We start from the raw sequence: 57,671 nt of genomic DNA, 5'->3' as shown, positions 1-57,671 counted from the left end.
GGCGACGGAAATGGAAATAGAATTCGGGGTTGCCCCAGCTCGCGTTGATCCAGGCGAAAGAGCTGGGCGTCGCCTCGCCTCCGGGCTTTGCCGCGATCACGGTGACGGATGCACCCTTGCGCGCCAAATGCCAGGCGATGGAGGCGCCGATAATGCCGGCGCCGATGACGATGATTTCTTGAGAAGGCATGCCGCGTCTCTTATTCGAATGTGGGGTCGGGGGGAGACTATGCATTCAACAGCGCAAAGAAAAGCCGCCGGGCGGATGATCGCACGGCGGCCCACTGTTGTTCTCAGGCATTTGTGGCAAGAAAAGCGCCATGCGCTTTCCCTGCAACTATTTTAGGCGCCTGCCCCGACGCGTGCCAGGCCGTCCTTGGCCGGCTGGTAGGACGGGTCGAGGTTGACGGCGTGCTGATAGGAACGGCGGGCTTTGGCCTTATCGCCACGGCGCTCATAAACGAAAGCCTGGTTGGCCCAGGATTCGGCGACCTTGTTGTTGAGGTCGATCGCGTGGTTGAAATCGGCAAACGCGTTGTCGTCGTCGTTCTGCGCGAGATAGGAGATGCCGCGGCTGTTATAGGGCTCGGGCGAATTCGGCGACAGCGAGATCGCCTTGGAGAAGTCGTCGATCGCCTTATCCTGCTGATTACGCTTCTGGTAGATCACACCACGGCCGTTATAGGCGCGGCCATCCGTCGTGCCGAGGCTGATCGCCTTGGAATAATCGTTGAAAGCGTCGTTGTCGCGGCCGGACTGACGATAGAGGTTGCCGCGGCCGATATAGGCGACGTCATAATTGGAGTTGATCTGCAGCGCGGCGTTATAGTCGGCGACCGCTTCCGGCAGCTTGCCCATGTTGCGATAGATGAGCGCGCGGTTGGCGTAGGCCTGATAGAACTTCGGATTGAGCTGGATCGCCTGGTTGAAGTCTGCAAGGGCGCGGCTGAATTCGCCGCCGCGGCCATAGGCCGTGCCGCGGACGTTATAGCCTTCCGGATCCTGCGGATTGGCATTGATGACCGAGGTCAGCGAGGCAATGTTTTCCGAAGAACCCTGCGCCTTGTCGATGCGGATCACCGTATCGGTGGAGGCGGTCTGGCAGCCGGAAAGGCCGATTGCAGTGAGAAGAGCCAAAGCGGGTACGGCAGCAGCGCGCTTCGAAACAAAAAAAGACAGTTTCGAAGTGCGGAACTGTTTGGACGTCGTGATTGCCATTATCGGGTTCGCTTTCCCCATGCGTTATATCAGGCTGTTTTGATAAATTCCGTTTGCCCGGAGAATAAATCAAAAAGGCGGCGGCGAACGACTCGCCCCCGCCAGACATGCATCTGAAAACGTCGAAAAAACGACGATTAGCGTGCGACCAGACCTTCGCGCTGTGCGCGCTTGCGTGCCAGCTTGCGAACGCGACGAACAGCTTCAGCCTTCTCGCGAGCACGCTTCTGCGACGGCTTTTCGTAGTAGTCGCGCATCTTCATTTCGCGGAAAATGCCTTCGCGCTGCATCTTCTTCTTGAGAGCGCGGAGAGCCTGATCGACATTGTTATCGCGGACAAGTACCTGCACGAGAATCACGTTCCTTTGGTTTGGTTGATGCCAGCGGCGACTGCAGCGCCAGGAGGCAAAACAATAACGTTCGCGCGGCCGCAGCCTTGCGATTGGTAAGGCGAGATAACAGATCGGTTTGTCAAAGTCTAGCCAGATCGTGAGTTTGCAGAGGAAAAAGCGCTTTGTCGAGCCTGAAGTGAGCCCGCGAGGTCGCCTCCGGCGTGCTTATGTGAGATTTGAGGGCCTGGTCATTTCCACCCGCTGCCGAACCGCCTGGTTTCGGTGGTTATCCGGCGTTAAGGGGAATCGCTTTATGAAATCGTTCGATCTCGCTGTCGCCGTCAGGTCATTTGGTGCGTCTATCCTGGCCGCCACCCTTCTTGTCGCAACGCTGGTGCCTGCCGCAGCCGGCGAGGTGCGACTCGGCAAAAATGTCCACATAGGCGGCCATGACTTTTCCAACCAGACCTTCGACAGCAAACATCGGGCAAGAATCTATCTTTACGACCGCAAACCACAGAGGGAAGGATGCGCGTGGCGCAGCGACGGCCATGGTGGTCGAGTGAAGATCTGTCATCTTCAGCGCAAGTAGGAAGGGTGAACTATGTGCGATCAGACCATGTCGCACAGTGTTCATTGTCCGAGCGGCTTAGTGTATGCCTCAATGGCAGTCAGTCAGATATGTCGATCCTGGCCGTTCACAAGGTCGGGCCTTGCTGTAGCATTCTTTTTAACCGTGTCGAAAGCCGGTCGTGATTGCGTCGCAAAAGAGCCGTTGTGTCGGTTTTTGATCTGCGATTTGTATGGCCCATCGAAAGGGCTTGATCCCTGAAGGAGTTGAGGGCGAATGCGTAAATACTCTGTCTTTGCCGTGGCACGGGAAGCAATGCGGGCTCACAAGGGTTGGGAGGCCCAGTGGAGTTCGCCGGAGCCGCGCAAGGAGTATGACGTCATCATCATCGGTGCCGGCGGCCATGGCCTGGGCGCCGCCTATTATCTTGCCAAGGAACACGGCATCACCAATGTCGCCGTGATTGAGAAGGGCTGGCTCGGCGGCGGCAACACCGGCCGCAATACGACCATCATCCGCTCGAACTATCTCTATGAAGAGAGCATGCATATCTATGAGCATTCGATGAAGCTCTGGGAGGGGCTTTCTCAGGATCTCAATTACAATGTCATGTACTCGCCGCGCGGCGTGATGATGCTGTCGCACAATATTCACGATCAGCAGTCCTTCAAGCGGCATATCCATGCCAATAGGCTCTATGGCATCGACAATGAATGGCTGACGCCGGAGCAGGCCAAGGCTTACTGTCCGCCGCTCGATATTTCGAAGACGGCGCGCTACCCGATCAATGGCGCTGCACTCCAGCGCCGCGGCGGTACGGCCCGTCACGATGCCGTGGCCTGGGGCTTTGCCCGCGCGGCTTCGGACCGCGGCGTGCATATCATCCAGAATTGCGAAGTGACCGGTATCCAGCGTGGGCCGGACGGCCGCGTGACCGGCGTCGACACTACCAAGGGCTTTATCGGCGCCAAGAAGATCGGCGTTTCGGCGGCAGGTCACACGACCGTCGTCATGCAGATGGCCGGCGTGCGCGTGCCGCTGCAGTCGAGCCCGTTGCAGGCGCTGGTTTCCGAGCCGTTGAAGCCGATCTTCCCCTGCGTCGTCATGTCGAACACGGTGCATGCCTATATTTCGCAATCCGACAAGGGCGAACTCGTCATCGGCGCGGGTACGGACCAGTACAATTCCTATAGCCAGACCGGCGGCCTGCAGATCATCACCCATACGCTGGATGCGATCTGTGAACTCTTCCCGATGTTCCGCCGCGTGAAGATGATGCGCTCCTGGGGCGGCATCGTCGACAACACGCCGGATCGTTCGGCGATCCAGTCGAAGACACCGGTGCCGGGCCTCTATGTCAATTGCGGCTGGGGCACGGGCGGCTTCAAGGCGACGCCGGGTTCGGCCAATCTGTTTGCGCATCTCATCGCCCGCGACGAGCCGCATCGGTTCAATGCCGGCCTGACGCTGGATCGCTTCCGCACTGGCCGCTTGATCGACGAGGCGGCTGCCGCCGCCGTGGCGCATTGATGCTGACGGCGGTCGGGATCGTTCTTGCGGCAAGGTTTTCGCTGTCGGCAGGAACGATCGTGACCGAAGTCAGTGATCTCTTTCCGGGGGTCGAGGATGTTCGCATGCAGGTGATCCATAAGGCGAAGGCCGAGGCCGAATGGCCCTTCGTGGCCGAAAGCGGCGTGCTTGCCTGCGTCAAGGTGTTGAAAAAGCCGGCGGTCTATTTTGTGCCGGAGCAGACGCCTGAGGCGACAAGGGCTTTTGCCATCGACACGGATCTGCTGGGAATGAGCTTGGTCAATCTGGGAATGACCAATGTGCTGAAACCCTACGGATCGCTGGAGGCGCTCGTGAAGCGCATAACACCTTTCGTCACAATGGGACGCCAGCTCTGCGCACAGCCTCCCGGCACAAGCCTTACGGGCTCCGAGCTTTAACATAGGTAGAAAACGATGCTGCTGATTTACTGCCCCTATTGCGAGGAAGAGCGTTCGGAACTGGAATTCCGCAACGCGGGCGACGCGCATATCGTGAGGCCGGAAAATATCGCCGGAATTTCCGATGAGGAATTCGAGGAATATTTCTTCCTGCGTGACAATCCGAAGGGCCTGATCTTCGAGCGCTGGCGGCATATGCATGGCTGCGGCCGCTTCTTCAACGCTGCGCGCGATACGGTGAGCGACCGCTTCTACCGGACCTACAAGGCCGGCGAGCCGAAGCCGGATATTTCGACGCTGCTGCCCGCGGCCCCCGAGCCGGTCCATGAGCCGGTGGCGCAAGACAACAACGTGCAAGAACAACGTGCACAAGAACAAGCACACCAAGAAGAGGGATTTGCGAAATGAGCGGCGCCAATCGTATTGCAGGCAAGGGCCGCCTGACGCCGGCCAGAACCGCCCGCTTCACCTTTGATGGCAAGAGTTACACGGCACTCGAGGGCGACACCGTCGCCTCGGCGCTGCTTGCCAACGGTATTCATCTCGTCGGCCGCTCGTTCAAATATCATCGCCCGCGCGGCATCCTGTCGGCCGGCGCGGAAGAGCCCAACGCGTTGCTCGACATCTCCCGCGATTCGGCCCGCCGCCAGCCCAATGTGCGCGCCAGCGTGCAGGAGGTCTTCGATGGCATGAAGGCGGAGTCGCAGAATCGTTGGCCGTCTCTCGCCTTCGATGTCGGCGGCGTCAACAATCTCATGTCGCCCTTCTTCGCCGCCGGCTTCTACTACAAGACCTTCATGTGGCCGAAGGCGGCCTGGAAGAATATTTACGAACCCTTCATTCGCCGCGCCGCCGGTCTCGGCGTCGCGCCGACTGAGGAGGATCCGGATCACTATGCCAGCCGTTATGCCCATTGCGACGTGCTGGTGGTCGGCGCCGGCATTGCCGGTCTTTCCGCCGCACTGGCGGCCGCAGAAACCGGCGCCAAGGTCATTCTCTGCGACGAACAGGCGGAAGCGGGCGGCTCGCTGCGTTTCGATGCCAGCGTCAAGATCGACGGTGTTGAGGGCTATGTCTGGGCACAGGATGTCGTCGCCAAGCTCAAGTCGATGGACAATGTGGAAGTGCTGACCCGCACGACGGCTTTCGGCTATTACAACCACAATTTCATCGGCCTTGCCGAACGCGTCACCGATCATCTCGCAAAGCCGGGCCGTCATCTGCCGCGCGAGCGTCTGTGGCAGGTCCGCGCCAAGCGCGTCATCATGGCGACGGGCGCGATCGAGCGGCATATGGTGTTCCCGAACAACGACCGCCCGGGCATCATGCTGGCATCCGCGGCCCGCACTTATCTCAACCATTACGGTGTTGCCGTCGGCGCCAAGGTTGGCGTTTATACGGCGCATGACTCGGCTTACGAGGCTGCCTTCGACCTGAAGCGCGCCGGCGTCTCCGTCGCGGCGATCATCGACAGCCGCGCACGGCCCGGCGAGGCCGTGCTTGCCGAGGCGAAGCGGCTCGGCATCGAGGTGCTGAGCGACTATGCCGTCATTGATACTGTCGGCAAGCTGCGCATTTCTTCCATGACCGTGGCGCGCAACGGCAGCCGCGGTGCCCGCAAGATTGCTATCGATGCGTTGCTGGTTTCGGCCGGCTGGACGCCTTCCGTGCATCTGTTCTCGCAGTCGCGCGGCAAGCTGAAATTCGATGCCGAGAAGCAGCGCTTCCTGCCGGGCACCTATGTGCAGGATTGTCTCTCCGTCGGTGCCTGCAATGGCACGGATGGGCTGCAGGCGGCGATTGAGGAATCGCTTGCCGCCGGTGAATTGATGGCGCGAGCTGCGGGCGCAGGTGGCGCGGGCGGCAAGATCCTGCTGCAGGCCGAACAGGCCTTCGAATGGACGGGCGGCATGATCGGCGCAGCCGAAGGTGCCGGACCTAATACCAATGCGAAGGCTTTCGTCGACTTCCAGCACGATGTCTGCGCGAAGGATATCCGCCTCGCCGTGCGCGAAGGCATGCATTCGATCGAGCATATCAAGCGGTTCACCACCAACGGCATGGCCTCCGACCAGGGCAAGCTCTCCAACATGCATGGCCTGGCGATTGCCGCGGAAATGCTTGGCAAGGATATTCCGAAGGTCGGTCTCACTACCTTCCGCGCGCCTTATACGCCGGTGACCTATGGCACGCTGATCAGCCATTCGCGCGGGTCGCTCTTCGATCCCGCGCGCAAGACACCGATGCATGCCTGGGAAGAGGCGCATGGCGCCATCTTCGAAGATGTCGGCAACTGGAAGCGCGCCTGGTTCTATCCGCGGCCCGGCGAGACGATGCATCAGGCTGTCAACCGCGAATGCCAGACGGCACGCGAAGTGGCTGGTGTGTTCGACGCCTCGACGCTCGGCAAGATCGAAGTGGTCGGGCCGGATGCGGCGCAGTTCCTGAACCTGCTCTACACCAACGCCTGGGACACGCTGAAGCCCGGTCGCTGCCGTTACGGCATCATGACCCGCGAGGACGGCTTTGTTTATGACGACGGCGTCGTCGGACGCTTGGCCGAGGATCGGTTCCATGTGACGACCACGACCGGCGGTGCGCCGCGCGTGCTGCACCACATGGAAGATTATCTGCAAACCGAATTCCCGCATCTGAAGGTTTGGCTGACGTCGACTACGGAACAGTGGGCCGTCATCGCCGTGCAAGGGCCGAAGGCGCGCGAGATCATCGAGCCGCTCGTCGAGGGGCAGGATCTGTCCAATGAAGCCTTCCCGCATATGAGCGTGGCCGAGTGCAAGGTCTGCGGTGTACCGGCGCGGCTGTTCCGCGTCTCCTTCACCGGTGAGGCGGGCTACGAAATCAACGTGCCGGCGGACTACGGGCAGTCGGTTTTGGAAGCCGTCTGGGCGCGGGCCGAGCCGTTGGGCGCTTGCGCGTACGGCACCGAGACCATGCACGTTCTTCGCGCCGAGAAGGGCTATATCATCGTCGGCCAGGATACCGACGGTACGGTGACGCCCGATGACGCCGGACTTTCCTGGGCCGTGTCCAAGAAGAAGACCGATTTCGTCGGTATTCGTGGCCTGAAGCGGCCGGACCTTGTCAAGGAAGGGCGCAAGCAGCTCGTCGGTCTCGTCACCCGCGACCCGAAGGTGGTGCTGGAAGAAGGCGCGCAGATCGTCGCCGATCCGAATGAGCCGAAGCCGATGACCATGCTCGGCCATGTCACCTCTTCCTATTGGTCCGAAAATCTCGGCCGCTCGATTGCCTTCGCACTGGTTGCCGGCGGCCGCGAGCGCATGGGCAAGACGCTCTATGTGCCGATGCCGGACAAGACGATTGCCGTCGAGGTGACGGATCTGGTGTTCTTTGACAAGGAAGGAGGCCGGATCAATGGCTGATCTCGCTGTTCGCAAATTGCCGCTCGCCGGCCGCCACGGTGGCTCGGCCACTGTTCGCCTGACACCCGCAGCACCTGCAAGCCGCATTGCGCTGCGGGCACCGGCCGACTCTCTTGGCGGTCTTTCGCAGGCGCTCGGCCTGCAACTGCCTACCCGGCCGAAGACATCTGCCAGTGCAAATGGGCGTCATGCTCTGTGGATCGGCCCGGACGAATGGCTCGTTATCGACGAGAATGGCGCCGAGCTGGTCGGCATTGCCGCTTCCGCCGGCGTTGTGCATTCGGCCGCCGATGTCTCCCATCGAAACACGGCGATCATCGCTTCCGGCCCCGGCGCGGAAGCGACTCTCGCCGGCGGTTGCCCGCAGGACCTGTCGCTGCAGGCTTTTCCTGTCGGGGCCTGCTCGCGCACGCTGTTGGGTAAGGTGGAAGTCGTGCTGCTGCGCCTCGATGACGAGACATTCCGCGTCGAAGTCTGGCGCTCCTTTTCCGAGTATGCTTTCGGACTGTTGGCCGAGGCGGCTGAGGATGCGCAAAATACGTTTTCTCCTCGCTGACACGGCGCCTAATAGGGGAGGGGCGGGAAGCAGTTCTTTGCTGTAACGCCCCTTCATCCCGCGCGATGCGCGACCTTCTCGCCGCTGAGGCGAAGGTGGAAAAGCGGCCCTAAGCCCCTTCCGGCCGATCCTTTGGATCGAACTGCGATATAGTCGTCCATGTTGCGGTCAGCGCCGGCTTACGCTCGTTTTCGATTTCCACGGTCACATCATAAGTGAGCATCAGCATACTTGCACCGCGCAGCCGAGTTTCGGCGAGCTTGAAGTGGCCGCGCACGCGCGCCCCGCATTTGACCGGCGACATGAAGCGGATCTGCTCGAAGCCGTAGTTGATGCCCATCGTCTGCTCGCGGATCTTCGGCAGGCCGCTGTAGTTCATCGCCGAAAGCAGCGACAGCGTCAGGAAGCCGTGTGCGATGGTGCCGCCATAGGGCGTTTCCGCTTTGGCGCGCTCGGGATCGACATGGATGAACTGATGGTCGAGCGTCGCGTCGGCGAAAGTGTCGATCATCGTCTGGTCGACCGTGATCCAGTCGGAAATGCCGATCTCGGTTCCTACCAGCTTCGTGATCTCAACAAGCGAAATATCGCCGGGCATTCCATCCTCGTCAGGTTTTGCTGCTTCCTGCGATCTTTCTGGCGATTAAAACCGGAAAGTCAACGGGCTCAGTTTTCGAGGAGGAAGCTGACCGAGCGCGCCGGCACGATGGTCTCGCCTTGAACCGGCGCTGCTCCCTCCGGCTTCAGCAGCGACCAGCCGGCCCCGCTCGAGGCCGGCAGCTTGACGTGTTGTTCCTCGTTCGCGCGGTTCAGCAACACGGCGAGACGGGTCTTCTTGCCACTATCACGATCCTCAGTCCCGATCGCCATGCCGAGCACGCGGGCAGCCGGCGTCTCCCAATCAGGCACCGTCATGGCCGTGCCGTTGGCGGAGAACCAGAGGACATCGCCTTTGCCGTTGAAAAATTCCATCTCGCTGAAGGCTGTAAATCGACGGCGGAGACTGGCGAGCCAGGCGGTATGGCCAATCAACTCCTCGTCTGGCGTCGTCCAGTCCATCCAGGTGATATCGTTGTCCTGGCAATAGGCATTGTTGTTGCCCCGCTGGGTGCGCCCACATTCGTCGCCGGCGGTCAGCATGATCGTGCCGCGTGTGGCGAAAAGCGTAGAGAGCAGGGCTTCGATGTCGGTGCGGCGTTTGCGAAGGATCACTGGATTATCTGTCTTGCCCTCGACGCCATTGTTCCAGGAGAAATTTTCGTTATGGCCATCGCGATTGTTCTCGCCGTTCGCCTCATTGTGCTTGTGCGCATAGGAGACGATGTCCATGAGCGTGAAGCCATCATGGGCGGCGAGGAAGTTGACGCTACGGGTCTGGGTGCGGCCGTCGCGGCCGAAGAAGGAAGACGAGCCGGCGAGGATGGTGGCGATGTCGCCGATCTTGTTGTCATCGCCGCGCCAGAAGCAGCGCAGATCGTCACGGGCGCGATCGTTCCATTCGAGAAAGGGAGCCGGAAAATTGCCGAGCTGGTAGCCGCCGGGACCGATGTCCCAGGGTTCGGCAATCATGATCCGGTCCTGAAGCACGTCATCGGCGAAGAGGGACCGCAGCGTCAGGCTTTCGGGATCGAAGCCCTTGGCGGTACGGCCGAGGACGGTGGCAAGGTCGAAACGGAAGCCGTCGATGCCAGCGTGGAGCACGAAATGGCGCAGACTGTCGATGATGAGCTGGCGGGTCGCCGGCTGATCGCAGGCGACCGTATTGCCGGTGCCGGTGTCGTTGATCAGCACACCGGGCTGGTTCGGATCATGGTGGAAATAGGTGGGATTGTCGAGGCCACGCAATGACAGCGTCGAGCCTTGGCGGTCGCTCTCGCCGGTGTGATTGAAAACGAGATCGAGGATGACGGCGATGCCCTCGGCGTGCAGTGCCGCCACCGTCTCGCGCAATTCCTCGACGCCACCGGGTACGATACGGGGGTCGAGCGCCATGAAGGCGACGGGATTATAGCCCCAGCCATTGCTGAGGCCGAGCGGCGGCAGATGCCGTTCATCGATCCATGCGGTGATTGGCATCAGCTCGACGGCATCGACATGCAGTCGCTTGAGATGGGCGATAACCGCGGGATGGGCGAGGGCGGCCAGCGTGCCGCGCTTCTCCGCCGGCACGTCCGGATGCAGCATGGTGAAAGGCTTGACGGCGATTTCGTAGATCAGGCCGCCCGGCTCGAACAACGGCTTGGCCGGCTTCAGCCTTATATCGTGCGAGACGATCGCCCTCGGTATCAGATCCTGCGTATCCTCGCCGAACGTGCCGAGGCGAGGATCGTAGCGGAAGGGCCGGTCGATTTCCTTGGCATAGGGATCGACAAGCAGCTTCGACGGATCGAACCACAGACCCTGGTTCGGGTCGTATGTACCATGGGCGCGGAAACCGTAGCGCGTGCCTTCCTTGATGCCATCGACTGCCAGACGATGCTCCTCGCCTTCGCGCTTCATCGGCAGACGCGCAATCTCTTCTCCGCCCTCGGCATCGAACAGGCAAAGCTCGATCTTCTCGGCATGTTTGGACGCGACGGCAAATTCGACACCCGAGTTGGTGAGGGTCGCGCCAAGGCTGCGGATTGTCGGCTCGGACATGTCTTCGCGGGCTTTCCGGATGGCTAGAGGTGGTCCTCTCTCCGCCTGCGGGAGAAGGCTAGGGTGAGGGGGCGGAGCGCCCGGCAAATTGCGCAGTCGCGGTGAATCTTGAGAAGGCCCCTCATCCGACCGGTCGCTGCTTCCCGTCGTTCGGCGGCTTCTGGCCACCTTCTCCCCGCATTGCGGGGAGAAGGGGCTTAGATCGTAGGGATCAGGTAATCACCGTCGGTGCATCGCGGCCGGTGCGGCCCTTAATATCGGCGATATCCTGAGCGGCGGCGATGAGGTCGGCAAGCGCTTCCTGCGTCTCGATGTTGTGGCGAGTCGGATCGGGCTCGTAGCGCTCGATGTAGACGCGCAGCGTCGCACCCGTCGTGCCGGTGCCCGAAAGGCGGAAGACGACGCGGGAGCCGCCCTCGAACAGGATGCGGATGCCCTGGTGCTGGCTGACCGACTTGTCGATCGGATCGTGATAGGCAAAGTCGTCGGCGGCGGAAACGGTGAGATCGCCAAACTGCGTGCCCGGCAGGGTCGGCAGCTTTTCGCGCAAGGCGTCGATCAGGCCATTGGCGGCATCGGTATCGACGCCTTCGTAGTCATGCCGCGAATAATAGTTGCGGCCATAGGTCGCCCAATGCTGGGTGACGATATCGATGACGCTTTCGCCGCGCACCGCAAGAATGTTGAGCCAGAGCAGCACGGCCCAGAGGCCGTCCTTTTCGCGGACATGGTTGGAACCGGTGCCGGAGCTTTCCTCGCCGCAGATCGTCGCCATGCCGGCGTCAAGCAGATTGCCGAAGAATTTCCAGCCGGTCGGGGTCTCGTAGATACCGATGCCGCGCTTTTCCGCGACGCGGTCGGCGGCGCCGCTTGTCGGCATGGAGCGGGCGATACCGACGATGCCATGCGAATAGCCTGGCGCCAGATTGGCATTGGCGGCGAGGATCGCGAGGCTGTCCGACGGCGTGACATAGATGCCCTTGCCGATAATCAGGTTGCGGTCGCCGTCGCCGTCGGATGCCGCGCCGAAATCGGGCGCATCATCGCCCATCATCTCGTCATAGAGCTCTTTGCAATAGACGAGATTCGGATCGGGGTGATGGCCGCCGAAATCCGGCAGCGGCAGGAAATTGCGGACCGAGCCGCCCGGTGCGCCGAGGCGGATTTCGAAGATTTCCTTGGCATAGGGGCCGGTCACCGCGCTCATTGCGTCGAAGCAGAGGCGGAAGCCGAGGCTGATGAGGTTGCGGATGGCGCCGAAATCGAACAGCTCTTCCATCAAAGCAGCATAGTCTTCGACCGGGTCGATGACCGAGACGATCATCCCGCCAACGTCTTCACGGCCGATGCGGTCGAGATTGATGTCGGCGAAATCGGCGATCTTATAGCTTTCGATGATCTTGGTGCGCTCATAGATCGCATCGGTGATCTTTTCCGGCGCCGGGCCGCCATTGCCAATATTGTACTTGATGCCGAAATCCTCGGTCGGGCCGCCGGGATTGTGGCTCGCCGACAGCACGATGCCGCCGAACGCCTTGTATTTGCGGATGATGTTTGAGGCGGCGGGCGTGGAGAGAATGCCGCCCTTGCCGACCATCACCTTGCCGAAGCCATTGGCGGCGGCCATCTTGATGGCCTTCTGGATGACTTCGCGATTGTAGTAGCGGCCGTCGCCGCCGATGACCAGGCATTTGCCCTGGTAGCCTTCGAGCGAATCGAAAATCGACTGGATGAAGTTCTCAGCGTAATTCGGCTGCTGGAATACGGGAACTTTCTTCCGGAGGCCTGACGTGCCAGGCTTCTGATCCGCATAGGGTTTGGTGGGAATGGTTTTAATCATCTGATTAAGCGCCTCTCGAGACAAGGCTGGAGTAGAGGGCTGCATAGCGTTCTGCGCTCTTGCCCCAGGATACGTCGGATTTCATGCCCTGCTTTTGCATCTGCGTCCAGACCTTTCGATCCTGGAAAAGGTGCATGGCGCGGCGTACGGCTTGCAGCAGCCCATCGGCAGTGATGGGCGAAAACTGAATGCCGGTCGCGACTTTTGCCTGCAGCGCGGCGTGGTTGGCATCTATGATGGTGTCGTTGAGGCCACCCGTACGCGCAACGATCGGCAGGCAGCCATAGCGTAAGCCATAAAGCTGCGTGAGGCCACAGGGTTCGAAGCGGGACGGAATGATGATGGCGTCGCAGCCGGCCTGCATCAGATGCGACATCGGTTCATTATAGCCGGCGGAAACGCCGACGCGGCCGCGATGACGGCCGGCGGCGGCGAAAAGCGCGCCTTCGAGGGCGGCATCGCCGGCGCCGAGGATAGCGAGTTTGCCGCCCATCCGGACGATATCGCTGGAAATACGGGCAAGCAGATCCATGCCCTTCTGCCAGGTCAAACGGCTGACGACGCAGAAAATCGGGCCGTCATCATCGTCCAGACCAAAATGCTCGACCACGAGCTTGCGGTTCGCGGCGCGGTCTTTCAGCGTCGTGGCGCCATAGGTCTGCGCGATCATCGGATCGGTTTCCGGGTTCCAGATACCGTCGTCGATGCCATTCACAATTCCATGCAGGCTGTTTGCCCGGCTGGCGATGACGCCCTCCAGGCCCATGCCGAATTCCGGCGTCAGGATTTCCTCCGCATAGGAAGGGCTGACGGTGGTCAGGGCAAGAGCGGTCTGAAGGCCGCCCTTCAGGAAGCCGACGTCGCCGTAATACTCGACACCTTCGATCGAAAAAGCATGCGCCGGCAGACGCAGGCCGGGGAAGATGTCGGCGCCGAACTGGCCTTGGAAGGCGATGTTGTGAACGGTGAGGACGCTCGGCAGTTCCGGTGTTGGGTAGTAACGCATGTAGACCGGCACCATGGCCGATTGCCAGTCATGGACATGCACCAGATCCGGCCGCCAGCCGGGCAGCAGACCGGCGGCGATTTCCGCGCCGGCGAGCGACAGGGCAGCGAAACGCTGCCAGTTGTCGGGATAATCCTTGCCGGCAGCGTCGACATAGGGGCCGCCGGTGCGGTTATAGTAGGCCGGTGCGTCGAGGACGAGGAGGGAAATTCCGTCATGCTCGGCTTCGAAGACCGTCGCTTTTTCACCGAGCAGGTCGGAAAACTCGAGACGGGCCACCGGATTGCGAATGGCCTTCATAACGGCGGGATAGCCCGGGATCAGGGTCTTCGTTTCGACGCCGTAGGGCTTGAGAGCGATAGGCAGGGCGCCGGCCACATCGGCCAGGCCCCCTGTCTTGATCAAAGGGAAGACTTCGGACGAAACCGAAAGAACTTTCATATGTCAGATATCCAGCTTGTCGATCATCGTCTGGGTGATCAGGCAGATACCACTTTCCGTGCGGCGGAAGCGTTTGCCGTCCAGTTCCGGATCTTCGCCGACCACCAGGCCTTCCGGAATGGTGACGCCATGGTCGATGACGACATTCTTTAGCTGGGCGCGACGGCCGATCTTGACGCTCGGCAGCACGACGGCCCCTTCCAGCTTGGAATAGGAGTTGGCGCGCACGCCGGTAAACAGCAGGCTGTTCGACAGGCTTGCGCCGGAGATGATGCAGTCGCCGGCAACGACGGAGGAGACGGCCGAACCGCGGCGGTCCTCGTCGTCATGGACGAACTTGGCCGGCGGGGTGATTTCGGCATAGGTCCAGATCGGCCAGGACTTGTCGTAGATGTCGAGTTCCGGCACCACGGCGGTGAGGTCGATATTGGCCTGCCAGTAGGCGTCGACCGTACCGACATCGCGCCAATAGGCTTCGCGCTCGAAATCGGAGCGCACGCAGGACTGCGTGAAGCGATGGGCGACGGCTTTGCCGTTCTTGACGATGTAGGGGATGATATCCTTGCCGAAGTCGCGGCTGGAATTCGGATCGGCAGCATCGCGGCGCAGGCACTCGATCAGGAACTTCGTGTGGAAGACGTAGATGCCCATCGACGCCAGCGCGAAATCGGGATTGCCGGGAATGCCCGGCGGGTCCGCCGGCTTCTCGACGAAGTCGATGATCCGGTCCTTCTCGTCGACATGCATGACGCCGAAGCCGACGGCATCCATGCGCGGCACTTCGAGGCAGCCGATGGTGACATCGGCGCCGGAATCGACGTGCTGCTGCAGCATCCACTCATAGTCCATCTTGTAAATATGGTCGCCGGCAAGGATGACCATGTATTCAGGACCATAGGGCTCGATGATGTCGATGTTCTGATAGACGGCGTCGGCCGTGCCTTCGTACCACTGCGTTTCGGAAACGCGCTGGCTGGCTGGCAGGATGTCGAAGCTTTCGTTGCGCTCTGGACGCAGGAAGTTCCAGCCGCGCTGCAGGTGGCGAATAAGGGAGTGCGCCTTGTATTGGGTGGCGACGCCGATGCGACGGATACCGGAGTTCAGCGCGTTGGACAGCGCGAAATCAATGATGCGAGCCTTGCCGCCGAAGTAGACGGCAGGTTTGGCGCGGCGGTCGGTCAGCTCTTTCAGGCGGCTGCCCCGGCCACCGGCAAGAACGTAGGCCATGGCGTCGCGGGCCAGTGGCTGGATACGTTTTTCTACCATTTCAGTCCTCCCTGTCTGTGATGATCTCAAGATTCCGGTTCAAGCATGATCGTCGCCAGGGGAGGTAGCGTTATCGTCGCTTGTATGCCTCCGCCCGCACTGACGGCCTGCACGCGCCCGCCATTGCCCTTGCCGCTGCCACCGTAAATATCGGCATCGGTGTTCAATATTTCGCGCCACCGCCCCTCAGCCGGGAGGCGCAAAGTGTAATTCTCGCGGTAGACCGGCGTGAAATTGGTGATGACCGCGACCGGCTTTTCGCCCGGCGCCTTGCGCAGCCAGGCAAAGACCGAATTCTCAAAGTCATCGACGATCAACCACTCGAAACCTTCGCCCTCGCAGTCCCGGGCATGCAGCGCTGCTTTGCTGCGATAGGTGAAGTTGAGATCACGCACCAGGCGTCGCATGCCTTCATGCATGCGGTACTGCAGAAGGTTCCAATCCAGCGCACGGGCTTCGCTCCACTCGCTCCATTGCGCGAATTCCTGGCCCATGAACAACAGCTTCTTGCCCGGATAGCCCCACATGAAAGCGTAATAGGCGCGCAGGTTGGCAAATTTCTGCCAATCGTCACCCGCCATCTTGGCAATCAGCGAACCTTTTCCGTGCACCACTTCGTCATGGGAGAGCGGCAGAACGAAATTTTCCGAGAAAGCATAGATCAGGCCGAAGGTCAGTTCGTTGTGGTGATATCTGCGATGCACGGGCTCGCGGGCGAGATAGCTCAGCGTGTCGTGCATGAAGCCCATATTCCACTTGAAGCCGAAGCCAAGGCCGCCTTCGTGGACCGGCTGCGAGACTTTCGGCCAGGAGGTCGATTCCTCCGCGATGGTCATCACGCCCGGGTGCGAACCATAAAGCCTGGTGTTCATCGATTGCAGGAAGCGAACCGCTTCCAGGTTCTCGTTGCCGCCATATTCGTTCGGGATCCATTCGCCGTGCTTGCGGGAATAGTCGAGGTAGAGCATCGAGGCGACGGCGTCGACGCGCACGCCGTCGAGATGAAATTTCTCGGCCCAATAGAGCGCATTGTTCTGCAGGTAGGCGAGAACTTCGGTGCGACCGAAATTGTAGATCGCCGTGTTCCAGTCGGGATGGAAGCCCTTGCGCGGATCTTCATGCTCGTAGAGCGCGGTACCGTCGAACCAGCCGAGGCCGTGTTCGTCGGTCGGGAAATGCGCCGGCACCCAATCGAGAATGACGCCGATGCCGACCTTGTGACAGCCGTTGACGAAGCGCGCCAAGCCTTCCGGTTCGCCGAAACGGGCCGTCGGTGCATAGAGGCCGGTGGTCTGATAGCCCCAGGACGGATCGTAAGGATGTTCGGTGATCGGCAGGAATTCGATATGGGTGAAGCCCATGTCGACGCAATAGGGAATGAGGCGCGAGGCAAGCTCGTCCCAGGAGAGCATGGAACCATCGTCGCGGCGCTGCCATGAGGCGGCATGCACCTCGTAGATCGAGATCGGCTGGCGGCGCTTATCGACACTGGCCCAATGTTCGAGATGGGCCTCGTCTTCCCAGACCTGGGTCATTTCGGTGGCGGTGACCGAAGCGGTCTTCGGCCGGAGTTCGCTGCGACGGGCGAAGGGATCGGCCTTCAACGGCAGGAGCACGCCGTCATGGCCGCGGATTTCGAACTTGTAGGCGACGCCGGCTGGAACGTCTGGCGCGAAGATTTCCCAGATGCCGGAGTCCGAGCGAAAGCGCATGACATGCCGGCGGCCGTCCCAATTGTTGAAGTCGCCAACCACAGAAACGCGCTGCGCATTCGGCGCCCAGACGGCAAAGTGAAAGCCCTGTACGCCTTCGTGCTTCAAGAGGTGAGCGCCCATCTTGTCGAACAAACGCAGATGGGTACCCTCGCGGACGAAGTAATCGTCCATCGGACCGAGAACCGGGCCGAAGCTGTAGGGATCGGTCACCGCCCATTCGGAATCGCCGCGCCGGGCGCGATAGCGCACCGGCTGCTGCTTGGTGACCGTGATATTACCGGAAAAGAACCCGGCTGGATCGAGACGATCCAGCTCGCCGATGACGGAGCCGTCCAACGCCGTGGCGGTGACGGCTTCTGCGCCGAGAATGAAGCAACGGGCGATGAACCCATTATCCGTCCGATGGACGCCGAGGACGGCGAATGGATCGGAATGTGTGCCTGCGAGAATTGCAGCAATCTCGTCTGCCGAAATGTCCCTCAAGGCGGTGCCGTCAGCGGGTCTTTTCGGCTTTTTCATCCGGCTCTCCAGATTTCCTTGGCGTATTGGCGGATCGTGCGATCGGAGGAGAACCAGCCCATCCGAGCGGTGTTGTTGATCGTCTTCGCGTACCACTCGGAGGGATTGGCCCAGAGGGTGTCGACCTGGCGCTGAGCGGCGGCGTAGGCGTCGAAATCGGCTGCGACCATGAACCAGTCATGGGCGTAGATGCCGTCGATCAGGCCGGCATAACGGCTGCGGTCGTCCGGGGAGAAGACACCAGACGCGATGGCCGAAAGGGCCTGCGCCAATTCGCGCGAACGTTCGATGACGGCGCGGGGATCGTGGCCGTCGCTGCGCAGATTGGCGACCTCGTCGGCTTTCAGGCCGAAGATCACGATGTTGTCTTCACCGACATTGTCGCGCATTTCGACGTTGGCGCCGTCCAGCGTGCCGATGGTCAAGGCGCCGTTGAGGCCGAATTTCATATTGCCGGTGCCGGATGCCTCCATGCCGGCGGTCGAAATCTGCTCGGAAAGGTCCGCAGCAGGAACCATAACCTCGGCGAGCGAAACGTTGTAGTTCGGCACGAAGACGACCTTCAGCAGGCCACGCACCGAAGGGTCGTGGTTGATGACGCGGGCGACATCGTTGATCAGCTTGATGATCAGCTTGGCGTTGTGATAGCTCGGCGCCGCCTTGCCGGCGAACAGCTTTACGCGCGGCTGCCAGTCCAGTTCCGGGTGCGAGCGGATCTGATCATAAAGCGCGATGGCTTCGATGATGTTCAGAAGCTGGCGCTTGTATTCATGGATGCGCTTGATCTGGATGTCGAACATCGCGTTGGGGTCGAGCTTGATGCCCATGCGGCTGGCGACGAGATTGGAAAGCTGCACCTTGTTGGCGCGTTTGACGGCGGCGAACTTCTCTTGGAAGGCGCTGTCGCGGGCGAATTGGTCGAGCGGCTTCAGCTTTTCCGCATCGTCGAGGAACGCGTCGCCGATGGTTTCGCGCACGAGGTTGGTCAGGCCCGGATTGCATTGCATCAGCCAGCGGCGTGGCGTGATGCCGTTGGTCTTGTTGTTGATGCGATCCGGGTAAAGCTTGTGGAGATCAGAGAAGACCGTGACCTTCATCAGGTCGGTGTGAAGCGCCGAGACGCCATTGATCGAGTGCGAGCCGACGAAAGCGAGATTGCCCATGCGCAGGCGGCGGTCGCCATTTTCATCGATCAGCGAGATCGAGCGGATTTCTGCGTCGCTGAAATTGCGGGCCTTGCGGGCTTCGACCAGGATCTTGGCATTGATCGCATAGACGATCTGCATGTGGCGGGGCAGCAGCCGTTCGAACAGCGGCACCGGCCAGCTTTCAAGCGCTTCCGGAAGAAGCGTGTGGTTGGTGTAGCCGAAGGTGTTGCGGGTGATATCCCAGGCTGCGTCGAACTCCATGCCGTGAACATCGACCAGAAGGCGCATCATTTCGGCGACGGAAACGGCCGGATGGGTGTCGTTCAGTTGGATCGCGACCTTGTCGGCGAGATTGGTGAGATCGTCATACTGCTGCAGATGGCGGCGCAGGATGTCCTGCAGCGAGGCCGACGAGAAGAAGAATTCCTGGCGCAGACGCAGTTCCTGGCCGGCGGGCGTCGCGTCGGCGGGGTAGAGAACGCGGGTCAGGCTTTCCGCCTTGTTGCTTTCGCGGAGCGCGCCGATATGGTCGCCGGCATTGAAGGCGTCGAGCAGGATCGGGTCGATCGGCTGTGCCGACCAGAGGCGCAGTGTGTTGACGCGCTTGGCGCGCCAACCGACGACGGGCGTATCGAAGGCGGCGGCGATGACGCGTTCGGCCGGCTTCCAGACATAGCGCGGCTGGTCGTCATGGCCGCTGACGAATTCGACGGCGCCGCCGAAACCGATTTCATAGGCGCTTTCCTGACGCTCGAATTCCCATGGATTGCCGTGGGCAAGCCAGGTTTCCGGCAGTTCCACCTGCCAGCCGTCGGCCATCTGCTGGCGGAACAGGCCGTGGACGTAGCGAATGCCGTAGCCATAGGCCGGCACATCGACGGTCGCCATAGATTCCATGAAGCAGGCGGCGAGACGGCCAAGGCCGCCATTGCCGAGCGCTGCGTCCGGCTCAAGGCCGGCGATGACGCGGATGTCGACGCCGAGCGAGGAGAGCGCATTGGTGATCTCCTCCATCAGGCCGAGGTTCGACACAGCGTCGCGCATCAGGCGGCCAATGAGGAATTCGAGGGATAGATAGTAGACGCGCTTGGCACCGGTCTCGTACACCTTGCGGGTCGATTCCATCCATTTGTCGATGACACGGTCGCGAATGACAAGGATCGTCGCCGTCAACCAATCGTGCGGCTTGGCCACTTTTGCATCCTTGCCGATGCGATAGGTCAGGCGCTCGATGATTTCTTCCGCAAGGATTTCGGGGTGGGAACTGCGCGGAGCAGGAACGGGGAGATTGGCCTTGGTCAAGTTATTCATACTATCAAGTCTCGCCATTTGTGATTTATATTCAGGGCGTTACGCCTGATAAATCAAATTGCCATCGCCTTTACCTAGCAGTTTATGCACCGATGTAAAGCCGTTGCAACAAGTGAATTCGGCAGATGCGAAAATACCGGGCAAATGCTCTCAAAGCGCTAAAAAGACTTGATTCCGATTGTTTTTCCGGCTCTTATCGCCGGATTAGCTAACGCGCGAAAGCCGCCCCGGATTATTCTGGAGCGGCTTTCGTTTTTACGATCTATTCATAGTTTCCGGTGCGTCGCGCTCCGGTTGTTATTTGGTCAGGAGCGTCATTTTCTTTGACGCCTGCGTTGCAATCGACGAAAAGGCGCTGAACAGGTCTGCTGCATTCTGCGGCGTGAAGTAGTCGGAGGCCGACGTTGCGCAGTACTTCAGCAGAGCCTGGCCGTTTGCGGGCGCCATGAAGGCGATCGTGTAGACATGGATGCCGGCAGTGCGTGCCGCATCGCACTGGATCTTGGTGTTTGCGTCGGCGCTTGCCACGTTGTTGTCGCCGTCGGTCATGAAGACGATATAGGTGCTCGGGTTCGTTGAGCCGTTCTTGTTCTTATGCTGCAACTGTTCGTTCGTGAGCCCCGGCGTCGTGGATGCCATCGTGAGGGCGGTCACTGCAGCCGTGAATGCAGGCGCCGAGTTTGTCGTGCCGCTTGCTGTCAGGTTGTTGACGTAGCTGGTGACGCCGCTGGTACCCCAGGCGAGCGCCGTCGGCGTCTGGGCGCTGGAATTGTAGGAGTCGGCGCCGGTGCGAACATACATGCTGTTGGGGTCGGCCGTGTTCAATTGTGCCGCCAAGTTCGCTGTAGCGATCTTCAGCGATTGAAGCTTGGTGTAATAATTGGTTTGCGTACCCGTGCAGGTACTATTGACGGTCTTGCCTTTCGAGTTGGTCGTCGTGCAGGCGTATGTGTACGTCGTCGTCGGCTGCTCGGTGTTGACCGTGTCCGTTGGTTCGTCCATCGAGCCGGAACGGTCGAGAACGAAATACATGGACAGCGGATTCTTTTGCGTGGATGTATTGTTGCCACTGACCGACGTGCTCGATGCGCCGACATTCATCGTGGTGAGGCCTAGCATGCGGGTCATGCCGTTCACCGGCATCGCATAGGACGCGTTCACAACGACGGAATAGCTGGCATTGCCTGACGAATCGGTCGTTTTCGTCACCGTTGCGGTCGTGCCGGCCCTGAGTGCGCTGGTGGCACTCGCATCGCCGGCAAGATAATTCGACATCTGCCCGGTCACGAAGTCAGCGGCCAGTTGCTGGGCGTTGGATGTCGTCGCACTGCCATTGGCAAGTGCCGTTGCCGTGGCAAGGGCCGCCGCATCGGTCGCTTCCTGCAGTTGGCTGTCCGTTACAGCCATATTGGAAACATCGACCGCAACGCCAGCCGCGGCCGCGAGGACGGGAATGGCTAGCGCGGTCAATATGCCGAAATTGCCGGCGCGATCGCGCAAAAGATGTTGAATGCCACGGAATTTGCTCGAACAAGTGATCATCACGTCCGCCCAAAAAGTATATGCCCCAGAACCGCGACTATCGGCGAAAACTCTAAGGACGGCGTTGAGATGATCATTCGACTTTTAGCAAATGACGCGAATATTTCCGATTTAGGGTTGTATTCGAAACTACTGCTTTAATGGAATGACGTCGACGGCCTGCACCGTCTTCTGGGTCCCATAGCTCTTCAGCACACCGATGACGGGGGCGACGTCGGAATAGTCGCGGCCGTAGGCGACGACGATATGGTCGGTTCCGGCAGGGATATTGTTGGTTGGATCGAGCTCGATCCAGCCCGCCGTTTCACCGCACCAGATGCGCACCCAGGCATGCATGGCGTCGGCGCCTTCCAGCCGCTCCTTGCCGGGCGGCGGGATGGTGCGCAGGAAGCCGCTGACATAGCCGGCCGGAATGCCGAGGCTACGCAACGCGATGATCATGACATGCGCGAAATCCTGGCAGACGCCGCGTTTCAGGCGGAATGCCTCTTTCGGCGCGGTGTCGACCGTCGTCGCCTTGGGGTCGTAGAGGAAATCCTTGTGGATCTGGGCGCAGACGGCGTGGGCGATCTGCATCACCGTCAGATTGGTCGTCGCCCATTGCCGGGCATAGTCGGCGATCTCCGTCGTCTCCGGCAGACGCGGGCTTGTGCCGATGAAATGATGCGGCGAGGATGGCTCGATCGACCAGCAGTCGCTGATTTCATCCGGCAGTTTGGCAAGTACGGGCGAGAAGTCGGCGGAGACCGGCTGGCTCTCGACCTGCACCCGCGCCTGCATGCGGATGTCGAGCTTTTCATGGGGGTTGCGCACCAGGATCGAAGTCGCTGGATGCTGGAAAAAATCGGTGAAGTTCGACTGCTCGTCCGGATGGGGCGTGACTTTCAGCGAGCCGGCAATCAAGCGCTGGCGGTTGGCGAGCGACAGCGGCAGCACGCGCACGATATGACGCGCGCCGCTGGCCGGCACGTCGTAGATATAGCCCATGTGCAGCGAGAGGTCGTAAAGCATCACATCATCCGAGATAGGTCTGGGCCAGGAGATCGGAGAGATGCTCCAGCTCCCGTTCCAGCTTTTTGTAGACCTCGTCGTTCATGGCCTCCGGCGTCATAACGGCCAGGCCCGAATGCAGCCGCATGGCTTCGCGGTAGAAGGGCGACATCTGGCCGTTGACGAAGGCGTTCGGCAATTGCTCCACTTCCCGATGGATTTCGTTCATCTGGAAGAGAATCGAGCGCGGGTTGAGTGGATCGAGCGCCAGCAGATCGGTCACCGTCAACCGAGCGGTATTGACGTTGTAGCGGCGGCGATGGGTCATCACGCTGTCGCCGATTTCGAGCAGCATGTCGAGCGCGCCGTCGGGCGCCTCCGGGCCGGACATGTAGCCGAGCAGGCGCGTCATATGCAGTCCGCGCTCGATATAACGGCCGAGCGACAGGAAGCGCCAGCCAGTGAAACGATACATGTTTTCATGCACGAGACCGGCAAAGCCCGCGAGCTTACGCAGGAGGATCGTCATCGCGTGACTGGCGTCGTCGCCGGATTTGACCTTTTCCTTGAAGCGACGGGCGGTCTTGGCGAGATCGTTCAGCGCCAGCCAGCCGTCCGGCGAGAAGCGGTCGCGGATGTTGCTGGCCGAATAGACGGCGCTATCGATATTGCGCAGCAGGCTTTCCGGCACGGCTTCCTTGGTATCGATATCGACGGCCGCTAGATAGGCGCTGACAGCGGCAAGCAGCGGCTGAGTGGGGTCGGCGGCTTCGGCAAAGCGGCCGTGCCAGGCGCGCAGGATGCGCAAGGCCCCTTCGGCGCGTTCGATATAGCGGCCGAGCCAGAAGAGGTTGTCAGCGGCGCGGCTCGGCAGGCTGCCGGGCATGTTGCGGGTGAAGGTCTCTTCGGCCGGCAACAGCGTGTGGCGCTCCACCGGCTTGTCGGAGACGATCCAGACATCGGCTGCCGAGCCGCCGGACTGCATGGCGATGGCGGCAACATCGTCGCCGCTGCCGATGCGGGCAAAGCCGCCCGGCATGATCTGCCAGCCGTTTTCGGTGCGGGCGGCAAAGACGCGCAGGCTCATCGGCCGCGGCAGCAGTTTGCCGTTTACCCAGGCAGGAGTCGTCGAGAGGGTGACGACCTCCTGGCCAACCAGCTTGTGGCCGTCCGTCCGCAGCCAGTCGGTAATCGATTCCTTGGCGGTGGTGCGCAGCGTCGAGCCTAGCACTGACTGGCCATTGTCGTCGAAGAAGGGCATGCAGGAATAGGCCGGGCCGATCACCATTTTTTCGATATGTGCGGCGACATGTTCGCGCTCGGTCTTCTGTCCGCACCACCAGGTAGCGATCGACGGCAGCTTCAGGTCCTCGCCACGCAGATGCCGGCAGATGGTGGGCATGAAGGCGAGCAGGGCGCGGGTTTCCAGAATGCCCGAACCGAGCGCGTTGACGATGGTGACGGTTTGCGCCCTCAGCGCCTCGATCATGCCGGGCGTGCCGATATGGGATTGCTGATTGAGCTCCAGCGGGTCCGCATAGGATGCATCGAGGCGCCGCCAGAGCACGCTGATCGGCCTCAAGCCCGCGACGGTACGCACCATCAGTTGATCGTTGACGACGGTAATGTCCTCGCCTTCGAGCAGCATGAAGCCGAGGTAGCGGGCAATATAGGCGTGTTCGTAGTAGGTCTCGTTGGCGGGGCCCGGCGTCAGGACAGCGATGCGATCGGTCGTGCCGCGCTTTGCACCCTGCAACGCGTCGCGGAAGGCGCCGAAGAAGGATGCGAGACGATGCACTTTTGTCTCTGCATAGATATCGGAGAAAGCGCGCGTGGTGGCGACGCGGGTCTCCAGCGCGAAACCGGCACCCGACGGAGCCTGGGCACGGTCGGCCAGCACCCACCAATTGCCGTCCGGACCACGGCCGATCTCGAAGGCCAGGAAGTGGAGATAGTGCCCGTTCGCGGGTTTGACACCGGCGAGCGGCCGCAAGAATTCCGGGTTGGCGGCGATCAGCGCCGGCGGCAGCAAGCCTTCGTTGACCAGCCGGTTATCGCCATAGATATCGGCGATGACCTCCTCCAGCAGATCGGCGCGTTGCTGCAGGCCGGCCGACAGCGTCTGCCATTCGCGCTCGTCGATCAGAACGGGAATGTGCGAAATCGGCCAGTTGCGTTCGCTGACGCCTGTCGCTCCATAGGCGCGGTAGAAAACGCCAGCGTCGCGCAGATAGCGGTCGGCGCGGGCGAAACGCTCCAGGAGCTCCTTTTCCGGCATGCGCGCGAGCGCGGCCAGCAGATTTTGCCAGACCGGCCGTACCGCTCCGGTATTGTCGACCATTTCGTCGGCGACGCCGGGCATGGCGGAATAGGCAAATGCCGGATAGTTGCCGATGCCAGCCCTTACCTCGTCCCGCCGTTCCGTCGCTGGTTTCTTCCCCACCATGCGTATGCCCGTTTCAAACTCCTATCGGCCGCCTCAGATCGAGCGTCAGCGGAAATTCTCCCGACACTGATTCTGTGCGCAGATTATAACCGCCCGCCGTATGTCCCCAAGGTTCGAATCGCGCCAAACGCCGCGCTTCGGCCTCATTGCCATTGACAGGGAAGGTGTCATAGTTCCGGCCGCCGGGATGGGCAACATGATAGATACAGCCGCCGATCGAACGCTTCGACCATGTATCATAAATGTCGAAGGTCAGAGGTGTATCGATCGGCAGAACCGGGTGCAGGCCCGAGGCCGGATGCCAGGCCTTATAACGGACGCCGGCGATGGAAACGCCCGAGGCGCCCGTGGGCGTCAGCGGCACGGCGCGGCCGTTGCAGGCGACGACATAACGCGAGGGATTGTTGGTTTCGAACCGCACCTGCAGCCGCTCCACCGACGAATCGACATAACGGACGGTGCCGCCGATCGCGCCTTCCTCACCCATGACATGCCAGGGCTCCAAGGCCTGGCGCAGTTCCAGCTTGCTGCCTTCGTATTCGACTTCGCCGCAGAAGGGGAAACGGAATTCGAGCTGCGCCTGGAACCATTCGGGACGAAGGTCGAAGCCGTTTTCCCGAAGATCCGTCAGCACATCGAGGAAATCCTGCCAGATATGATGCGGCAGCATGAAGCGGTCGTGCAGCGCTGTTCCCCAGCGGACGAACTTGCCGTCGATCGGATTGCGCCAGAAACGGGCGATGAGGGCGCGGACCAGCAATTGCTGGGCAAGGCTCATGCGGGCGTTCGGCGGCATTTCGAAGCCACGGAGTTCCACCAGGCCAAGGCGGCCGGTCGGTCCATCCGGGGAAAACAGCTTGTCGATGCAGATTTCCGAGCGGTGCGTGTTGCCGCTGACGTCGGTCAGAAGGTTGCGGAACAGGCGGTCGACGAGCCAGGGCAGCGGCGGGATGCCGCGACCGGGTGCCGGCACCTGCGCCAGCGCGATCTCCAGTTCGTAGAGGCTGTCGTGACGTGCCTCGTCGATGCGCGGCGCCTGGCTGGTTGGGCCGATGAACAGGCCGGAGAACAGATAGGAGAGCGAGGGGTGGCGTTGCCAATGCAGCACCAGGCTCTTCAAAAGGTCCGGCCGGCGCAGGAACGGGCTGTCGTTCGGATTGGCGCCGCCGACGACGACGTGGTTGCCGCCGCCGGTGCCGGTGTGGCGGCCGTCGATCATGAATTTGTCGGTGCCGAGGCGCGTTTGCCGGGCCTCTTCATAGACCGCGGTGGTGATATCGACACATTCCTGCCAGCTCGAAGCCGGATGAATGTTGACTTCGATCACGCCGGGATCGGGAGCGACGCGGATCACGTTGATGCGCTCGTCCTGGGGTGGCGGATAGCCTTCGATGTGAACAGGCAGGTTCAGGGCCGCGGCCGCGCGTTCGGCGGAGGCGACGAGGTCGAGGTAATCCTCGACGCTGACCGTCGGCGGCATGAAGATGCAGAGGCGCCCGTCGCGCCGCTCGACCGAGATCGCGGTGCGGACATAGCCGCCGATCTCGTCGATCGATTGCGGCATGGTCGGCTGCTGGCCGGCAAAGGGCTGGAAATGGGCGGCTTGCAGCGGCCGGCCCTTGTCCTGACCGTAATCCGGCAGTGCCTCGCGCGGGATCGTCGGGTCCATCGGGTTGATGTAGGGATATTGCGATGCCGGTATCCAGCCGAGCGAATTCAGCGGCAGGCGATAGCCGACCGGGCTGTCGCCGGGCATAAGGAAGATGCGGCCGCGGCGGGTGCGCCATTTCTCACTGACCCAGCGACGGCCGCTGGCGCGCGCATTCCAGGCCTGTATCGGCAGAATATAGCCCGTCGGTCGCGTCAGCCCGCGCTCGAAGACGCGGGCCATGCGCGAGCGTTCCTCCGGATCCTTCAGCTTCGAGTTGGACGGGTCGACATTGTCGGGCAGGTTCGCTTCCTTGACCAGCCATTCGGCCGGGTCTTCGAAAGCCGGCGCCACGTAGTCGGGCTCGATATCGAGCTCGCCGGCGATCGCCGTCAGGAGGCGACCGGCATCGTCCTCGGTAACGCTGTAGTTGCGGCCCTCGTTGGCGATCAGGTCGGGGTTCGACCAGATCGGCAGGCCGTCGCGCCGCCAGTAGAGCGAGAAGGTCCAGCGCGGCAGACTTTCGCCGGGATACCATTTGCCCTGGCCGTAATGCAGGAAGCCGTTCGGCGCGAAGCGCTCGCGCAGGCGGCGGATCAGATTATCGGCCTTTTCGCGCTTGGTCGGGCCGACCGCGGCTGTGTTCCATTCATCGGACTGGAAGTCGTCGATCGAGACGAAGGTCGGCTCGCCGCCCATGGTCAGGCGCACATCGTCTTGCCTGAGGATGGTGTCGACCTTTTCGCCGAGCGCGTTCAGAGCTTCCCAGCTTTCATCGGAGAAGGGCTTGGTGATGCGCGGATGCTCGGCAACGCGGGCAACCGTCATGTCGAAATCGAATTCGGTCTTGGCCTCACCGAAATAACCGCCGGAGATCGGTGCCGCGTTGCGGTAATGCGGTGTGGCGGCGAGCGGAATATGGCTCTCGCCGGTCAGCAGGCCTGAGGTCGGGTCGAGACCCACCCAGCCGGCGCCGGGAAGATAGACCTCCGCCCAGGCATGCAGGTCGGTAAAGTCGTGTTCCGTACCCGAGGGCCCATCGAGCGCCTTCAGATCCGGCGTGAGCTGAATGAGATAGCCGGAAACGAAGCGTGCGGCGAGGCCGAGATGGCGGAGAATCTGGACGAGCAGCCAGCTCGTATCGCGACAGGAGCCCTTTGCCTTTTCCAGCGTCTCTTCCGGCGTTTGTACGCCGGTTTCCAGGCGGATGACGTAGCCGATTTCATGCTGCAGCCGCGCATTGAGGCCGACGATCATGTCGACGGTGCGCTGTTCGGAGCGGTCGAGGGTTGAAAGGAAAGCGGCAAGGCGCGGCCCCGGCTCCTCCGGCTTCATGTAGATCGACAGATCTTCGCTGATGGTCTCGGGATAGTCGAAAGGCCACTTAGTCGCTTCCTCTTCGACGAAGAAGTCGAAGGGATTGTAGACCGTCATATCGGCAACGAGATCGACCTCGATCTTCAACTCGGTCACCGGATCGGGAAAGACGAAGCGGGCGAGATAATTGCCGTAGGGGTCCTGCTGCAAATTCACGAAATGATTTGATGGCGTCACCTTCAGCGAATGACTGAGGACGCGTGTCTTGGAATGTGGCGCGGGTTTCAGGCGAATGATTTGAGGGCCGAGGCGGACCGGGTTGTCGTATTTATAATGGGTGAGATGATAAATGCTTGCTTTGATCGCCATATTTTCTCTTTGCCTAGCTCGCAACGTTGTGCGGCATTTGCTGTTCCCACCGGCAGTGTGTGCAATGCAGCGGAAGAATGCAAGGCGTCTCGGCAGTCAATCAGGGTCCTTCCATAGGGTGTCAAAAATAAAAGCGGCGGGGTTTCACCCGCCGCTTTGAAATCGGTGCCGTCGAAAACCTCAGCTTCTGCCGAATTCATCGACCAGGCGGATGATGTCGTCTTCGCCGAGATAGGAGCCCGTCTGAACTTCGATCAATTCCAGCAGGATCTTGCCGGGGTTGGAAAGGCGGTGCACTTCGCCGAGCGGGATATAGACCGACTCGTTTTCGCGCAGCATCTGCACGTGCTCGCCGACCGTCACCTCCGCCGTGCCCTTGACGACAATCCAGTGTTCCGAACGGTGATGATGCTTCTGCAGCGACAGCTTCTTGCCGGGCAGAACGAAGATGCGCTTCACCTGGAAACGTTCGCCGTTCAGCACCGAGGTATAACCGCCCCAGGGGCGATAGGACGTCGGATGCGTCTCGGTGAGCTTGGCCGTCGTCTTCTGGCTGGCGAGCAGCTTGACCAGCTTGCCGACTTCCTGGCTGTCCTTGAGATGGCCGACATAGACGGCGTCTTCGCTGGCGATGACGGCGACGTCTTCCATCCCCTGCACGGCGAGATGAACGCCATGTGTCATGACGAGCGAGTTCTTGGTGTTGATCAGCGTCGTGTCGCCGGCAGCCACGTTGCCGTTATCGTCGCGCTTGCCGGTCTTCCAGACCGAATCCCAGCTTCCGAGATCCGACCAGGTGAAGGGCGAGGGAACGACGGCGGCATTCTCCGTCTTTTCCATCAGTGCGTAGTCAATGGAAATGTCGGGGCTTTTGACGAAGGCTTCTGCGTCGAGGCGGGTGAAATCGAGGTCGCGCGTCGACTTGGCAATAGCCTTGGCGGCGGCCTTTTCGACTTCCGGTGCGTATTCGTGCATCTCGGCGAGAAGCTGGCCGGCGGAGAACATGAACATGCCGGAATTCCAGTAGAACCCGCCGCTGGCGACCATCGCCTCCGCCTTTTCCAGGGCAGGCTTTTCGACGAAACGCTTGACGGCATGCGCACCGGTCGAAAGCTCCTTGCCGCTCTCGATATAGCCGTAGCCGGTCGCCGGCTCGGTCGGTGTAATGCCGAAGGTCACGAGCTTGCCTTCCAGCGCGGTATCGCGGGCAGTTCGAACGCAATCGAAATAGGTGCCGTTGGCGTCGATCTCGTAATCGGAGCCGAGGACGTGCATCGTGGCGTCCTGGCCGAAAAGTTCGCTGACGAGCGTGGCGGCGGCGGCAACGGCGGCAGCCGTGTTGCGGGCAACCGGCTCCAGCAGGACTGCAGCCAGCTTCAGCCCGAGTTCACGCGCCTGTTCGGCAACGAGGAAGCGAAATTCTTCGTTGGTGAGGACGATCGGGGCTTCGTAAAGTTCGGGATCGGAGACGCGCGTCAACGTGCTCTGAAAGAGCGTCTTGTCGCCGATGAACTGGATGAACTGCTTTGGCGCAGAGGCACGCGACAGCGGCCACAACCGTGTTCCCTTGCCGCCGGCCATGATCACTGGGACGATTTTGGCTGCCATATCTGCCTCTCTCCTACACACTTTACTGAAGAACGCTTCGCGGACATCTGCAACATATGCGATCGCCACCTGCGTCCCTTAAACAACTGGCTTTCGCCATTGCGATATTTTTCAGGAAAACACCAGCGCGAATTTACCATCAACTCCGAACATTCCTCGATCTTAGTGAGGAAATTCTAACAATCAAAGTTATGCTTCGGTTGAGAGACCAGATACGTGTTGTGGGATTTTCCGCCGAAAGATGTAGGCGTTGCCGCGATTTCTATGCGGCAACGCCAGGGAATCATCTTGTCAGGCCTTGGCTCTGTCGCGCGGCTCTTCATCGGCTGGATCATGCCTAGTGCCGTTGCGCTTGTTGTAGCGGATCGACGACCAGAGCGAGACGCCGATCAAAGCCGCGCCGCCGAGGCCGGTGACGACCTCGGGAATATGTATGAGCGTTTGCACATACATGATCACCGAGAGAATCAGGATGGCGTAGAAGGCGCCATGCTCGAGGTAACGATAGTGGGCGAGCGTGCCCTTTTCTACAAGCATGACCGTCATCGAGCGCACATACATGGCGCCGATACCGAGGCCGATAGCGATGATGAAGAGGTTTTGGGTGAGTGCGAAAGCGCCGATGACACCGTCGAATGAGAAGCTGGCGTCGAGGATTTCCAGATAGAGGAAGGCTCCGAAGCCACCCCTCGCGGCAGCGCTCATCGTCTTTTGCGAGGCATCCAGAAAGCCACTGAGGACCTCGACCAGAAGGAAGGTCAGGAGACCGTAGACGGAGGCATAGAGGAATGTGGTCGCATCCTCGCCACCGAGCAGGGAGGAAAAGACCAGGACGAGGATCAGCACGAAGGCGATTTCGATGCCCTTGATGGTGGCGAAATGCGCCATCGCCTTCTCGACAAAGGCGATCCAGTGCACATCCTTCTCGCGATCGAAGAAATAGGTGAGGCCGACCATCATCAGGAAGGTGCCGCCGAAAGCGGCGATGGGCAGATGCGCGTCATGCATGATCGCGGCATATTGCTCCGGTTCGGCAGCCGCGAGCTTCAGCGCCTCCCAGGGATTGATATGGGCGGCAATGGCGACGATCGCCAGCGGAAAGACGATTCGCATGCCGAAAACGGCGATGACGATGCCCCAGGTCAGGAAGCGATGCTGCCAGACCGGTGTCATCTCTTTCAGCTTGTTGGCATTGACGATGGCGTTGTCGAACGAGAGCGATATCTCCAGCACGGCCAGCACCAGGCAGATGAAAAAGGCCGTTGCCAGGCCGCCGAAGGTGCCGGTCATGTTCCAGCCGAGCACTCCGCCCAGGATGAGACCTGCGATGGTGACGATGAAGGCCCAGCCGAAATAGCCGAGCATGGATTTGGAGGAAGAGGACGTCATGGGCGCACCTCCTCAAAAGCGGAAAAAATGTATCCGGACGCGAGGCATGGCCGCATGCCAGACAGGGCATGCGGGCGAGGCATGGTCAGAGTATTCATGAAAAGAAATCCGCCGGCTCATCTGCAGGCGGTACCGACATCGCGAGAGCGCCGTTAAAACTCTCGCCAGAGGGGCCCGGCACCAAAGTTCAATCCGCAGCCGATGTCAGAAGGCGCGGAGATACCACCATTAGTTAGTGAAATTGCGGTTCCCGTCAAGAGGCGCGGCGGTTCGACGCTGCCGCATTCCCCAGGATAGGAATTTCCGGAACCAAACGGGAAAGAGGAGCGTTTGGGCTTGAGGCGGGCAGGGCGATGTCCGTTGCAGGACTGATCCAGAAGCGGATTGATTGTCGTATAGAGAGCAGCGGACAAGGAGGACCTCTCATGAGCCCCCATCCCATCCATCATAGACCGAAAGAAGCAAAGCCGGAGCCGAGCCGGCAGAAACGGACGCGTTCAAACGTCCTTCGTCAGGCGCAGGTATTGCCGCCGCACAATGTCGATTTGACGCTGCAACCTGCAACGCATGAAGATGTGCATGTGCCGGCCCATGTCAGCGGCGCTGACCTGTCGCGGGAGGCACCTGGCGACGTCAATCACGGCGGGAAACACAAAGGCCGCTCAAAATAAAAGCTGGAAGCCGGATATTTTTTGAGGCTCCGGGTCTCATGGCCCGGAGCGCGGCTTTGCTTATTTGCCGTGCGGCGGTTTGCCGTTCGACAGGAAGCTGGCGGCAAAGCTCAGCTCGGTCGATTTCGCCGAACATTCGATGGCGACGGGTTTGCCCGAATACGGATTGGCGAAGGTGCAGGTGCCCTTGGCGCCGACTTGGCCGGTCATCTTGTTGCCGGCGCCCGTGGAGATGACCTCGATCGGCAATTGCGCGGTTCCCTTCGTCGCGCCGGGCTTGATACCGCGGCCGTTGCCCTGGAAGCCAAGCATCTTGCCGCCGGACGAAAAGATGAACGTCACCGAGCCATCCGGCCCCGTGACGCTGGCGATCTCACCCTTGCAGCCTTTCGAGGCATCGAGCTTGCCCACGACGAGCTTGGAACAGGTGCCGCTGACCACCACCGCGCCGGGCGCCGGAAAATTTTGTGCGGCGGCGTCAGCCGCAACGGTCATCACTGTCAGTCCAATAGCAAGGCCTGCGAATCGCATGAATGGGTCCTTTCGAAGCCCTCGCAGTTTGCCGATCGAAATGTGGCAGTCAATCCCGAAGCCCTAATGTGCCGGCGTAGGCAGGCGCCGGTCACTCCGGCACGAGCGTGCCGATCAGTTGCAGCAGTGCATTCTGCCGGTTGCCGCCGCCGGCTAGGAATTCATAGAGGGTCATCTTTTTTTCGCTGCCGCCGTCGACGAGATAGTCGGACTGGCGGATGACGAAGACCTCGCCGCTATCGGTGTCCCGGGCGAGGTGGAACAGATATTCGTCGCCGTTGGGCTTGTGGTTTTTATAGAACTGCTTCTTCACGATCGCCATTCTCGTCCTCCCGTACGATCAATGCTTTAGCGTGACAGTAGTGTGACAGCGCGACCGGAAGTCAAGCGGTTTGCGGGTGAAACTTATGCTTGCCTGCCCGACAGTGGCGCATTCAAGCGCCGAACATCAGCATGTGATTGGATATCAACGAAAAGACGATTATCCTCAACCCTCGCGATCGAGAATTCGATGCGCCATGAGCGAGAGGTCAAAGCAAATGAGAATGATGTTAGCGTTAGGGGCCATATTAAGCCTCGCTTGCGTCTCTGCAGGCGAAGCACCCTCGAACTACCAGTCATATCAGGGCATTCGCGCCGATAGCGATCCCGTGCTTCTAGCGCGATATGACAGGGCTCTGCACTATTGCGAACCGGAAGCCTATTCCTGGTATCGGGGCTCCCCCGATCCCAACAGCAGCATGTACATCCTGGCATTGAGAAGTTGTTTGTATCGGCACAGCTTTATAGACCGCGGCGCCTACGCCTATCCGAACACGGCGGTATTCCAGCATTTCCTGGATCGCTAAACGGTCAGGATTTGTTTTCGCACGCAGGAGCGCCTTTCCCTCATCGGGAGGGCGCTTTTTCATGGATGCGTCTTTGTTTCTCGCGCTGCGATCGACGTCAGGCGCCCAAAATCGCATTAATCTCAGCGATCAGCGTTGCGTAGGTTTCGATATGCCGCTGGTATTCCGCCCTGATCTCGTCGGTTATTTCCTTCAGCGGCCCATCACCTTCCTGACGGAAGTGACGTATATCCTTATCCTCCAGCGAGCGAAGCTGCTCTTCGTGCTCCTCGATTTTGCGCTCATAGTTGTTTCGAAGCTTGGTGAGATCCATTGCATCCTCCATAAGTCATGCTGATGCAGCTAAATCAATCGTGCCCGCGCCCGCGGTACTTCGTCGGAATGCCTGCCGTCTCATGGCATTGCGCCAGGGTTTCAAGCCATGCTGCCAAGCCTTCGGGCACTTCAGCGTTTCCAGCCTCCATCGCTTCCACCCAAGACAAGTCGCATTGCAGAGCGCTCGCCAGGTTGAGCGGCGTCCAGCGGATATGCAGAAGGCTTTCGGTGAACCGGGCTGGGGTCATAGCAGACATCCATTCTATTCTGTTCAGAGGGTGACACGACCAATCAGCAAGTCAAGCGCTCTCCAAGGTCAAGCATAGCAGCGGAATGCGCGCTTCTGGTGGCAGATCTCTGAACGCTATTGAGGTGCGATGTACCTTGGGGCCTTTATGCGAAAAGGGCTCAGCGATTTCTCGCTAAGCCCTTGAAAAGGATGGTGGGCGTGACAAGGATCGAACTTGTGACCCCTACGATGTCAACGTAGTGCTCTCCCGCTGAGCTACACGCCCATCCGATGGCGGCGCATAGATCACAAAACCTTGGTAGCCGTCAATAGGCTTTTTTTCGGTTTTGTGACGTTGCCGCCGGAAGCCTTAGGCGGCAAGGAGTTTGTTGACTTCGTCGACCAGCTCGCGCAGGTGGAAAGGCTTGGAAAGTACCTTGGCATCCTTCGGCGCTTTCGAATCGGGGTTCAGCGCGACAGCGGCGAAGCCGGTGATGAACATCACCTTCAGATCCGGATCGAGCTCGGTGGCGCGGCGCGCCAGTTCGATGCCATCCATCTCCGGCATGACAATGTCGGTAAGCAGCAGCGAAAAGGGCTCCTCGCGCAGCCGGTCGTAGGCGCTTGCTCCATTGTCAAAGGACAAGACCTTGTAGCCGGCCTTTTCCAGCGCCTTCACAAGGAACCGACGCATGTCGTTGTCATCTTCGGCAAGGAGTATCTTCTGGGTCATCATCTGTTCGCTAATCAACTTCTGTCTTGTTGGACTTGTCCAGCGTCCAACTTAGTCGTTGGCCGTAAACAAGCGGTGAATGATCGGGTCAGGACAAAGCCATTCGCGTTCGTCCGTTGCAGCATAATCGCCTCCCAAGACCGCTTCGCTGTCTTAAGGATCGTGCTTTCGGGCATTTCCGTAGCGGCCCTTTGTATAAGGCCATTTTGCTTAAGTTAGTATGGACTTGCGGGCGAGCAACTGGCAACATGGATGCTGCGACAAGTTGTTGACATGGTAAAGACGTTGATGTCCGCAGAAATGCGTAATTTCGAGATTTTTGAGGTATCGGAGCCCGTCTCTCAGACAATTCCCTTTGTCTACAGCTCGCCCCATAGCGGCCGCATCTATCCACCGGATTTTATCGCCCAGTCCCGCCTGCAGGGCATCGCCATTCGCCGCTCGGAAGATCATTATGTCGATGAGCTGTTTTCGGCGGCAAGCGCTCTCGGCGCGCCGCTGCTGCTCGCCAATTTCCCGCGCGCCTATATAGATGTCAACCGCGAGCCCTATGAGCTCGACCCGCGTATGTTCGACGGCGTGTTGCCGCCCTATGCCAACATCAATTCGCTGCGAGTCGCCGGCGGTCTCGGCACCATTCCGCGCATCGTTGCCGAAAACATGGAAATCTACGCCCGCCGGGTGCCGGTCGAGGATGCGCTGAGGCGCATCGATACGATCTACAAGCCTTACCATGCGACGCTGCGCCGGTTGATTGCCCGCACCCATGTCAAATTCGGCTTCGGCGTTCTGGTCGACTGCCATTCCATGCCGGGCAATATCCGCATCGCCGGCAGCAATGTGCGACCCGATTTCATCCTTGGCGACCGCTACGGAACGAGCGCCTCGGCGGACCTGTCGCGCGCCGCCATGCAGATTCTCGACGAGCTCGGCTTTAATGCCGTGCGCAACAAGCCCTATGCCGGCGGCTTCATCACCGAGCATTATGGCCGCCCCTCCCGTGGACTTCATGCCCTGCAGATCGAGGTTAACCGCTCACTCTACGTCGATGAAACGACGCTGGAGAAACGGTCGGATTTTGGTGCCGTCGCCGCAGCCATCACCCTGTTCATGAAGCGCATGGCCGAGCATGTGGAATCCTACGCAGGCGATCCGGCGCTGGCGGCGGAGTAGGGGGTATCTCGCCCCTTGCGGGCGAGAAAGCAAAATCAGCATTTAGCTTTAGCTAAGTGCTGATTTTGCAAGAGAGGGGGTAGGTCAGGGCGCGCTTAGTCTCTGAATAGAGTCAGCAAGAAACGGACCCCCGCTCTGGCAATTTCAATGGCTTAGAAATTGCGCTAGGCTGTTGAATATGCAGCGCGTCCGGTATCGCAATTCCTAAACCAATGAAATTGCTTTCTCGCCCGCCAAGGCTGAGATCGAGCGCATCTGCCGCGCCATTCCCATGAAACAAATAGGCCGGACAAAAAAGAACCGCGCTTGTGGCGCGGCTAAGTCTAGGGAGGAAACACCCAAGGAGGGTATTTACAGTCAGAAGACTGTAAGGGGATATTGCTGTTGCATTGCACAAATGTCAAGCAGATTATTGCGGTGCAAAATATTTAGGCAATCGCTGGATTTCTGCCTGATCTCCGGGCAATCCGCCTCTCGCAACGGCATTTGGTTTGCTTCGCCGCGTTTATGCGCTATGACTTCGCCCGTCCCGTCATTTATCCGGATCGACCATGCTTCCTGATCGTGCCTTCTTCTATCGTCTGGCCGAGGCGGCCAAGGCTGAGACCCTGCCGCGCTTTCGCGCCGGCGTCGACGTGGTTAACAAGGAGGCTCAGGGGTTCGACCCGGTAACCGAGGGCGACCGCGCCGCCGAAGTGGCGATTCGCACCTTGATCGAGGCGGAGTTTCCCGACCACGGCATCCTGGGCGAAGAGCACGGCGATGTCGGTCTGGATAGGGAACATGTCTGGGTGATCGATCCGATCGATGGTACCCGGGCCTTCATTTCCGGTGTGCCTGTCTGGGGGACGCTGATCGGCCTGCAGAAAAACGGACGCGCCGTCATGGGCATGATCGACCAGCCGTTTACGGGCGAGCGCTATTTCGCCGACGGCAACGGCTCGACCTATTCCGGCCCGGAAGGCGAAAGGCGGCTGCTGGTTCGTGATTGCGGCAGCCTGTCGAATGCCATTCTCTTCACCACTTCGCCGCATCTTTTCGTCGGCAAGGAGTTGGCAAAATATCGCGAGATTGAGAGCCAGGTGCGCCTGTTCCGCTACGGCACGGATTGCTATGCCTATGCGCTGCTCGCCGCCGGTCACGTCGATCTCGTCATCGAAAATTCGCTGAAGCCCTACGATGTCGGCGGCATTATCCCCGTCATCGAGCAGGCGGGCGGCATCATCACCACCTGGGACGGCGGTCGGCCGGAAAAGGGCGGCACGATCATCGCCGCCGGCAGCCGCGCGGTCTATGATCAGGCAATGGCGATCCTGTCGCGCTAGCTAGTTTCCGTCCACAAACATACGTATTTCGGCGCGTTTACAAGGGCTTGTGCTTGGAGGAGAGAGTAGTTTAGGGCGACCGACAGGATCATGGGCGCTTGTTGTTGGACAGTATACAGTTGGCGGCGCTGAGGCGTACGCCATGAAGGCCGGCATTGGTAGCGACGGCGTAATTCCAAAAGCTAGTCGGAGTTCAGGTCGGTTTGAGGCGGGTGAAGAGGACGAGGTTGTAAGCCACAACGGAGGACCAGACGTAGGTCTTGAAGTGGTCAAGGCCCCGCCAGGTGCAGCGTGCCAAGCCGTAGGCACGCTTGAGGCATGATATTCCGGCTTCGATACCGGCGCGGAAGTTGCGCAGCTTGCGATAGACCCAATTGCTTCTGACCATGTCCTCGACCTTGAGGCCAGCTTTTTTGTGGAATGCCATGTCGCGAACGCCCCAGGTCTTGGCTGTGGCCAGGTTGCCGCGACTGGCAAAGCCGCCGTCGGCCGCCGCCTGCCGCGGCGCGTGTCCATAGACGGCGATGTGGCGCTCCAGCATTGGCAGCAGCCGCTCGCTGTCGGGCGGATTACCCGCCTCGATCACGAGATCGAGGATCATGCCGCTTCTGCCGGTGGTCAGGTTGAGCTTGTGGCCGTATTCGGTCTCGCGGCTACCTTTGACGATGATATCGGCATGGGGTTCGAACAGGCTTACCAGCTTCTCGCCCGCCGGCAGCTTCTCTCCCGCCAGTACTCGCCGCTCGCTCTGTTTGATGATGCGTTCGATCAGCGGTCGATAGCGGCAAACCTGGGCCTGCCAGAGTTGGACGAGCGGATTGCTCGCCACGCCCAGTCGCTCGGTTGCCTGCTTCAGATATGCCAAGGTCGCGCGGGCGATCGCGATCAGCTCACGGTAGAGCCGGGCCCGATTGGGCTGACCGCGTGTGAACTGGATTTTGCGGGCACGCTTCTTGGCCGCGCGGCAATGATCGCGCCATGCCAGGCCGGCGCCGACCAAGGTATCTGCCTTCTTCAGCAGGCGCACCATGACCCGCACGGCATCCCACAGCAGGCTGCTGTCGCTCGGTTCGTGTATGAGTGCTGAGGTCACTGTACTGTCCAGCCGCACGACCGTGCCGTCCTCCAGCTTCGCCTGCCGAGCGCTCGACAGCAGCGCCCGATTGATCGCTTCCCAGGTCTCGGGTCGGATCGCGCTGATCGTCTTTTGCAGCACTGACTTTTGCGGGCTCCATGACCACGGCAGACGCGCAAAGGCCCGAAACGATGCGGAGTCCTCGAGATGGAACGCCAGTTCCTGGTAGCTCAGCTGCCGGTATTGCTTGAGCAATGCGCAACGCAGCACTGCCTCGGCCGGCAGCCCTTGCCGTCCGGTGGGCTTGACACCGTGCCGACCCAGATCCCGACCCACCAAGCCAAACAGATCGTGATGCTCGTCCAGCCACTGCGACATCGCCTTCAGTTCGTGGCCGATCTCGTGCGTAGCGAAAACATCGAATATACTGGCTTGGACGGTGCGTTCTTGGCGCATTGTCGGCTCCGGCGGTTGCAGATTGTGCTTCGGAATCAGTGGCATGAGCCCAAAGTATACCTGAAACCGCCGGGCCTTACCCGCGCAAAATTCAGATTCACGTAATAATATCAATAAGTTGTCGTTTGTGGACGGAAACTAGCTATACGTTTTCGGGTTCGCGATCCCGCTCTAAATCCCCACTCCCGCCATATCCGTATTCGCCTCGGCATCGCTGCCGGGGATGAAGGCGTTGATGGCGGCGAGGGCGGCGTTGCGATAGACGTCCCGCTCCTGAAGAATCTCGTGTTTGGCGCCGTGAATAGGCACGAGCTGCGCTGCGCGGAAATAGCGCGACAATCGTTCCTGGTCGGCATAGGGCACGACGCCGTCGCGGGTCGGCGCGATCAACACGGTCGGAATGGTGATGGAAAAGAGATGTTCGGGCGTGTTGACGCGATCGATCGCGCGGAATGCTTCCAGCAGCCAGCGCGCCGTCGGCGGTCCCAAGGTGAGCTGCGGGTAGGCCGTTGCGATGGCGATATTGCGCCGATAACGCCGCTCGTCCGTCGTCAATGGATTTTCCGGAAATGGCTTTTCCTTGATAGTTTTGCTGAACTGCATCCGGCCAAGACCAAGAGCGCAGACCATGCCGGAGAGAGAGCGGATGAGGCCGGGCGAGACGCCGTGGCCGGTGAGGCCAACGAAGGGTGCCGACAGCACCATGCGCTCGATCCGGGTCGCAAGCCGCGGCGCCGCCGACAGTGCGATCAGTCCACCGGTCGAGTGCGCCAGCAGGAAGAACGGCAGGCGCGTATCCGGCAGCACGATCTTGTCGAGGAAGGCGGTCAGGTCACGCTCATAGTCCGAGAAGCGTCTGACATGTCCGCGCAGCGGGTCCTTCAACAGCCGCTCGGAGCCGCCTTGGCCGCGCAGATCGAAGGTTGCGACCCAGAGACCCTTTTTGGTCAAGTCGCGGATCGTTTCGAAATATTTCTCGATGAACTCGTTGCGACCCTGCATCAGCACCACGGTGCCCTTGGCGACCGGCTGCTCGCAGCGGAAGACGACGTAGCGCAGCTTTCGCCCGTCAAATGACTCGAAGAACCCTTCGGTGCGGTTTTCCGGCACCGGATTGTCTGGAGTGGAATAGAGGATCGAATCCATGACGATGTCGCGCCCCGCTGAAGGGATGTCCTCCTCAAGGGGATAACGCAGGTGTAGGGAATTGCAACTGCTTTGTTGGCGGCGATATCCCTCCATCGGCGTCTCCGATAGCACTATCGTTTTTCTCCGTTTCCCCTCCTTGCGCGTCTCTGCGAGTTCTCGGCCGTGGTCATCCGTATGGGAATGAAAGACATGGCAATTGCTGAAATCGTGAATTCAAGAATTCTTATTGTTGGCGGCAGCTCTGGAATGGGCTTGGCGCTGGCGAAACGCTCGCTCGCCATCGGTGCCGAGGTCATCATCGTTGGGCGGAACGCGGACAAACTGAAGCGCACCGGCGCGGAATTCCAAAATCCGGCACTTTCCACGATCGCGACCGATATCACGCAGGAAGGCCAGGTTGCCGATCTATTCGAGCGGGTCGGTCGGCTCGACCATATCGTGAGCACAGCCGCCGATATCGAAGGTGCTTATGAGCTGCTGCCCTCGCTGGATCTCAAAGCTGCGCAAAAGGTTGTGGAAAGCAAATTCTACGGACCGCTATTGCTGGCGAAATATGGCGCGCCAGCACTCTCTCCAACGGGCTCCATCACCTTCACATCCGGTATCGCGGCCTATCGTCCATCGGCGCGAGGGTCGGTTGTTGCCGCAGTCAATGCGGGCTTGGAAGGGCTGGTCCGGGCGCTCGCAGTCGAGTTGGCGCCAATCCGTGTGAATGCGGTTTCGCCCGGCTGGGTCGACACACCCATCTGGACGCTCGTTGCCGGCGACAAGAAGGACGAGACGCTGAACGCCATGGCAAAACGGCTGCCGGTTGGGCGCGTAGGACAACCGGAAGATATCGCCGACGCCATCAGTTTCCTGATGGGCAATGCTTTCACAACGGGGACGATACTGCATGTCGAGGGCGGGCACCGGTTGGTTTAGCGGGTGCGAAACCGTTGCTTTCGGCTGCCAGCAACAATTTCAAGGCTGGGGGCTGAACACGCCTGCGCCGCCAAATCATCACAAGCGACGCTGTCCGGGTTGGGCTGGGCCAGGGCAGCTCGTTGATTTCGCCGCGATCGAGGGCGTCGGCGACCGCAAGCCGCGGAACCAGGCTCATCCCTGTACCGGCTGCCACGAGCCGGGCAATTGTACCGATGCTGCCGACTTCGGCGGCGAGTTTCGGTGCCGCTATCCCAGCCTCGTCGAAAGCCTTGTCGAAGAGGTGTCGATAGATGCAACCGGGCTCGGTTGCGACGAAGCTCGTAGAAGCAAGCGCAGCCAAATCGCCTCCTTTCGATAAGGATTCCTGCCCAGGAGGCGCAATAAGAACCAATGGCTCCGCAGATATCATCCGCTTCGCCAGGCGTTCATCGAGACCGTCCTTGTCAAAACAGAAGGCGACATCGATCTCGCCGTCTTCGACCTTTCGCAATAGATCGCTGCTGCCAGCAACTTTCAGCCGCAGGTTGATGGCAGGATGATTGCTCTGAAAAGCCGCCAGCCATTGCGGAAGCTTCACGGAAGCAATCGTCTCCAGTGCGCCGATCGTCACCGTTCCCGCGGTGCGCCCCGAGGCTGCTTCGACGGCCGCGCGCGCCTCGTCCGCCATCATCAGAGTTTCTTCGGCATAGGGTCTCAGTGCTTCGCCCGCTGCCGTGAGTTCCAAGCCCGATCTCAACCGAATAAAGAGCTTAGTGCCCAGTTCGGTTTCGAGCGACTGGATTTGATCGCTCACGCTCGATTGCGCGAGATTCACCTCCTCGGCCGCACGAGTGAAATTCCGATTTCGGGCAACCGCCAGGAATGTCTTGAGTAGTCTCGGATGCATTGAGCCGTGCCGAAGTGGGATCAGAACAAGCGTCACCAAATGAGGAGGCAGCGCCGAGGCGACGCAACGATATCGATTTTGTCACCGCCAACAGATTACGAAACGGTCGTATAGAAGGTCAACGGGGCCGAGCCATCGGCGTCGCCCTCAAGTCTTCGGTGTCGTACCGCGGCGCTCGAGTGCTGTTTTGCGAATGATGTCGGCGATCTCTGGGCTGCTGCTGGACAGCATCTGGAAGTCGGCGGAATAGAGCGAGAGGAGCGAGACTTCGGTGACTGCGCTGACGGTTGCCGAGCGGGGTTCGCCGCTGATCAGCGCCATCTCGCCGAAGAAGCTGCCGGAGCCGAGCTCCACCGGATGTGGTGTCGCGACGCTGACGCGGCCTTCGACGATGAAAAACATCTGATCGCCCGTGTCGCCCTTGCGGCAGATTGCGGTGCCCGCCGGTACGACGCGCGGCCTCAGCGCCCGTACGATCTCGATCAGTGCGGCAGAACCAAGTTTTTGGAACAGCGGCACAGCCGCAACCAACTGCCAATTGCGCACGAAGTCCTGGCGGCGGACTTCTTCGTAGAAACCGGTGGCGAGGATGCCGGCCCATAGGGCAAAGATGCCGATGCCGCTCATCATGACCAGCCCGGCGAGAACGCGACCGGCGAAGCTTTGCGGAATCTCGTCGCCGTAGCCGGTGGTCGATAAGGTCACTACCGCCCACCACATCGCCAGGGGTATGCTGCCGAACTTGTCGGGCTGGACATCGCGCTCGATGACATAGGCTGCGAGTGCCGCGCCGAATAGAACAATGCCGAAGATCGAAGTGACGCCGATCAGGTTGGGCGCCTCTTTAGTGAGGACCCTGCCCAATAGTCGGAAGAAGTTCGAGCCGCGCAGGGGTTTCAGCAGCCAGATGGCACAATAGAGGCTTTGGTCGCGGCCGCCGACGAACAGGAACGCAGCCATGGGGATGAGAACGGCGAGCACATCGACGACTATTTCCGGCCCCTTGTCGCGAACTTTTTTTGTCCGGCGCACGATCAGCGTTTCGATCAATTGCAGGACATAGGCAGCCCAGATGCCGGCAAGCAGGACTTCCAGAATGAGCCTAGTCTGTCCGGGGATGTCCGGCATCGTGAGCGCAGCCACGGTCACGAGACCGATTGCAGCAAGCAGCGCGCTCAGCGGCTCAGAAATCTTCGAGAAAGGGAGTGCCGACATTCAACAACCTCCCCGACCGGCCTGCCACTCACCTAAGCATAGGATGCCTTCGGCCCAAACGTAAAGGGCTGTCGAGGCATGCGCAGCAGCCAAGTGTTGACCAGTGAACGAGCAAATTCGTCTTGGGCCGTTATCGCTGCCCGACACCCAGCGGAAACCCCTTGAAAGGCTTGATTTCCTTGAGCACGAACGTCGTCTGCATTTCCTTGATACGGGGCAATCGGCGAACGGCCGCCATCGCGAAATCCGCGTAGCTGTCGAGGTCCGCTGCAACGACCTGCAGCAGGAAATCCGAGTCACCGGCGATGCTGTAGCACGCCACGACTTCGCTCAGCTTCAGGACGTCGCGCGAGAATTCCTCGGCTTCGGCCTCGCTGTGGCTGTCGATCTTCACCTTGATGAAAGCCAGGACGCCGAGGCCGATCTGGCGCCTGTCGAGGCTTGCCGTATAGCCCTGGATGACCCCTGTTTCTTCCAATTGACGCACACGCCGCCAGCATGGGGAGGTGGAGAGCCCGACTTCGGACGAAAGTGCCTGATTGGTCAGGCGTCCGTCCTTTTGGAGTGCTTCGAGGATTCTCAGGTCGATCGGTTCAAGTGCAGAGGGCATATGTCGCCTTGTTTTTGGTCAAAATGGGGTAGAGCCTACCATATATGATCAAATATCCGCAATAAAAGGTAAGAATCTCCGCGACTCCCAGGATATCCTTGTTGGGGAGATCCACATCAGCAACAGGCTTCCCATGCTTCCCGATATCCGCCTCGCCATCGTCATCAATCCGGATCTGCCGCTTGGGCTGATCGCCAATACCGCCAGCGCCATCGCGATCGGGCTGGGGGCGCGATTTCCTACGCTTGCGGCGCAGCAATTGATCGATAGCGAAGGGCGGGCCATCGACATCAGTTCGAACATGCCGGTTCCAATGCTGCAGGCGGATGCCGACACCATCCGGTCGCTGCTGCTGAAGGCTTTGCCGCCGCAGGGCGAACGGGCGGTCGTCGCCTTTCCGGCCTTTGCACGCTCGCTGCACGATTACAGGGAGTATGAGGCAACGTTTCCCGTCCGCGACCTCCAGATGGAAGCGATCGACGGTCTGGGGATAGCGGGTCCATCGAAATGGGTGAAATCGCTGACGGGCTCGCTGAAGCTGTTGCGCTGACGGAAGGAAAGAAAAGGGCCGGCTTGCGGAGATAGAGAGATCCGCGTCGCCGGCCTAGCAAGGACTGAAGAAGAAGGGACGATACACTTCAGTCATCGGACAGTGAATGTATCCGATGGTTCCATTGGTAGTCCCGCCAGCCTGAACGGGTGCCGAACCGGCCGTTCATCTGCGGTTCACGCCGCGTTATGTCTGAAATTCGGGAGATGTCCTCAGGGGTCTTGAACTCCCGAAAAGCGATCACCATCTCCATTCTGCGGGTGCCAAAAGGGCTCGCATAACCGTCCCGAGACCGCCCAGAGCGGGGTCATGGGGCACAACCGAATCGCAATCGTCGCTCACAGGAGGACACCATGCGTCACGTAGACTTCTCTCCCCTTTATCGTTCCACCGTCGGTTTCGACCGCCTCTTCACCATGCTCGACAGCCTTGCGCAGCCGGATCAGGCCCAGACCTATCCGCCCTACAACATCGAGCGTACCGGTGAGAACACCTATCGCATCACCATGGCCGTTGCCGGTTTCGATGAAAAGGAACTGAGCATCGAGGCTCATGCCCATGTTCTCCAGGTCAAGGGTGAAAAGAGCGAGGAGCCGGCTGAGGCCAGCGAATATCTCTATCGCGGTATCGCCAAGCGCGCCTTCGAGCGCCGCTTCCAGCTCGCTGATCATGTCGAGGTCCAGGCGGCTTCGCTGAAGAATGGTCTGCTGCACATCGATCTATTGCGCAACATTCCGGAAGCAATGAAGCCCCGCCGTATCTCCATCGCCGCCGAGCCGGTCGAGACCCCGAAGGCAATCGAGGCCCGTATCAACTAACGGCCTTCAACCAATAGCCCAAAGACCGATCCTCCCAAGGTCATAAAAACAAGGCGGCGTTCCGTTGGAGCGCCGCCTTTTGTATTTCATCGTGGCTGGAATGGCTCTCACGCGGCGTTCGGGGCTCCGTTCGCCTTGGAGGCCACGCCCGCCTTGGCTTCGGCCTTGGCCGCTTCTCGCCTCTTGGCGGCATCCGCATATTTTTGGGCGATGACGGCGCAGGCCATCAACTGGATTTGGTGAAACAGCATCAGTGGCAGGACGATGGCGCCGATGCCCTGGCCGGCGAAGATGACGTTGGCCATCGGAACGCCGCTCGCAAGCGATTTTTTCGAACCGCAGAAGGTGATGGTGATCTCGTCGGCGCGGGAGAAGCCGAGCGCGCGACTGCCGAACATGGTGATGCAGAGCACCAGCGCCAGAAGCACGATGTTGGCGACGATGACTGTAGCGATATCGACGAGCGAGAAGGTATGCCACAGGCCTTCGACGACGGCCTCGCTGAAGGCCGAATAGACGACCATCAGGATCGAGCCACGGTCGACCGGCATCAGGATCGTCTTCTTCGAGCGTATCCAATTGCCGATCCAGGGCTGCAGGACCTGGCCGGCGATGAAGGGCGCGAGCAGTTGCAGCATGATCTGCTCCAGCACGTCCCAGGAGAATCCACCGCCATGGCCGCCGACGGAGAAGAGCACGCCGACGAGCAGGGGCGTCAGGAACATGCCGAAAATATTGGAGGCCGACGCGGCGCAGATCGCGGCCGGCACATTGCCGCCGGCAATCGAGGTGAAGGCGATCGAGGACTGCACCGTTGAGGGCAGCACGCTGAGGAACAGGATGCCGGTGTAAAGCGCTTGCGGCAGAAGGGCCGGTACCAGCACGCCCATGGCGAGAGCCAGGAGCGGGAAAATGCCGAAGGTGGTCAGCAGGATGACCAGGTGCAGCCGCCAATGCAGCAGGCCGGCAATGACCACATCCCGCGACAGGCGCGCACCGTGCAGGAAGAACAGCAGGCCGATGGCAAAATTGGTGGCGGTGCCGAAGTAGTTGGCGCTCGTCCCCTGCACGGGGAAGAAGGATGCCGTCAGCACGGTGAGCACGAGCAGCATGGTGAAGGTGTCTGGAAGAAAGCGGCGCATGATGCCAACCCCGATTTGCAATTCCGTAAGATTAGTTCTAGCACATAGACCTATCGCGATCCGCGATGCAAGGAATAACAGTTATCGTGATTCAGGATGAACCTCATGCTTGATCTCACGCAATTGCGCAGCTTCGTTGCCGTCGAGCAGATGGGCAGCTTCACGCTCGCGGCCGAGCGGCTTGGCCTCGGCCAGTCCACGGTCAGCCAGCATATCCAGCGGCTGGAAACTACGCTTGGCCGCAAGCTTCTGGCCCGCGACACGCATCGAGTGGTGTTGACGGGCGACGGCGAGGCGCTGCTCGGCCATGCCCGGCAGATGCTGTCGATCGAGGGGGAGGTGCAGCAGCTCTTTGCCGGCAATAGTCTGCGCGGCACCCTGCGGCTCGGTGTCTCCGAGGATTTCGTCACCAGCCAGTTGCCGGATGTGCTGGAAGAATTCGTTCGCTCGCATCCTTCCGTCGATCTCGAATTGACGGTCGCGCTCAGCGGCACGCTCTATGAAATGCAGGACAATGGCGACCTCGACCTCGTTCTTGCCAAGCGCCGCCTCGGCGATGCCAGGGGGAGGCTCGTCTATCGCGAGCCGCTGGTCTGGCTGGCGCGTGATCCGGAGCGCATTCGCAAGCTCGCGGCGCCTTTACCGCTGATCGCCTTTCCCGCCCCAAGCGTTACCCGGGCCGTGGCGCTTGAGGCGCTGCGCCGTCAACAGGTGCCCTGGCGCATCGTCTGCACCTGCGGCAGCCTCAGCGGCCTGACGGCGGCGGCGCGGGCCGGCATGGGCGTCCTCGTTCAGCCCCGCAGCATGGCGCCGACAGGACTGTCGGAAATTGCGCCCGGTTGGCTGCCGATGCTGGAGGACGTCGAATTCGTGTTGGTGCCACGCAAGGGAGCGGATCAGTTGCTGGTCAGCGCCTTGTCGGAAGATATTCTGGCGAAGGTGCGAGGGCTGAGATCCATCTGACGTATCAGAGCGGCGATGCCATCCATAAAAAATATTTAGAATCATATGGATAATATTCTGAACTTCGCGAAGTTCCTTCGCCGGCTTCCGACACGCCTTCCGCGTGTCCTACCTTTTTGATTCACCCATTCAGGTTCATGTCAGTTTTCGTTGGTACCCTTGAAGCCAACTGAACGAGCTGAGTCGAGGAAAATCAGCCCGATGAAATATGGTGCGATGTTTATTTGCGGACTGGTTACCTGCGTGATGGCGATGACGGTCATAACCCGCCATATGCCGGGCCAATCGAGCCAAGACGTTTCACATTCCGCACTGTTCATGCACCCAAGTGAGAATTTAACCTCCAAATGAGGTGCTGAGCGCCGCGTGCGTCCCAATGGGACAGCTACGGCGCTCCTTTTTTACCCGAAAATCAGGCGAGGCAAGCCAGGAAGCCGGCGACATCGTCATCTGTCGTGGCGAAGCTGGTGACGAGGCGGATCAGTGTCTCGTTCGCGTTCACCAGCTCGGGGCGCGATTCCGGGATCGGCCATTCGTAGAACTTTGCACCCCTGTCCTCGGCGGTCTTGGCGGCCGATTTCGAAATGATCGCGAAGACTTCGTTCGAGGCGGTCGGCCAGGCGAGGCGTGCGGTGGCGATCTGCTCGATGCCAGCGCGCAGGCGATCGGCCATGCGGTTGGAATGGCGGGCAAGGTCGAGCCAGAGGCCATCTTCGAAATAGCCGTCGAACTGTGCGGCGATGAAACGCGATTTGGAGAAAAGCTGCGCGGCACGTTTGCGGATGAAGTGCATCTCCTTCGCCTGCTCCGGATTGAAGAAGACGATTGCCTCGGCGCACCAGCAGCCGTTTTTGGTGCCGCCGAAGGAAAGGATGTCGACGCCGCGCTTCCAGGTCATTTCCGCCGGGCTGACGCCGAGCGCGACCAGCGCATTGGCGAAGCGGGCGCCATCCATGTGCAGTGGCAGGCTGTTTGCCTTGCAGACGGAGGCAATGGCGTCGATTTCAGCGAGTGAATAGACCGTGCCGATCTCCGTTGCCTGGGTGATGGTCACTGCCGCGGCGCGGCCATGATGGAGGTCATCCTGCGGAAAGCGGGCGACCTTGGTGACGAGCGCCTTCACGTCGATTTTACCGGCCGCACCATCGACCGTCGCCAGCCGCGCCCCGCTGAAGAAATCCGGCGCCCCGCATTCGTCCTCGGCGACATGTGCTTCTGGATGGCAGAAGCTGATGCCGCCCGGCTTCTGGACGCTGGCGAGCGACAGCGAATTGGCGGCCGTGCCGGTTGCGACGAAGAAGACGGCGACTTCACGCTCGAAAATCTCGGCGAACTTGGCTTCAATCTTCTGATCGAGATCGCTGGTGCCGTAGGCTGCGGCAAAACCGCCGGATTCGGCGAAAAGCCGCTGGGCGATCTTGGGATGGGCGCCGGCCCAATTATCGGAAGCAAAAAACATGGATATGCACCAACTGAATCAACAGAATTGCGGGAGGGTTAGCTGAGGTCCGACGGACATTAATCCAATGCCGCAGGGGATCAAGAGTGCCATGCTGAAGGACACATCACAGAAATTGATCTACGCAATCAACAAACAAAATGATGCGGCGCGGTGAAACTTTCTTGCTCGAATTTTGAAGCATCGGCAATCTTCCGTCGCGGGTTAACGTTATTTTGCCGTTTTGCTCTTGCGAAGCCGATCACTTTCTGGCATAGAGCTGATGAATTAGGACAGGGTTGCTGTCCTATTTTGGCCGCCAAGGCCGAAGATGCGCTAGAGGGTCCTGACGATATCGGGATTTCGAGCTATAGTTACCGCGAGCATGTCCTATCGAGCCGTGAGGCGATCAGGCGGAGCGGCGGTGGAATAAGCAAGGCGCGGAACGCTGACGACGGGCTCCACCAAGGAGTCATGGTCTGCGGCCCGATCTTCACAATGCAACAGCGCTGTCGCGCGTCGGACCCGATAACGGGGCGGCGCGGGACGAAGGATCGCCCGCGATGCGGGCCTTACCGGAGGGAAAACGATGACGAACAGGACGCCGTCCATGACTTTTGACCATATCGCAGCAGCAGAGGCTGCCGTCACGGTCAATACGTCGAAACGTGCCGATCGTTTGGCCTCGGGAGGCCTCCCGCCGAAGCAGGGCCTCTATGATCCGCGCAATGAACATGATGCCTGCGGCGTTGGTTTTGTCGCGCATATGAAGGGCCAGAAGTCGCACCAGATCGTGCGCGACGGCCTGTTCATTCTGGAAAACCTGACGCATCGCGGCGCTGTCGGCGCCGATCCGCTGATGGGCGATGGCGCCGGCATTCTCGTGCAGATTCCGGACCGCTTCTTCCGCGAAGAAATGGCCTTGCAGGGCGTTACCCTGCCGAAGGCCGGCGAATATGGCGTCGGCCATTTCTTCCTGCCGCGCGACGAGGCGTTGATCGAGCATTTCAAGACCGCCATCAAGCAGGTCGTCGCCGAAGAGGGCCAGGTTCTGCTCGGCTTCCGCGATGTGCCGGTCGACAACTCCTCGCTCTCGAAAGCGCCTGATATCGCCGCTACAGAGCCGCATCATGTGCAGGTCTTCATCGGCGCCGGCCGCGATGCCGGCACGCATGAGGAATTCGAGCGCCGCTTGTTCACCCTGCGCAAGGTGATCTCCAACCGCATCTATGCGGAATATGAGGGCGAAGAGAGCAATTTCTACCCGGTCTCGCTGTCGAGCTCGACCGTGGTCTACAAGGGCATGTTCCTCGCCTATCAGGTCGGCGCCTATTACAAGGATCTCGCCGATCCCCGTTTCGAATCGGCCGTCGCCCTCGTGCACCAGCGCTTTTCCACCAACACCTTCCCGTCGTGGAAGCTGGCGCACCCCTATCGCATGGTCGCCCATAACGGCGAAATCAACACGCTGCGCGGCAACGTCAACTGGATGGCGGCGCGCCAGGCATCGGTCTCTTCGCCGCTCTTCGGCGACGACATCTCCAAGCTCTGGCCGATTTCCTACGAAGGACAGTCGGACACCGCCTGCTTCGACAACGCGCTCGAATTCCTCGTGCGCGGTGGCTATTCCATGGCGCATGCCGTGATGATGCTGATCCCGGAAGCCTGGGCCGGCAACCAGTTGATGGCGGCGGAACGCAAGGCGTTCTACGAATATCATGCCGCCCTGATGGAGCCGTGGGATGGTCCGGCCGCTGTCGCCTTCACCGATGGCAAGCAGATCGGCGCGACGCTCGACCGCAACGGCCTGCGTCCGGCCCGCTATCTCGTCACCAACGACGATCGCGTCATCATGGCGTCCGAAGCCGGCGTTCTGCCGGTTGAGGAAGAAAAGATCATTCAGAAGTGGCGCCTGCAGCCGGGCAAGATGCTGCTCATCGATATGGAAAAGGGCCGGATCATCTCCGACGACGAGGTGAAGTCGGAGCTTGCGACCAAGCATCCCTATCGGAGCTGGCTCAACCGCACGCAGTTGATCCTCGAAGACTTGAAGCCGGTGGAGCCGCGGGCGCTGCGCCGCGACGTGTCGCTGCTCGATCGCCAGCAGGCTTTCGGCTACACGCTGGAAGACACCAAGATCCTGATGTCGCCGATGGCGACGACGGGGCAGGAGGCGATTGGCTCCATGGGCACGGACACGCCGATCTCGGCCATGTCCGACAAGCCGAAGCTGCTCTATACCTATTTCAAGCAGAACTTCGCGCAGGTCACCAACCCGCCGATCGACCCGATCCGCGAAGAGCTGGTGATGAGCCTCGTTTCCTTCATCGGTCCGCGCCCGAACCTGCTCGACCATACCGGCATGGCCAATGCCAAGCGGCTGGAAGTGCGTCAGCCGATCCTGACCAATGGCGATCTGGAAAAGATCCGCTCGATCGGTCATACGGAAGACCGTTTCGACACCAAGACGCTGGACTTCACCTATGATGTCGAGCGCGGTGCCGAAGGCATGCCGGAAATGCTGGACCGTCTCTGCGAGCGTGCGGAAGCGGCCGTTCGCGGCGGCTACAACATCATCGTGCTGTCCGACCGCCAGATCGGGCCGGACCGCATCGCGATCCCGGCGCTGCTGGCGACGGCGGCCGTTCACCATCACCTAATCCGCAAGGGGCTGCGCACGTCGGTCGGTATCGTCGTTGAAACCGGCGAGCCGCGCGAAGTGCACCATTTCTGCCTGCTCGCCGGCTATGGCGCCGAGGCAATCAACCCCTATCTCGCCTTCGACACGCTGCTCGACATGCATCAGCGCGGTGACTTCCCGAAGGAAGTCGATGCGAGCGAAGTCGTCTATCGCTATATCAAGGCGGTCGGCAAAGGCATCCTCAAGGTCATGTCGAAGATGGGCATTTCGACCTATCAGTCCTATTGCGGCGCGCAGATCTTCGATGCGATCGGCCTGCAGCAGGAACTGGTCGACAAGTACTTCTTCGGCACGGCGACGATGATCGAAGGCATCGGCCTCGAAACCATTGCCGAGGAAACCGTTGCCCGTCACAAGTCGGCTTTTGGCCGTGATCCGATCCTGGCAAGCACGCTCGATATCGGCGGCGAATATGCCTACCGTATGCGCGGTGAAAGCCATGCCTGGACGCCGGATGCTGTCGCCGCCCTTCAGCATGCCGTGCGCGGTAATGCTGCGGACCGCTATCGCGAGTTCTCGGAGATGGTCAACCAGTCGGCGCTCCGGATGAACACCATCCGCGGTCTCTTCAAGATCAAGGGTGCGGAAACACTCGGCCGCAAGCCGATCTCGGTCGACGAGGTCGAGCCCGCCGTCGATATCGTCAAGCGCTTCTCGACAGGCGCCATGTCCTTCGGCTCGATCAGCCGTGAGGCGCATACGACGCTGGCGATCGCCATGAACCGCATCGGCGGCAAGTCGAACACCGGCGAAGGCGGAGAAGAATCCGACCGCTACATGCCGCTCTTCGACGGTTCGCCGAACCCGGAACGCTCCGCCATCAAGCAGATCGCCTCCGGCCGCTTCGGTGTGACCACCGAATATCTGGTCAATGCCGACGTGCTGCAGATCAAGGTGGCGCAGGGTGCCAAGCCCGGCGAAGGCGGCCAGTTGCCCGGCCATAAGGTCGACGCCACCGTCGCCAAGACCCGCCATTCGACGCCGGGTGTGGGCCTGATCTCGCCGCCGCCGCACCATGATATCTACTCGATCGAAGATCTGGCGCAGCTCATCTTCGACCTGAAGAACGTCAACCCGACGTCTGATGTGTCGGTCAAGCTCGTCTCGGAAGTCGGTGTCGGCACCGTCGCCGCCGGCGTTGCCAAGGCGCGCGCCGATCACATCACCGTTGCCGGCTTCGACGGTGGTACGGGCGCTTCGCCGCTCACCTCGCTGAAGCATGCGGGTTCGCCCTGGGAAATCGGCCTTGCTGAGACACAGCAGACGCTGGTGCTGAACGGGTTGCGCTCACGCGTCGCCCTGCAGGTGGATGGCGGTCTGAAGACCGGCCGCGACGTCATCGTCGGCGCGCTGCTCGGCGCAGACGAATTCGGTTTCGCCACCGCGCCGTTGATTGCGGCCGGCTGCATCATGATGCGCAAGTGCCACCTCAACACCTGTCCAGTCGGCGTTGCGACGCAGGACCCGGTTCTGCGCAAGCGCTTCAAGGGCACGCCGGAGCATGTCATCAACTACTTCTTCTTCGTTGCGGAGGAAGTGCGCGAAATTCTCGCCTCGCTTGGCGCTACCAAGCTGGACGACATCATCGGCGCTTCGGAACTGCTGGAGAAGGATGATATGCTCGCCCATTGGAAGGCCAAGGGGCTCGACTTCAGCCGCATCTTCCACAAGGTCGATGCGCCGAAGGAAGACACCTATTGGACGACCGTGCAGAAGCACCCGATCGTCGACATTCTCGACCGCAAGCTGATCGAGAAGGCAGAGCCGGCGCTTGCCAGCAAGACGCCGGTCGCCTTCGAAGTCGACATCAAGAACGTCGACCGTTCGGCCGGTGCGATGCTGTCGGGCGCCGTCGCCAAGCGCTACGGTCACCGCGGCCTGAAGGATGACACGATCAACGTCACGCTGAGAGGCACGGCCGGCCAGTCCTTCGGCGCGTTCCTGGCGCGCGGCGTCACCTTCAACCTCATCGGTGACGGTAACGACTACGTCGGCAAGGGTCTTTCGGGTGGCCGCATCATCATCCGTCCGCCGGAAAACTCGCAGATCTCAGCCGAACATTCGATCATCGTCGGCAACACCGTGCTTTACGGCGCGACCGAAGGCGAATGCTACTTCCGTGGCGTCGCCGGTGAGCGTTTTGCGGTGCGCAACTCCGGCGCCATCACCGTCGTCGAAGGCGTGGGTGACCATGGCTGCGAATATATGACCGGCGGTGTCGTCGTCGTGCTCGGCGAAACCGGCCGCAACTTCGCAGCCGGTATGTCGGGCGGCGTCGCTTATGTGCTCGACGAGAAGGGCGATTTCGCCCGTCGCTGCAACATGGCGATGGTCGAGCTGGAACCGGTTCCGGAAGAGGATGAATTGCTGGAGAAGCTGCATCATCACGGCGGCGACCTCATGCACAAGGGACGCGTCGACGTCTCCGGTGACATGACCCGCCACGACGAAGAGCGCCTCTACCAGTTGATTTCGAACCATTTCCACTACACCGGCTCGACGCGGGCAAAGGAAATCCTCGATCACTGGGCCGACTACCGCCCGAAATTCCGCAAGGTCATGCCGGTTGAATACCGTCGTGCGCTGGAAGAGATGGAGCGTAGCCGGATGGGTGTGGCGGCGGAGTGATCCGCTGCACCTCCTCTTCCTTCGAGGATTTCGCGTCCAGTTGCGATCGCAACTGTCGAAAAGCGGAATCGGTTTTGAATTACAGTGCCGGACAAGGCAGCGGGATTTGCCTTCAGGCACGGGAGCCATCGGCTCCTCTATTTAGCGTGAGGAAACGAAAGCATGGGCAAGGTAACAGGCTTCTTGGAAATCGACCGGCAGGTTGGCAAGTATCAGCCGGCGTCGGACCGCATCCGGCATTTCCGCGAATTCACGATCCCCATGTCGGACCAGGAAGTGCAGAAACAGGCAGCACGCTGCATGGACTGTGGCATTCCCTATTGCCACGGCCCAACCGGCTGCCCGGTCCACAACCAGATTCCGGATTGGAACGACCTCGTTTACAACAACAATTGGGAAGAGGCGATCCGCAACCTGCATTCGACCAACAACTTCCCGGAATTCACCGGCCGCGTCTGCCCCGCACCTTGCGAGGAAGCCTGCACGCTGAACCTCGAGGATGCTCCGGTCGCGATCAAGACGGTCGAGCAGGCCATTGCCGACAAGGCCTATGAACTCGGCTTCATCCGTCCGGAACCGGCAACCGTCCATACGGGCAAGAAGGTCGCCGTCATCGGCTCCGGCCCCGCCGGCATGGCGGCGGCTCAGCAGCTTGGCCGCGCGGGTCACGAAGTCCATGTTTACGAGCGCGAAACGAAGCCCGGTGGGCTGCTGCGCTACGGCATTCCGGACTTCAAGATGGAGAAGAACTTCATCGACCGCCGCGTCGAACAGATGAAGGGCGAAGGCGTGACCTTCCATTGCGGCGTCAATGTCGGCGTGGACGTCAAGGTCGAGCAGCTTCTGGCTGACCATGATGCGGTTCTTTATTGCGGCGGCTCGGAAACCCCGCGCGAAGCCGGCATTCCCGGCACGACGCTAGCAGGCGTCCATGACGCCATGCCCTATCTCGTGCAGCAGAACCGCCGCATCGGCCGCGAAAACATCGACAGCATCGGCTGGCCGTCCGACCCGATCCTTGCCGGCGGCAAGCATATCGTGGTCGTCGGTGGCGGCGATACGGCGTCCGACTGCGTCGGCACCGCGTTCCGCCAGGGTGCCGTCAAGGTGACCCAGCTCGATATCCGCCCGCAGCCGCCGGAAAAGGAAGACAAGCTCGCCGTCTGGCCCTTCTGGGCGACGAAGATGCGTACCTCCTCCTCGCAGGCCGAGGGCGCCGTGCGCGAATTCCAGGTGGCAACGCTGGAATTCATCGGCGAAGACGGCGTACTGACCGGCGTGAAGTGCTGCGAAGTGGATGAGCGCCGCAAGCCGATTGCCGGCACGGAGTTCGTTATCCGCGCCGATCTCGCCTTCATCGCCATCGGCTTCCGCGGTCCGTTCACCGACAGCGTGCTGAAGGAACTCGACGGCAAGCTGACGCTCAACACCGACAAGCGCGGCTCGACTAATGTCGTCGCCGACGACAAGGACTATAGGACCTCGGTCGACAAGCTCTGGACCGCCGGCGACGTCCGCCGCGGCCAGTCCCTGGTCGTCTGGGCCATCCGCGAAGGCCGCCAGGCCGCCCGCGCGATCGACGAAGCCCTAATGGGCTCGACGGTGCTGCCGCGGTAAGAGAAGCGCATGTACTGATATATAGAGGGCCGCCAAGTGCGGCCCTTTCATTTTGTTGAATTGTCCGCCGGCGCCTCACCCACCGGCAGTCGGTAGTCGTCGACGCGTCCGGTCGGCGCCGGGGCCATCTGGCCTTTCTCGACCAGGAGGTCGCGAGGAGATTGGGTGACGGAATTGTGGGCGGGAGCGCCGCCGAGAAGCTGTGCGCCGCCGTCGAGATTGGGGTCGGAAAGGCTTACCGGCTGTGTGCGGGTGATCATTTCCATCTCCGTCGGCGGCAGGTTGACTTGTTCGGCCGGCAGTTGATTGCCGGTGTCGAGGCGGGTGATATCCGGGCTCGCCTGATCACCGAGCAGCCGGCGCGTCGGTTTTTCGACGTAGAAGGCGACCTTGCGTTTTCCCGCTGCCGTGAGATTGACGCCGTCGGAGGTTCTAAGCCGCACCTGTTGGCCGTTGATGTCGGAACCGGTGACGATGAACTCACCGTTCTCGTCGGTGAAGCCGTCCCAGATATCGATGAATTCGCCGCCGACGCTTTCGACCTTGCTTTGGTAGAGTTGGTTGAGCTTCACCGCATCGGCCGTCATCTGGTCGGAGCCGAAGGGTGGCAGGCCGACCCAGAGGAGGGGGATATGGCGGTTCGTCACCAGCCTGCCGAACTGCTGCACGCGCTCCTCATAGGCAAGGTACCAGGGGTCGGTGCCGAATTTTTCGTTGAGCCCGTCACCCGTCATCTGCTGGCGATCGTTGGCCCCGATCATGACGACGACCATGGCGGGTTTCAATTGATCCAGCATGGCCGGCAACTGTTGCGGCCAGTTGTAATAGTCCTGGCGCACCAGGCCGGAGGCGACAGTGCTGCGTGTCTGCACGACGACGCCGGGCGAGGTGGAAAAGGCATCTTCCAGCCCGTCGCCCAGGCCGCCCGCCAGAAAATCGCCGACGACGAGGATCGTCTTGGCATCCGGCAGTTTCTGGATCTCCGGTGGCGGCTCCGGCTGAGCCACCACCACCTGTCGCGGCGGTGGAGCGATCCGTTTGCGCGGCGGCCGAATCGTGCGTCTCGGCGGAGGCTGATAGGGAATATCGGGCTCCGAACGGCCGAACAACATTTCAAGCAATGTCCTGCGCGGCCGCTCCTGCGCCTCGCCTGCCGTCAGCAGACAGGCAAACGCCAAAAGGCCTGCAAGAAGTGCCGTGAACATCGTTCTTGCAGCAGTCATGGTCGCGCGGGCAGGTCGGTTTTTCATCGGGCTCTTTTCCGCTCGCGGCGCCATGGTTGCATGAAGGCGGTGCCGCCGTCCAGCCAATCCAAGGCTCATCTCGACCGCGGCGACCTATTTGCGCAGGGCGTTCAACAGGTTCATCGACGGCTCGCCGTCGGCGCTCATGCCGAAACGCTGCTGAACGGCGGTAATGGCGGCCTTGGAGCCGGAGCCAAAATTGCCGTCGACGACGCCGTCGTAATAGCCGAGCTCCTTCAGGCGGGTTTGCAGCTCGAATTTCTGCTTTACATCCAGCGTGCCGCTCGGGCGCGGCCAGGATTGCTGCACGCCGCCATAGCCGGCGATCTGATCGGCCAGCAGGCCAACGGCGAGCGCGTAGCTGTCGGAGGCATTGTAACGCTTGATGGTGAAGAAGTTGCCGGCCATCAGGAAACCGGGGCCGTCAGCTCCGCCCGGCATCTTCAGTTGCGCGCGGTCGGATGTCAGGCGGAAGCTCTTGCCGTTCGGGCGTACGAAGCCCATGGCAGCCCATTGTGCGATCGTGTGGGTCTTGCCGACCTGCGCTGCGCCGCCCGGCGGTACGGTCACTTCGTAGCCCCAGGTGCGGCTGGTGCTCCAGCCGTTCTTTGCCAGCAGATTGGCGGTCGTTGCCAGCGCGTCGGGAATGGAGTTCCAGATATCGGCATGGCCGTTGCCGTCAGCGTCGACCGCATAGAGCAGGTAGCTGGTCGGGATGAACTGCGTGTGGCCCATGGCGCCGGCCCAGGAGCCGTTCAGCTCGTCGCGCGGCACATCGCCGCTCTGCAGGATCTTCAGTGCCGCGATCAATTGCTTTTTGGCGTAGCCGGCGCGCTTCGGATCGGCATAGGCAAGCGTCGCCAGAGCGCGCGGCACGTAATGCAGCTTCTCGTCCTTGGCGAGCACGGCACCGTAATTTGATTCCATCGACCAGATGGCGAGGATAATATTGCGATCCACGCCGAAATGCTGTTCAAGGGAACGGAGTGTGGAACCGTATTTGGCCGCCATCTTCCGGCCAACATCGACGGTATAGGGATTGACGCGGGAATCCAGATAATCCCAGATCTGGGATTTGAATTCCGGTTGATACTGCGCTTTTTCGAGGACCGTGGGGTCGGGGTCCGTTACGCCGGCAAATGCTTTGCGATAGGTTGACTGCGTGATGCCGCTTTTGGCTGCGGTATCGTAGAAGCCCGCGATCC

46 protein-coding genes and 1 tRNA gene (2 of these 47 only partly in view) are annotated in these 57,671 nt (G+C 60.6%); 16 read left to right on the top strand and 31 right to left on the bottom strand.

The window, feature by feature from the left end; genetic code table 11:
- From QA648_RS13285 to rpsU, 3 genes are all read right to left on the bottom strand, one after another.
- A protein-coding gene (locus QA648_RS13285) for an FAD-binding oxidoreductase (protein WP_283047404.1) crosses the window boundary here: on the bottom strand, positions 1-190 show its 5' portion. It extends 890 nt beyond the left edge of the window; only the first 190 of its 1,080 coding nucleotides appear in the window; its start codon is at positions 188-190; its stop codon lies beyond the left edge, outside the window.
- 152 nt (positions 191-342) lie between these two features.
- A complete protein-coding gene (locus QA648_RS13280; protein ID WP_104824290.1) occupies positions 343-1,218 on the bottom strand; it encodes a tetratricopeptide repeat protein in 876 nt (291 codons plus the stop codon).
- A gap of 137 nt (positions 1,219-1,355) precedes the next feature.
- A complete protein-coding gene (gene rpsU, locus QA648_RS13275; RefSeq protein ID WP_003585885.1) occupies positions 1,356-1,568 on the bottom strand; it encodes a 30S ribosomal protein S21 in 213 nt (70 codons plus the stop codon).
- 295 nt (positions 1,569-1,863) lie between these two features.
- On the opposite strand from rpsU, the gene QA648_RS13270 reads away from it, so the two are divergent.
- From QA648_RS13270 to QA648_RS13245, 6 genes are all read left to right on the top strand, one after another.
- The gene (locus tag QA648_RS13270) at positions 1,864-2,142 is read left to right on the top strand and encodes a hypothetical protein (protein ID WP_283047402.1); all 279 of its coding nucleotides are present in this window, start codon (positions 1,864-1,866) and stop codon (positions 2,140-2,142) included.
- A gap of 255 nt (positions 2,143-2,397) precedes the next feature.
- A complete protein-coding gene (locus QA648_RS13265; RefSeq protein ID WP_283047401.1) occupies positions 2,398-3,651 on the top strand; it encodes a sarcosine oxidase subunit beta family protein in 1,254 nt (417 codons plus the stop codon).
- On the top strand, positions 3,651-4,070 hold the full coding sequence (locus QA648_RS13260; RefSeq protein ID WP_283047400.1) for a hypothetical protein: 420 nt from the start codon (positions 3,651-3,653) through the stop codon (positions 4,068-4,070). Before QA648_RS13265 ends, QA648_RS13260 begins: the two co-directional genes overlap by 1 nt.
- 15 nt (positions 4,071-4,085) lie before the next feature.
- Positions 4,086-4,478, top strand: coding sequence for a sarcosine oxidase subunit delta (locus QA648_RS13255; RefSeq protein WP_104824288.1), 393 nt, complete (start codon positions 4,086-4,088; stop codon positions 4,476-4,478).
- Positions 4,475-7,471 (top strand): sarcosine oxidase subunit alpha, encoded by a 2,997-nt coding sequence (locus QA648_RS13250; RefSeq protein WP_283047399.1) that lies wholly within the window; start codon positions 4,475-4,477, stop codon positions 7,469-7,471. The genes QA648_RS13255 and QA648_RS13250 overlap by 4 nt, the downstream gene beginning before the upstream one ends.
- Positions 7,464-8,027: a sarcosine oxidase subunit gamma gene (locus tag QA648_RS13245; RefSeq protein WP_104824286.1), complete on the top strand. Its 564-nt coding sequence runs from the start codon at positions 7,464-7,466 to the stop codon at positions 8,025-8,027. Before QA648_RS13250 ends, QA648_RS13245 begins: the two co-directional genes overlap by 8 nt.
- A gap of 109 nt (positions 8,028-8,136) precedes the next feature.
- Here QA648_RS13245 and QA648_RS13240 read toward each other — a convergent pair whose 3' ends face one another.
- The 13 genes from QA648_RS13240 to QA648_RS13180 form a co-directional block, all read right to left on the bottom strand.
- Positions 8,137-8,625, bottom strand: coding sequence for a MaoC family dehydratase (locus QA648_RS13240; protein ID WP_283047397.1), 489 nt, complete (start codon positions 8,623-8,625; stop codon positions 8,137-8,139).
- 68 nt (positions 8,626-8,693) lie between these two features.
- Positions 8,694-10,667, bottom strand: coding sequence for a glycogen debranching protein GlgX (gene glgX / locus QA648_RS13235; RefSeq protein WP_283047395.1), 1,974 nt, complete (start codon positions 10,665-10,667; stop codon positions 8,694-8,696).
- Between the two features lie 211 nt (positions 10,668-10,878).
- On the bottom strand, positions 10,879-12,507 hold the full coding sequence (locus QA648_RS13230) for an alpha-D-glucose phosphate-specific phosphoglucomutase (protein ID WP_283047393.1): 1,629 nt from the start codon (positions 12,505-12,507) through the stop codon (positions 10,879-10,881).
- Positions 12,508-12,511: 4 nt separating this feature from the next.
- Positions 12,512-13,954 carry a glycogen synthase GlgA gene (gene glgA / locus QA648_RS13225; protein ID WP_104824282.1) on the bottom strand — a complete coding sequence of 481 codons (1,443 nt, stop codon included), beginning with the start codon at positions 13,952-13,954 and terminating at the stop codon, positions 12,512-12,514.
- Between the two features lie 3 nt (positions 13,955-13,957).
- Entirely contained in the window at positions 13,958-15,220 is a 1,263-nt protein-coding gene (gene glgC / locus QA648_RS13220) for a glucose-1-phosphate adenylyltransferase (protein WP_104824281.1), read from the bottom strand.
- 26 nt (positions 15,221-15,246) lie between these two features.
- Positions 15,247-17,454 carry a 1,4-alpha-glucan branching protein GlgB gene (glgB, locus tag QA648_RS13215; RefSeq protein WP_104824280.1) on the bottom strand — a complete coding sequence of 736 codons (2,208 nt, stop codon included), beginning with the start codon at positions 17,452-17,454 and terminating at the stop codon, positions 15,247-15,249.
- Positions 17,451-19,913: a glycogen/starch/alpha-glucan phosphorylase gene (locus QA648_RS13210; protein WP_104824279.1), complete on the bottom strand. Its 2,463-nt coding sequence runs from the start codon at positions 19,911-19,913 to the stop codon at positions 17,451-17,453. The genes glgB and QA648_RS13210 overlap by 4 nt, the downstream gene beginning before the upstream one ends.
- Positions 19,914-20,210: 297 nt before the next feature.
- Complete coding sequence (locus QA648_RS13205; protein WP_283047388.1) at positions 20,211-21,455, bottom strand: pilus assembly protein TadG-related protein; 1,245 nt, start codon at positions 21,453-21,455, stop codon at positions 20,211-20,213.
- Between the two features lie 129 nt (positions 21,456-21,584).
- Positions 21,585-22,466, bottom strand: coding sequence for a transglutaminase family protein (locus QA648_RS13200; RefSeq protein WP_104824277.1), 882 nt, complete (start codon positions 22,464-22,466; stop codon positions 21,585-21,587).
- Positions 22,467-22,470: 4 nt separating this feature from the next.
- Positions 22,471-24,888 carry a circularly permuted type 2 ATP-grasp protein gene (locus QA648_RS13195; RefSeq protein WP_283051332.1) on the bottom strand — a complete coding sequence of 806 codons (2,418 nt, stop codon included), beginning with the start codon at positions 24,886-24,888 and terminating at the stop codon, positions 22,471-22,473.
- Positions 24,889-24,904: 16 nt separating this feature from the next.
- Positions 24,905-28,225 (bottom strand): transglutaminase family protein, encoded by a 3,321-nt coding sequence (locus tag QA648_RS13190; RefSeq protein WP_283047386.1) that lies wholly within the window; start codon positions 28,223-28,225, stop codon positions 24,905-24,907.
- Between the two features lie 180 nt (positions 28,226-28,405).
- On the bottom strand, positions 28,406-29,833 hold the full coding sequence (locus QA648_RS13185) for a mannose-1-phosphate guanylyltransferase/mannose-6-phosphate isomerase (RefSeq protein WP_104824275.1): 1,428 nt from the start codon (positions 29,831-29,833) through the stop codon (positions 28,406-28,408).
- A 291-nt stretch (positions 29,834-30,124) separates the two neighbouring features.
- Complete coding sequence (locus QA648_RS13180) at positions 30,125-31,222, bottom strand: DUF475 domain-containing protein (RefSeq protein WP_283047384.1); 1,098 nt, start codon at positions 31,220-31,222, stop codon at positions 30,125-30,127.
- A 425-nt stretch (positions 31,223-31,647) separates the two neighbouring features.
- On the opposite strand from QA648_RS13180, the gene QA648_RS13175 reads away from it, so the two are divergent.
- Positions 31,648-31,893: a hypothetical protein gene (locus QA648_RS13175; RefSeq protein WP_283047383.1), complete on the top strand. Its 246-nt coding sequence runs from the start codon at positions 31,648-31,650 to the stop codon at positions 31,891-31,893.
- Between the two features lie 60 nt (positions 31,894-31,953).
- Here QA648_RS13175 and QA648_RS13170 read toward each other — a convergent pair whose 3' ends face one another.
- Together QA648_RS13170 and QA648_RS13165 are read right to left on the bottom strand one after the other, a co-directional pair.
- Positions 31,954-32,424 carry a hypothetical protein gene (locus QA648_RS13170; protein WP_104824272.1) on the bottom strand — a complete coding sequence of 157 codons (471 nt, stop codon included), beginning with the start codon at positions 32,422-32,424 and terminating at the stop codon, positions 31,954-31,956.
- A 91-nt stretch (positions 32,425-32,515) separates the two neighbouring features.
- Entirely contained in the window at positions 32,516-32,746 is a 231-nt protein-coding gene (locus QA648_RS13165) for a hypothetical protein (RefSeq protein ID WP_104824271.1), read from the bottom strand.
- Between the two features lie 217 nt (positions 32,747-32,963).
- Here QA648_RS13165 and QA648_RS13160 point away from each other — a divergent pair, with 217 nt between their 5' ends.
- Positions 32,964-33,272 (top strand): hypothetical protein, encoded by a 309-nt coding sequence (locus tag QA648_RS13160; RefSeq protein WP_283047382.1) that lies wholly within the window; start codon positions 32,964-32,966, stop codon positions 33,270-33,272.
- Positions 33,273-33,369: 97 nt separating this feature from the next.
- Here QA648_RS13160 and QA648_RS13155 read toward each other — a convergent pair whose 3' ends face one another.
- From QA648_RS13155 to cpdR1, 4 genes are all read right to left on the bottom strand, one after another.
- A complete protein-coding gene (locus QA648_RS13155) occupies positions 33,370-33,585 on the bottom strand; it encodes a hypothetical protein (RefSeq protein WP_104824270.1) in 216 nt (71 codons plus the stop codon).
- 34 nt (positions 33,586-33,619) lie between these two features.
- A complete protein-coding gene (locus QA648_RS13150; protein ID WP_283051331.1) occupies positions 33,620-33,835 on the bottom strand; it encodes a hypothetical protein in 216 nt (71 codons plus the stop codon).
- Between the two features lie 192 nt (positions 33,836-34,027).
- Positions 34,028-34,102: transfer RNA gene (locus QA648_RS13145), tRNA-Val, on the bottom strand.
- An 84-nt stretch (positions 34,103-34,186) separates the two neighbouring features.
- Positions 34,187-34,549 (bottom strand): response regulator CpdR1, encoded by a 363-nt coding sequence (gene cpdR1, locus QA648_RS13140; protein WP_004117561.1) that lies wholly within the window; start codon positions 34,547-34,549, stop codon positions 34,187-34,189.
- A gap of 288 nt (positions 34,550-34,837) precedes the next feature.
- On the opposite strand from cpdR1, the gene QA648_RS13135 reads away from it, so the two are divergent.
- Positions 34,838-35,722, top strand: coding sequence for an N-formylglutamate amidohydrolase (locus QA648_RS13135; RefSeq protein WP_104825205.1), 885 nt, complete (start codon positions 34,838-34,840; stop codon positions 35,720-35,722).
- 551 nt (positions 35,723-36,273) lie between these two features.
- Complete coding sequence (gene hisN / locus QA648_RS13130) at positions 36,274-37,047, top strand: histidinol-phosphatase (RefSeq protein WP_104824268.1); 774 nt, start codon at positions 36,274-36,276, stop codon at positions 37,045-37,047.
- A gap of 193 nt (positions 37,048-37,240) precedes the next feature.
- Here hisN and QA648_RS13125 read toward each other — a convergent pair whose 3' ends face one another.
- On the bottom strand, positions 37,241-38,578 hold the full coding sequence (locus QA648_RS13125; RefSeq protein WP_283046984.1) for an ISNCY family transposase: 1,338 nt from the start codon (positions 38,576-38,578) through the stop codon (positions 37,241-37,243).
- Between the two features lie 171 nt (positions 38,579-38,749).
- Entirely contained in the window at positions 38,750-39,724 is a 975-nt protein-coding gene (locus QA648_RS13120; protein WP_283051330.1) for an alpha/beta hydrolase, read from the bottom strand.
- A 192-nt stretch (positions 39,725-39,916) separates the two neighbouring features.
- Here QA648_RS13120 and QA648_RS13115 point away from each other — a divergent pair, with 192 nt between their 5' ends.
- Positions 39,917-40,651: an SDR family oxidoreductase gene (locus QA648_RS13115; protein WP_283047378.1), complete on the top strand. Its 735-nt coding sequence runs from the start codon at positions 39,917-39,919 to the stop codon at positions 40,649-40,651.
- Here the strand turns inward: QA648_RS13115 and QA648_RS13110 are convergent.
- From QA648_RS13110 to QA648_RS13100, 3 genes are all read right to left on the bottom strand, one after another.
- Positions 40,602-41,540 carry a LysR family transcriptional regulator gene (locus QA648_RS13110; RefSeq protein ID WP_283047377.1) on the bottom strand — a complete coding sequence of 313 codons (939 nt, stop codon included), beginning with the start codon at positions 41,538-41,540 and terminating at the stop codon, positions 40,602-40,604. The two genes, QA648_RS13115 and QA648_RS13110, sit on opposite strands and share 50 nt — an antisense overlap.
- Positions 41,541-41,687: 147 nt before the next feature.
- Positions 41,688-42,755: a cyclic nucleotide-gated ion channel gene (locus tag QA648_RS13105; protein ID WP_283047375.1), complete on the bottom strand. Its 1,068-nt coding sequence runs from the start codon at positions 42,753-42,755 to the stop codon at positions 41,688-41,690.
- Between the two features lie 130 nt (positions 42,756-42,885).
- Complete coding sequence (locus tag QA648_RS13100) at positions 42,886-43,365, bottom strand: Lrp/AsnC family transcriptional regulator (RefSeq protein ID WP_283047373.1); 480 nt, start codon at positions 43,363-43,365, stop codon at positions 42,886-42,888.
- A gap of 133 nt (positions 43,366-43,498) precedes the next feature.
- On the opposite strand from QA648_RS13100, the gene QA648_RS13095 reads away from it, so the two are divergent.
- The gene (locus QA648_RS13095) at positions 43,499-43,915 is read left to right on the top strand and encodes a DUF2000 domain-containing protein (protein ID WP_283047371.1); all 417 of its coding nucleotides are present in this window, start codon (positions 43,499-43,501) and stop codon (positions 43,913-43,915) included.
- Positions 43,916-44,268: 353 nt separating this feature from the next.
- Positions 44,269-44,733, top strand: coding sequence for an Hsp20 family protein (locus QA648_RS13090; protein ID WP_104824263.1), 465 nt, complete (start codon positions 44,269-44,271; stop codon positions 44,731-44,733).
- A gap of 107 nt (positions 44,734-44,840) precedes the next feature.
- Here the strand turns inward: QA648_RS13090 and QA648_RS13085 are convergent, their stop codons facing one another.
- Entirely contained in the window at positions 44,841-45,875 is a 1,035-nt protein-coding gene (locus tag QA648_RS13085; protein ID WP_283047370.1) for a bile acid:sodium symporter family protein, read from the bottom strand.
- A 105-nt stretch (positions 45,876-45,980) separates the two neighbouring features.
- Here QA648_RS13085 and QA648_RS13080 point away from each other — a divergent pair, with 105 nt between their 5' ends.
- Positions 45,981-46,838 carry a LysR family transcriptional regulator gene (locus QA648_RS13080; protein WP_283047368.1) on the top strand — a complete coding sequence of 286 codons (858 nt, stop codon included), beginning with the start codon at positions 45,981-45,983 and terminating at the stop codon, positions 46,836-46,838.
- A 412-nt stretch (positions 46,839-47,250) separates the two neighbouring features.
- Here the strand turns inward: QA648_RS13080 and QA648_RS13075 are convergent, their stop codons facing one another.
- A complete protein-coding gene (locus QA648_RS13075; RefSeq protein ID WP_283047366.1) occupies positions 47,251-48,297 on the bottom strand; it encodes a low specificity L-threonine aldolase in 1,047 nt (348 codons plus the stop codon).
- A gap of 568 nt (positions 48,298-48,865) precedes the next feature.
- Here QA648_RS13075 and gltB point away from each other — a divergent pair.
- On the top strand, positions 48,866-53,605 hold the full coding sequence (gene gltB, locus QA648_RS13070) for a glutamate synthase large subunit (RefSeq protein WP_283047364.1): 4,740 nt from the start codon (positions 48,866-48,868) through the stop codon (positions 53,603-53,605).
- Positions 53,606-53,767: 162 nt separating this feature from the next.
- The gene (locus QA648_RS13065) at positions 53,768-55,222 is read left to right on the top strand and encodes a glutamate synthase subunit beta (RefSeq protein WP_283047362.1); all 1,455 of its coding nucleotides are present in this window, start codon (positions 53,768-53,770) and stop codon (positions 55,220-55,222) included.
- A gap of 47 nt (positions 55,223-55,269) precedes the next feature.
- On the opposite strand, the gene QA648_RS13060 is transcribed toward QA648_RS13065, so the two are convergent.
- A complete protein-coding gene (locus QA648_RS13060; RefSeq protein WP_283051329.1) occupies positions 55,270-56,427 on the bottom strand; it encodes a DUF459 domain-containing protein in 1,158 nt (385 codons plus the stop codon).
- 132 nt (positions 56,428-56,559) lie between these two features.
- Positions 56,560-57,671 carry the 3' portion of a lytic murein transglycosylase gene (locus tag QA648_RS13055; RefSeq protein ID WP_104824254.1) on the bottom strand. 112 nt of this gene lie beyond the right edge of the window, so only the last 1,112 of its 1,224 coding nucleotides appear in the window; its start codon lies off the right edge, out of view; its stop codon occupies positions 56,560-56,562.

The organism is Rhizobium sp. CB3171 (assembly GCF_029714265.1).
Classification (GTDB): domain Bacteria; phylum Pseudomonadota; class Alphaproteobacteria; order Rhizobiales; family Rhizobiaceae; genus Rhizobium.
This window is presented reverse-complemented; position numbering and strand designations above follow the sequence as displayed.

Excerpts from the sequence above, each read along its gene's own strand:
- QA648_RS13280 (WP_104824290.1), bottom strand. The coding sequence starts at position 1,218 with ATGGCAATCACGACGTCCAAACAGTTCCGCACTTCGAAACTGTCTTTT.
- QA648_RS13270 (WP_283047402.1), top strand. The coding sequence starts at position 1,864 with ATGAAATCGTTCGATCTCGCTGTCGCCGTCAGGTCATTTGGTGCGTCT.
- QA648_RS13265 (WP_283047401.1), top strand. The coding sequence starts at position 2,398 with ATGCGTAAATACTCTGTCTTTGCCGTGGCACGGGAAGCAATGCGGGCT.
- QA648_RS13260 (WP_283047400.1), top strand. The coding sequence starts at position 3,651 with ATGCTGACGGCGGTCGGGATCGTTCTTGCGGCAAGGTTTTCGCTGTCG.
- QA648_RS13255 (WP_104824288.1), top strand. The coding sequence starts at position 4,086 with ATGCTGCTGATTTACTGCCCCTATTGCGAGGAAGAGCGTTCGGAACTG.
- QA648_RS13250 (WP_283047399.1), top strand. The coding sequence starts at position 4,475 with ATGAGCGGCGCCAATCGTATTGCAGGCAAGGGCCGCCTGACGCCGGCC.
- QA648_RS13245 (WP_104824286.1), top strand. The coding sequence starts at position 7,464 with ATGGCTGATCTCGCTGTTCGCAAATTGCCGCTCGCCGGCCGCCACGGT.
- QA648_RS13240 (WP_283047397.1), bottom strand. The coding sequence starts at position 8,625 with ATGCCCGGCGATATTTCGCTTGTTGAGATCACGAAGCTGGTAGGAACC.
- glgX (WP_283047395.1), bottom strand. The coding sequence starts at position 10,667 with ATGTCCGAGCCGACAATCCGCAGCCTTGGCGCGACCCTCACCAACTCG.
- QA648_RS13230 (WP_283047393.1), bottom strand. The coding sequence starts at position 12,507 with ATGATTAAAACCATTCCCACCAAACCCTATGCGGATCAGAAGCCTGGC.
- glgA (WP_104824282.1), bottom strand. The coding sequence starts at position 13,954 with ATGAAAGTTCTTTCGGTTTCGTCCGAAGTCTTCCCTTTGATCAAGACA.
- glgC (WP_104824281.1), bottom strand. The coding sequence starts at position 15,220 with ATGGTAGAAAAACGTATCCAGCCACTGGCCCGCGACGCCATGGCCTAC.
- glgB (WP_104824280.1), bottom strand. The coding sequence starts at position 17,454 with ATGAAAAAGCCGAAAAGACCCGCTGACGGCACCGCCTTGAGGGACATT.
- QA648_RS13210 (WP_104824279.1), bottom strand. The coding sequence starts at position 19,913 with ATGAATAACTTGACCAAGGCCAATCTCCCCGTTCCTGCTCCGCGCAGT.
- QA648_RS13205 (WP_283047388.1), bottom strand. The coding sequence starts at position 21,455 with ATGATCACTTGTTCGAGCAAATTCCGTGGCATTCAACATCTTTTGCGC.
- QA648_RS13200 (WP_104824277.1), bottom strand. The coding sequence starts at position 22,466 with ATGCTTTACGACCTCTCGCTGCACATGGGCTATATCTACGACGTGCCG.
- QA648_RS13190 (WP_283047386.1), bottom strand. The coding sequence starts at position 28,225 with ATGGCGATCAAAGCAAGCATTTATCATCTCACCCATTATAAATACGAC.
- QA648_RS13185 (WP_104824275.1), bottom strand. The coding sequence starts at position 29,833 with ATGGCAGCCAAAATCGTCCCAGTGATCATGGCCGGCGGCAAGGGAACA.
- QA648_RS13180 (WP_283047384.1), bottom strand. The coding sequence starts at position 31,222 with ATGACGTCCTCTTCCTCCAAATCCATGCTCGGCTATTTCGGCTGGGCC.
- QA648_RS13175 (WP_283047383.1), top strand. The coding sequence starts at position 31,648 with ATGAGCCCCCATCCCATCCATCATAGACCGAAAGAAGCAAAGCCGGAG.
- QA648_RS13170 (WP_104824272.1), bottom strand. The coding sequence starts at position 32,424 with ATGCGATTCGCAGGCCTTGCTATTGGACTGACAGTGATGACCGTTGCG.
- QA648_RS13165 (WP_104824271.1), bottom strand. The coding sequence starts at position 32,746 with ATGGCGATCGTGAAGAAGCAGTTCTATAAAAACCACAAGCCCAACGGC.
- QA648_RS13160 (WP_283047382.1), top strand. The coding sequence starts at position 32,964 with ATGAGAATGATGTTAGCGTTAGGGGCCATATTAAGCCTCGCTTGCGTC.
- QA648_RS13155 (WP_104824270.1), bottom strand. The coding sequence starts at position 33,585 with ATGGATCTCACCAAGCTTCGAAACAACTATGAGCGCAAAATCGAGGAG.
- QA648_RS13150 (WP_283051331.1), bottom strand. The coding sequence starts at position 33,835 with ATGACCCCAGCCCGGTTCACCGAAAGCCTTCTGCATATCCGCTGGACG.
- cpdR1 (WP_004117561.1), bottom strand. The coding sequence starts at position 34,549 with ATGACCCAGAAGATACTCCTTGCCGAAGATGACAACGACATGCGTCGG.
- QA648_RS13135 (WP_104825205.1), top strand. The coding sequence starts at position 34,838 with ATGTCCGCAGAAATGCGTAATTTCGAGATTTTTGAGGTATCGGAGCCC.
- hisN (WP_104824268.1), top strand. The coding sequence starts at position 36,274 with ATGCTTCCTGATCGTGCCTTCTTCTATCGTCTGGCCGAGGCGGCCAAG.
- QA648_RS13125 (WP_283046984.1), bottom strand. The coding sequence starts at position 38,578 with ATGCGCCAAGAACGCACCGTCCAAGCCAGTATATTCGATGTTTTCGCT.
- QA648_RS13120 (WP_283051330.1), bottom strand. The coding sequence starts at position 39,724 with ATGGATTCGATCCTCTATTCCACTCCAGACAATCCGGTGCCGGAAAAC.
- QA648_RS13115 (WP_283047378.1), top strand. The coding sequence starts at position 39,917 with ATGGCAATTGCTGAAATCGTGAATTCAAGAATTCTTATTGTTGGCGGC.
- QA648_RS13110 (WP_283047377.1), bottom strand. The coding sequence starts at position 41,540 with ATGCATCCGAGACTACTCAAGACATTCCTGGCGGTTGCCCGAAATCGG.
- QA648_RS13105 (WP_283047375.1), bottom strand. The coding sequence starts at position 42,755 with ATGTCGGCACTCCCTTTCTCGAAGATTTCTGAGCCGCTGAGCGCGCTG.
- QA648_RS13100 (WP_283047373.1), bottom strand. The coding sequence starts at position 43,365 with ATGCCCTCTGCACTTGAACCGATCGACCTGAGAATCCTCGAAGCACTC.
- QA648_RS13095 (WP_283047371.1), top strand. The coding sequence starts at position 43,499 with ATGCTTCCCGATATCCGCCTCGCCATCGTCATCAATCCGGATCTGCCG.
- QA648_RS13090 (WP_104824263.1), top strand. The coding sequence starts at position 44,269 with ATGCGTCACGTAGACTTCTCTCCCCTTTATCGTTCCACCGTCGGTTTC.
- QA648_RS13085 (WP_283047370.1), bottom strand. The coding sequence starts at position 45,875 with ATGCGCCGCTTTCTTCCAGACACCTTCACCATGCTGCTCGTGCTCACC.
- QA648_RS13080 (WP_283047368.1), top strand. The coding sequence starts at position 45,981 with ATGCTTGATCTCACGCAATTGCGCAGCTTCGTTGCCGTCGAGCAGATG.
- QA648_RS13075 (WP_283047366.1), bottom strand. The coding sequence starts at position 48,297 with ATGTTTTTTGCTTCCGATAATTGGGCCGGCGCCCATCCCAAGATCGCC.
- gltB (WP_283047364.1), top strand. The coding sequence starts at position 48,866 with ATGACGAACAGGACGCCGTCCATGACTTTTGACCATATCGCAGCAGCA.
- QA648_RS13065 (WP_283047362.1), top strand. The coding sequence starts at position 53,768 with ATGGGCAAGGTAACAGGCTTCTTGGAAATCGACCGGCAGGTTGGCAAG.
- QA648_RS13060 (WP_283051329.1), bottom strand. The coding sequence starts at position 56,427 with ATGTTCACGGCACTTCTTGCAGGCCTTTTGGCGTTTGCCTGTCTGCTG.